The organism is Amycolatopsis sp. NPDC047767, from assembly GCF_040704195.1.
In the GTDB taxonomy this organism is placed as follows: Bacteria; Actinomycetota; Actinomycetes; order Mycobacteriales; family Pseudonocardiaceae; genus Amycolatopsis.
On sequence record NZ_JBEYSJ010000004.1, the window covers coordinates 57672 to 114768 of the forward strand.

The following is a 57097-nucleotide window of genomic DNA, read 5'->3' on the forward strand; positions in this document are numbered from 1 at the left end:
GCGACCTCGTAGGAGCTGACGGCGTTGCGGCCCATCTTCGGGATCGCGGTCAGCGTGATCGCTTCGGGATCGACGTCCACGAGGAACAGCGACATGCCGTCGTGGGCCGCTCGACCTCCTCGAGCGGCGTGGTGCGCGCGATGAGCACCATCTTCTGCGACTGGCCGGCCTTGGTGATCCAGACCTTGCGGCCGTTGATCACGTAGTCCGCGTCGGCACCGCCGTCGCGGCGGGCGAAGGTGCGGATGCGCGTGGTGTCGGTGCCGGCGTCGGGCTCGGTGACACCGAAGCAGACGTGCAGCGAGCCGTCGGCGGCGCGGGGGAGGATCTCCTCACGCAGCGCGGGGCTGCCGTGTTTCACGATGGTGTTGAGGCCGAAGATCGTGAGGTGCATGGTGCTGCACCCGTTCATCCCGGCGCCGGACGCGGCGACTTCTTCCAGCAGCAGCGCGGCTTCGAAGATCCCGAGCCCGCCGCCGCCGTACTGCTCGGGGATCGCGATGCCGAGCCAGCCGGCGTCGGCGAACGCGGTGTAGAAGTCCCACGGGAACTCACCCTCGGCGTCGCAGCGGGCCCAGTACTCGTCGGGGAACTTCGCCGCCAGCTCGCGGGCGCCGCGGCGCAGTGCTTCCTGGTCTTCGGTCAACCCGAAGTCCACGTGCTCCACCTCCGTGTGTCGTCAGGACGGGAGCGCCGACTCCAAGGCCCGGATGACCTGGGTGACGTGCCGGCGCGTCGCCTGTTCCGCTGCCGCCGTGTCGCCGGAGCGCAGCGCGTCCAGGATCTCCCCGTGCTCGTCGAGGCTCGCCTCGGGGCGGCCGGGGACGGTGATCGTCACGTTCTGGCCCAGCTGCAGCTGCGCGCCGAGCAGATCGGCGATGGCCAGCAGGCGGCGGTTGGCCGAGCCCTGCCAGATCAGGGCGTGGAACTCCCGGTCGAGCTCGGCGTAGCGTGGCACGTCGCCGGCGGCCAAGGCGGCGTGCTGGCCCTCGACGAGCTCGGCCAGCCGGGCGAGCAGCTCGGCCGGCTGCGTGCGGGCGATGTCGCGCGCGGCGAGCGTGTCGACGGCGGAGCGCAGCTCGTAGATGTCGCGCATGTCGGCCACGGTCAGCTCGGCCACGAAGTACCCCGAATGCTGCCGCGCCACGAGGAATCCCTCGCGTTCGAGGATGGCCAGCGCGGCCTTGACCGGCGTCGGCGAGATGCCGAGGCGCTCGGTCAGCGGCCGTACGGTCACCCGCTCGCCGGGCAGCAGCTGCCGGTCCAGCACAGCCTCGCGGATCGCCCGGTACGCGGTGCGGACCAGGCTGGCCGGTTCGGGGGGCTGGTCAGTCACCGGGTCGCGGCTCCTCGTTCGTGGCTGTGTCCGTTGCGGCTGCCGTGGTCGCGGGTGGGTGCATCGGGACGAGCTCGTGCCGTTGCCACGCGACCAGCTGGTCAGAATAGTGCGCCGAACCGGGCGAGCCGGACGCTCCGCCGGGAATCACCCAGCCGGCGGCGCCGAGCTCGGCCAGATCGAGTACCTGCCGGTACACCGACAGGTTGGTGATGTCGAACCGCCCGCCCGGGGCCCAGCCGTAGGCGCCGTTCTGGATCGTCTCGTTGTCCCCGCCGATGCCGACGGCGGGCGGGTCGAACTCCGCGCCGACCACGGGGTGCAGCGGGTGCCTCGCCGCCGTGCGGTGGACCTCGCCCCACGGCCGCGGGCCCGTCTCCGCCACGCGGCGCCAGGCCGCGGCGAGCGCGTCGGCGAGCAGGTCGTCGCCGAGCCGCTCGGCGGGCCAGGTGCCCTCGCGCGGCCAGGTCAGGCTCGCGAACCAACGGCGCAGCACCACGGGCATGCCCGGCAGCCCGCACTTCATCAGCCACGCCCGCGTGTCCGCGCCGAGCTCAGCGTCCAGCACGCGCGCGGCGACCTCGCGGCGGAAGCACGCGTGCACGAGCCCGGTGGTCTCGCCGGGGCCGAGGTCCCCGCGGCCGGCCACGAGCACGGCGCGGGCCCGCTCTGCGTCGCCGGTGAACGGTCCGCGTCCGTCGAGCAGCTCCGCCCAGCGCCGGGCCGCGACCGACGTCGTGTCGCCCTGCCACACGCGCATGTCCTCGGCCGTCGCGGGGCCGGCCGCGGCGGCCAGCTCGTGGATGCGCTCGGCGCGGTAGGAGTCGTTGACCGCGTGGGAGATGACCGGGCGCGTGGCGGCGGTGACCGTGTTGTTCGACGTGACGATGAGGTCTTCCGGCGGGTCCTCCGTCCGCGGCATCTCGCCGAACGGCACGCGGCCGCGCCAGCGGTGGGTGGTCTCCCAGCCGGGGACCGGCAGTTGCGTGGCGGCGTGGTTGTCGCGCGCCGGGAGCTGTCCGCGCAGCAGGTAACCGATGTGTCCGTCGCCATCGGCGGCCAGGAGGTTGTTGACCGGGTCGACCCAGCCGTCCTGCGCGTCGAGCAGCGTGTGCACGTCGGGGGCGAGGAGCATCCGGCGCAGCACGCCGAACTGCTCGCACGCGCCGTCGGTGGCCGTCCAGCGCAGTGACAGGGCCGCCCCGCTCGCGGGGTCGCCGTGCACCACGGGACCGTTCGGGGTCAGCCAGCAGCGTTCGACGCGGTCCTCGCCGTCGCGCACGTGGATGACCTCGTCGCGCACCGACGCTTCCGCCCAGCCGTCGGCCGTGCGCACCTGCTCGCCGCGGAAGTGCTCGACGTAGAGGTCCTGCGCGTCGGCTGCGGCGTTGGTGATGGCCCAGCCGACGCGGCCGTTGTGGCCGAAGTGCGGAAAGCCCGGCAGGCCAGGGAACGTCGCGCCGGACACGGTGAACTCCGGGCAGCGCACGTGGGCCTGCCAGTAGGTGTTCGGCACGTCCAGCGCGCGGTGGGAGTCGTTGACCAGCAACGGTTTCCCGCTGGCGGTGCGGCTCGGTCCGAGCACCCACGCGTTGGACCCGCCCTCGGACTCGCTCAGGAACCCGAGGTGCTCGGCCGCCGCCTCGACGTCGGCGCGGGCCTGCTCGAACAGGTTCGCGCGGGCGTCGCCGACCCGGCCCAGCGGCGGCACCGTCACGCGCATGCCCGGCAGCGGCCGTGGATCCAGCTTCGCGGCCGCCTCGGCGCCGGCCGTCGCACGCAGCACCGCGCGGGCGATCTTGTACTGCCACACGCCCATCAGCACGTGGCGGATCTTGAACATCAGCAGCGAATCCCTCGGTGTCCACGGTTCCCAGCCGATGCCGCCGCGGTCGTGCTCGACGCCGGTGCCGCGCTCGGCGACGTGGGCGTTGACGCCCGCCGCGTAGTGCTCGAACGTCGCGAGCGTGGCGGGATCCATGGCGGCCAGGTCGCGGTCGGCGGCGTCGGCGAGGCGCAGCCGGCGGGCGAGCCGGTCGGCGGCCACGGCCGGCTCGCCCACGACCTCGGCCCACCGCCCGGCCGCGCGGCGGCGGTCGTACTCCAGCTGCCACAGCCGGTCCTCGGCGGCGGCGCGGCCGAGCTCGAACCACGCCTGATCCTCGGTTTCCGCCACCACCGAAGGGATTCCGTACGCGTCGCGAGTGATCATGCGACCCCGACCCGCGCGGTCTCGGCGTAGTGGCACGCCGCGGCGCGCGAGTCCGCGAGCGGCCGCAGCGCGGGATCCTCGGTGCGGCAGCGGTCCGTCGCCAGCGGGCACCGCGGGGCGAACGAGCACCCGTCCGATCGCGACAGTGCGCTCGTGGCCTCGCCGAGCTGCTCCACCGGCTCCTGCCGGTCGTGGTCACGCACCCGCGGCCGGGGCGCGGCGGCGAGCAGCAGCTGCGTGTACGGGTGGCGCGGGTCGGCGAACAGCTCCTCGGTCTCGCCCTCCTCCACGATCCGCCCGAGGTACATCACGGCCACGCGGTGAGCCAGGTGGCGCACCAGCGCGAGGTCGTGGCTGATGAACAGGTACGTGATCCCGCGCTCGTCCTGCAGGCGCCGCAACAGGTTCACCACCTGCGCCTGCACCGAGACGTCCAACGCGGACACCGGCTCGTCGCACACGAGGAACTCCGGGTCGAGCGCGATGGCCCGCGCGATCGCCACGCGCTGGCGCTGCCCGCCCGAGAGCTCGTGGGGGTAGCGCTGCGCGAGCTCCGGCGCGAGCGTGACGGCTTCGAGCAGCTCCCGCACGCGTGCGTCGAGATCGCCGCGGAAGTGGTGCACGCGCAGGGGTTCCGCGACGATCTGCCCGACGGTCATACGGCCGTTGAGCGAGTCGTAGGGGTCCTGGAACACCGGCTGCATCGTGCGCCGCAGCTCGCGCAGCTGCTTCTTGCCGATCGAGTGCACGGCCTGCCCGGCGACCTCCACGCTGCCCTCGTCCGGGCGCTCCAGCGCGAGCAGCAGCCGCCCGGTGGTCGACTTCCCGCAGCCGGACTCGCCGACGAGCGCGAGCGTGGTGCCCTGCTCGACGCGCAGGCTCACGCCGTCGACGGCGGCCATCGTGCCGCCGCGCACGGCGAAGCGCTTGACCAGTCCTTCCGCGACCACGAGATCCGTCATCACGCCACCTCCTGGGATTCGCAGGACACCGGGTGCCAGCACGCGACGCCGTCGACGAGCGCCGGGGCCGTGGCACAGGTGTCGTCGGCGTGGTCGCAGCGCGGGCGGAACGGGCAGCCTTCGAGCACCGCGCCGACGGCGGGGACCTGCCCGGGGATGGTGGGCAGTTCCCCGGCCGCCGGGCGGTCGGGATCGGGCACCGAGCGCAGCAGCGCCGCGGTGTAGGGGTGGCGCGGGGCTTCGAGGACTTCGCGCACGGTGCCGGTCTCCACGACCTTCCCCGCGTACATCACCGCGACGCGGTCGGCGATCTCCGCGACCACACCCATGTCGTGCGTGATGAACAGCAGCGCGGTGTCCCGCGTGCGTTCCCGCAGCAGCGCGAGGACCTGGGCCTGCACGGTCACGTCGAGCGCCGTCGTGGGCTCGTCCGCGATGAGCAGCTCGGGGCTGCCGGCCAGCGCGATCGAGATCATCACGCGCTGGCGCATGCCGCCGGACAGCTCGTGCGGCATCTGCCGCGCCCGCGCCGCGGCGTCGGTGATGCCGACCGACTCCATCAGCTCCACGGCGTGGCGCAGCCGCGCCGAGCGCCGCATCGGCGTGTGGATGGCCAGCACCTCGGCGATCTGCGTGCCGATGCGGGTCGTGGGGTTCAGCGAACTCATCGGGTCCTGGAAGATCATCGCCGCGCGGGTGCCGCGCAGGCGCCGCAGCTCGCGTTCGCCGCGGCCGATGAGCTCCGTGCCGCCGAGTGTCGCCGACCCCGTCACCTGCGCGGCGGCCGGTTCGAGGCCGAGCAGCGACAGCGCCGTGAGGCTCTTGCCGCAGCCGGATTCCCCGACCACGGCGAGGGTTTCGCCGCGGCCGACAGTGAGGTCGACCCCGCGCACGGCTTCACGGCCCGCGCCGAACGACACTTTCAGGTCCTGTACTTCCAGCAGCTCAGTCATGACCGGGCCTGCCCAACTCTCCGAGGGGGACTTCGTATCCGGTGCCGTGCTCGCGGTGGTGCGCGGCGAGCTCACCGGTGGTGGGGGTGGCCAGCCCGGCGTCGGCAACGACGGGGGCGAGCAGTGCTTCCAGCGCGGCCACGCGGGCGGGCCGGCCCGACAGCCATGGGTGGACGGTGATCATGCACAGCGACCCGAGCTTCTTCGCCGCCGCGATCTCCGCGGCCCAGCCGGCCAGCACTTCGGGCGTGGTCGCGGGTGGCCGCGGATCCCCGCCGACGTAGCGGTAGTAGGGCGCGTCGTCGGTGGCCCAGTCGACGGGGACCTCCACGAGGTCGTCGACGAGGTACGGACGGTCGTCGCCCATCAGCGAACTGTCGTACGTCAGGCCGAGCTCGTGCAGGACCGGGAACACGTCGGTGGTCATGTCCCAGCTGGGGGAGCGGTAGCCGACCGGCCGTTCGCCGGTGATCGCCGTGAGCGTGTCCGCGGCGCGGGTCAGCGTGCGGCGCAGCTCGTCGCGCGTCAGGCCGGTCGGTGCCTCGTGGCACCAGCCGTGCAGGGCCAGCTCGTGGCCGCGGGCGTGGACCTCGGCCACCTGCTCCGGGTAGCGGTCGGCGATCCAGCCGGGCACGAAGACCGTCGCCCGCAGGTGCAGGTTGTCCATCATGGACAGCAGGTTGCGGATCCCGCGCCGCGGCCCGTAGCGCCGCTGCTCCAGCTCACCGACGGAGGCGGGCGGGTTTTCGCGGGTGCGCCACAGGTGGGGCGATTCGCCGTCGAAGTCGAGCGTGAAGCACACGGCCGCGCGGGCGCCACCGGGCCAGGGGTAGGTCACGACGCACCTCCGGACGGGGTGAAGTCGCCGGCGGTGCGGCCGCCGTCGACGTCGAGGGTGGTGCCGGTGACGAACGACGCGGCGCTGGAGCACAGCCAGAGGATCGCCGACGGCGCGTCGGCGGGCCCGGACGTGCGCCCGAGCGGGATCGCCCGGCGCATCTTGGCGACGTGCTCGTCGGGCAGCTCGCTGACCTCGCTTCCGGGCGCGAACCCGGGGCCCACACTGTTGACGCGGATCCCGGCCTCACCCGTTTCGAGGGCGAGCGACCGGGTGAGCATCTCCAGCGCCGCCTTGCTCGCGGAGTAGACGCCGCCGGTGCGGGTCGGGCGTTTCGCCGCGCCGGACGACAGGTTGACGATGCAGCCCTGCGTGCCGGTGGCGGCCATCGTCGCGATCACGTGCCGCGCGAGCTGGTAGGGCGCGAGGACGTTGACGGCGAAGATCGTCTCCACGGTCTCACGCTCGGTGGTGGCGACCGGCGTGCGCGGGTAGATGCCGGCGTTGTTGACGAGGATGTCGGCCGTCGGCCAGCGGTCGTCGATCGCCGCGATCAGTTCTTCCACGCCGGCGCCGGTGGTCAGGTCGGCCACCGCCGCGTGGGCGCCCAGTCGCTTCGCCAGCTCCCGCACCGGCTCGGGCCGGTTGTCGGACAACACCAACTCGGCGCCCTCGGCGTGGAAGGCCTCGGCCGTCCACGTGCCGATCAACCCGGCCGCGCCCGTGATGACCACGCGCTTGCCGGTGAACTCGCCTCGGTAGTCGGGGATCATGCGGTCTGCCTCGCCATCCGTCGAAGGAGCCGCGGGCGCGGCAGCTCGGCGCGTTTCGCCGGGTCCAGCCGGTCGCGGGCCGCATCACCCAGCAGGTTCACGGCCAGCACGAGCAGGAACAACGCGATGCCCGGGAAGGTCGCCAGCCACCACGCCGAAGCGATGTACTGCTGGCCGTCGGACAGGATCGAGCCCCACGACGCGGTGGGCGGCTGCACGCCGAGACCCAGGAACGACAGCGAGGCCTCGTAGATCACCATCAGGCCCAGCTCCAGCGTGGCGACCACAATGGACACCGGCAGCACCTCGGGCAGCACGTGCCGCAGCACGATCCACCACGCGGGCGCGCCCGTCGCCGTGGCCGCGCGGACGAACCCGCGGGCGCGCGCCTGCAGCGTCGCGGAATGGGCGACGCGGGCGTAGCGCGGCCAGCGCACGAGCGCCAGGCACACCACCACGTTGAGCAGGCTCGGCCCGAGCACCGCGACCACGAGGATCGCCAGCAGGAAGAACGGCACCGAGAGCACGATGTCGACCACCCGCATGATCACCGCGCCGAGCCAGCCGCCGCGCCAGCCCGCGAGCACGCCGAGCGCGACGCCGACCACCCCGCCGGCCACGACGGCACCGATTGCGACGAGCAGCGAGACCTGGGTGCCGTAGATGACGCGGGATGCCACGTCGCGCCCGAGCGCGTCGGTGCCGAGCCAGTGGTGCGCGCCCGGGGGCAGCAGCCGCTGCGCGAGCGTGACCTTGTCCGGGTCGAACGGGGCCAGCAGCGGCGCGAACACCGCGGCCAGCACGTAGATCGCGAGTACGACCAGGGGAATGACGATCGCCCGCCGCTTCACGCCGCACCTCCTCGGGCACCGGTGGCGACGCGCCGGTCGATCACGCCGTAGAGCAGGTCGGTGAGCAGGTTGATCACGATGTAGACCGCCGAGGCGAACAGCACGATCGCCTGCACCACCGGGAAGTCGCGCGCCGACACCGACTGGATCGTCAGCTGGCCGATGCCCGGCCACGCGAAGATCACCTCGGTCACCACCGCGCCGCCGAGCAGGTTGGCCAGCTCCAGCGCCGCGACGGTGAGCACCGGGATCGCGCTGTTGCGCGCGAGGTGGCGCAGCACGAGCCGCGTGGTGCTCGAGCCCTTGGCCCGCGCGGTGCGCACGTAGTCCTGTGACAGCTGTTCCAGCACCGCGCCGCGCGTCACGCGGGCGATCGCCGCGGCGGACAGCGAGGCGAGCGTGACAGCGGGCAGCAGCAACGAAAGCGGCCCGTCGTACCCGGTGGACGGCAGCCAGCGCAGCGCCACCGAGAACACGAGCACGAGCAGCAGCCCGGTCCAGAACGCGGGCATCGCCTGTCCGACGAGCACGATCGGCATGAGCACGCGTTCCTGCCAGCGGCCGCGCTTGAGCGCCGTGATCACCCCGATGACCACCCCGAACACCACCGACAGGATCAGCGCGGCCACCGCGAGGTTCGCCGTGTAGGGCAGCCGCTCGGCGATCAGCGCCGTCGCCGGCCGGTTCTGCACGTAGGAGTACCCGAGGTCGCCGCGCACGGCGTTGCCGAGGAACGAAACGTACTGGTGCCACAGGGAATCGCTCAGGCCGAGCTGCTCGCGCACCCGCTCGATGTCGGCCGCCGTGGCGCCCTCGGGCACGAGCAGCCGCGCCGGGTCGCCGGAGAGGCGCAGCGCGAAGAACACGATGGTGGTCACACCGAACAGCGCGAGCACGGCCTGGCCCAGCCGGCCCGCGACGTACCGCGGGGTCGCCGGCAGGCTCCTCGTCCGCCTCCGGCGGGCCGGCACTGCGATCGCCGTCATGTCAGCTCACCTTCATCTGGTCGAGGAACAGGCTTTCCGACGCGTCGGGTGTCCACTGCAGACGCGAGTTCGCGCCGTACACCGCGTATGCCTGGAAGAGACCGATGCCCGGCAGGTCGCGGTTGAGCAGCTCGAACGCCTGCGAGTACAGCTCCGTCCTCCGCGCGGGGTCGATCGTTTCGCGCGCCTGCTCCACGATCTTGTCGAAGGCGGGGTTGCTGTAGGAGCTCCAGATCTCGCCGGTGTGGAACAGCGGGTAGATCACGCCGTCGGAGTCGAGGCACGAGCACGACCACTTGCCGAAGCGGATCGAGCCCCACTCGTGCGACGGGTCCTGCACCTTCTTCAGGTACGTCGCCTGGTCGCTGTTCTGGATCTCCACCTGGAGCCCGACGGCGGCGAGGTCACCCTGGATCGCCTGCACCACCTGCGGGTCGAACGACGGCGAGGTCGCCATCACCAGCTTCGCGCCGACCGCGTGCGCTTCCTGCAGCAGGCGTTTGGCGTCCTCGGGATCGTGGTGATTGTCCGGCAACGACTTGTCGTAGCCGAACGCGAGCGGCGTGGCCATGGAGTTGATCGGCTTGGCGTACCCGCGCTGGAGGTTCTTGATCAGCGCGTCGTAGTCGATCGCCTCGGCGATGGCCTTGCGCACGCGGGGATCGTTGGTGGCACCGCCCTTGATCGTGTTGTAGGCGAGGTAGGCGACGCGCTCGGTGGGTGTGGACAGGATCGCCAGCGTCGGGTCGCGGCGGATCTGGTCGGCGGCGTCCGGCGTGAGCGTGGTCGCGAGGTCGACCTTGCGCGACTGCAGGTCGGCCACGCGGCTGGCCACGTTCGGCACCGCGCGGAACACGGCCGTGCGGATCTGCGTGGGCGGGCCCCACCACTTCGGGTTGGCCGTGAGCACGACCTCTGACCCGGCCGTCGCCGACTGCAGCACGAACGGGCCGGACCCGATCGGCTTCACGGCGAACTGCTTGTCCCCGACGCGCTGCACGTAGGACTTCGGCACCACCGAGAGCGTGGTCAGGTAGCTCAGCAGCGTGGGGGAGGGGACCGACGTGTGCACCACGAGGTCGCCGCCGTCGGCCGTGGCCTTGTCGATCACGGAGAAGTTCGCGTACTGCTGGCTGCCGAACTTCTTGTCGAGGATCCGGCTGATGGAGTACGCCGCGTCTTCGGCGGTGAGCGGGCTGCCGTCGCTGAAGGTCACGCCGGGGCGCATGGTGAAGCGCCAGGTGAGCGGATCGGTCTGCCGCCACTTCGTGGCGAGCCACGGCACGACCGCGTTCGTCTTCGGGTTCCGGCGCAGCAGCTGGTCGAAGATGTTGCGGTACACCGAGTACGTGTCGGTGTCGTACTGCTTGCCGGGGTCCAGTGTGGACGGGTAGTTGGCAGTGTCGATCGTGATCGTGCCGGGGCCACGGCCCGCGCTCGCCGGCTGAATGCCGCACGAGGCGGCACCCAGGGCGAGGGCGGTGGCCAGGAGGAGCGCCGCACGGAAACGTCGTCGGTTCATGGGCTCGGTCCTGTCAGATCGGCTGCTGAGGTGGGGACATCAGATCAGATCCAATCGAGGCGGCAAAGGCCTGCGCGCAGGGTTAACGCGCGCGCAACATGCCTCCCCGGGCGGGGATCGCGTCGGTCTTCGCCAGCAGCGGCGCGTCGACCTCCACGGTCTCGGGGTACTTGATTCCGGCGCCGGTGTTGAGGACCACGACCTCGTCGTCCTCGCTGACCCAGCCGGATTCGCGCAGCTGGTCCAGTGCCGCGAAGCAGGCCGCGCCCTCGGGGCAGATGAACGCGCCCTCCAGCGTGGCCAGCCGTCGTTGGGCGGCCAGCAGCTCGTCGTCGGTCACCGCGATCGCGGTGCCCTCGGTGGCCCGGACGGCGTCCAGCACGAGGAAGTCGCCCAGCGCCTTGGGCACGGTGATGCCGAAGGCGACGGTGCGTGCGTCGGGGAACAGGGTGCTTTCCGCGGCGCCGGACTTGAAGGCCTCGACGATCGGCGCGCAGCCAGTGGCCTGCACGGCGACGAGCCGGGGCAGGTCGCCGGAGATCCAGCCCAGCTCCCGCATCTCCAGCAGGGCCTTGTAGATGCCGATGATGCCGACGCCGCCACCGGTCGGGTAGAGGATCACGTCGGGCACGCGCCACCCGAGCTGCTCGACGATCTCGTAGCCCATCGTCTTCTTGCCCTCGAGCCGGTAGGGCTCCTTGAGGGTGGACACGTCCTGGTAGCCCTGGCGTTCGGCCACGGCGGCGCCGACGAGCTTGCCCGCGTCGCCGATCAGTCCGTCCACCCGGTACAGCTCGGCGCCGGCGGCGAGGCACTCCTTCATGGTGATCGCGGGGGCGTCGTCGGGCATCGCGATGAGGCTGTCCATTCCGGCGCGGGCGGCGTAGAGCGCCCAGGCCGCACCGGCGTTGCCGTTGGTCGGCATCGCGACGCCGCGAACGCCGAGCTCGGCCGCGCGCGAAACGCCCACGGCGGCACCGCGGGCCTTGAACGACCCGGTGGGCACCAGGCCCTCGTCCTTCATGAGCAGCTTGGGCACGCCGGACTGCTTGCCCTGGTTCGGCAGCGGCAGCAGGGGAGTCAGGCCTTCGCCGAGGCTCACGATGTTGTCGCGCGAACGCACCGGCAGCACCTCGTGGTAGCGCCAGAGACTGGGTTCCCGGGCCGCGATGTCCTCGCGGGTGACCGTTTCCCGCACCCGCTCCAGGTCGTAGCGCGCGAGCAGCGGCGCGCCCGCGGCCGACGTGCCGGCCACCTGGTCCGCCTCGTACCGGTCTCCGGTCCGGGAACACTCCAGGTGACTGAGGAACGAGAACGTCATGCCGCCTCCATGCGTCGGGTCGGAATCCCCGAGAGTTTGGATCCAAAACGGCGGTTCGTCAACCGGGACCACTCTTCGGTATCGGTTCCGAAGCTCTGCCGGCCCTGCTCGGCCGCGCACCGGTGATCAAGGAAAGCGCTTCGCCGGAATGCGCGACGGCGGGCTCGCCCATCGTGACCGGCAACGCGCGGAATGGCGGCCGAGGTTCTGTCAATGGCGGGTAGCCGGAACGTTGACCTCACGGCTGACCTGCATCGATCGGTGTTGATCTGTGCGGACAATCACTCGGAAGTGACTTTCCCGTGTCCGATTCGTAATGTCGGGGCGGCTTTGCGTGCGCCGTATCCCCCGAATTCGCGGCGCGCGTTCCCCGAGCGAAGAAAATGGTGCACCAGGATGTCCGGAAGACATCGCTCCCGGTCGCTGTCGTGGCGGCCGCCAGTCGGGGCCGGCGTGCTCGCCGCCCTCGGACTGGTCGCCCTCGTGTGGCTGACGGGCACTACCCCGGGCGGTGGGCAGGTCTCGGCCGCCGACCGCCTCGCCCTCAGCGCTCCGCAGTCGAGCGCTTCGCTGTCCGGCGTCCCCGTGCCGGACAGCACGACGCCGAGCCGCCCGACGCCGAGCAGCGCGACCCAGACGACCCCCAGCACGTCCGTACCCGGCACGTCGGCCGCGTCCCCGAAGCCGACGACGAAGCAGCCGGTCGCCAAGACCAAGCCGAAACCCCCGCCCGCGGCAACGAAGACCCTGTCCGCTGGTAAGGCGTGTTCGTCCACTTTGGCCGGTGCGCAGCCCGGCGCGGCCCAGGTGGGCAACCACATCCTGACCAAGTTCAAGGTGAGCTCCGTCGGCGGCCGCGCCGGCCGAGGGGGCGCGAGTGACCACCCCACGGGTCTCGCGCTCGACTTCATGGTCGACACCGCAACCGGCAACGCGCTCGCCGCGTACGTGCTGGCCCACCAGGGCGAGTTCGGCGTGACGTACGTGATCTGGCGCCAGCGCATCAACATGGGCAGCGGCTGGGAGCCGATGGAGGACCGCGGCAGCCCCACCGCGAACCACTTCGACCACGTGCACGTGTCGTTCAAGGCCGGCGCGAAGGTGTCCGTCACCTGCTGAGCGGGTGACGGACACCGGACGGGCCCCGGCTACGGGGTCGGCTTGCCCTGTTTCTCGATCTGCTGCTGGATCGACGGCCAGAACTGGTACATCTGCGTCGGGTACGGCAGGTTCGGGAAGTACTTCTGGTACAGCTTGAGGAACGTGCCGTCGTTCGCGAGAGCGGTGAGCTCCGTGTTGTAGGCGTCGAGGAACTTCGTCAGCTTCTTGCCGACCGCCTCGGCGCCCGGCTGGTCCTGCGGTGAGGTCAGCGCGACCTTGAGCTTGCCCGGGTGCTCGGTGAAGATCTGCCCGACGTGCGTCGAGCCGAGCACCATCGCGTCGAGGTTGCCCGCGAGCAGCTGGTTCACGCCCGCGCCGTCGGTGGCCTCGGACACCAGCTGCGACGTGGTCATCTTCTTCTTGGCGAAGTCCTCCTGCGTGCTGTTCGCGCCGGCGCCCACGCGCTTGCCGGCGAGGTCCGGGATGGACTTCGCGGTCGAGCTCGCCGGCACCACGACCACGTTCTGGCCCCAGAAGATCGGCTTCGTGAACGCCACGCTCTTCTTGCGTTCGTCGCTCGCGACCAGCCCCACCGACATCAGGTCGTACTGACCGCTGGTGAGACCGGGGAGTCCGGCTTGGACGGTGGTCGTCTTGTAGACGATCTTGAGGTGCATCCGGTCCGCGATGAGGTTGTTCAGGTCGACGAGCAAGCCGACCGGTTTGCCGCTGGCGTCGGGGGAGACGAACGGGTAGTCGCCCGCCGTGACCGCCGCCGTGATGGTGCCGGGCTGCGCGAGACCGAAGTCGTCGCCGGCCGCGGAGTCGCCTCCGCCGCACGCGGTGACCGAGGCGGCGGTGAGTGCGGCGAGGCCGAGCGCACCGAGCGCGCGCCGCAGGGGAAGTCGGTTCATGGGTCTCCTTCGCCAGACCAGGAGGGGAGGGGAGGGGAGAGCGGGGACAGCGGGGAGCGCTGACGATGGAGCGGAACTATAGGCTATAGAACTTCAGAACGTCAACGACGTGTAGTGCCGGCTTCACCACGGCGTCTTCGGGAAGATCAGTGCAGGTCGGAGGCGGTTCCGACGGCGGCGATGCGCTCGGCGAGCGCCGAGATCACGAGCCGGTAGGCGTCGCCGGTGAGGTGCAGACCGTCCTCGTGCACCGGCTCTCCGGCGGCGACGAGCGGCGCCACCGCGGCGTCGGTGTCCACCGAGTTCGCGGCCGAGACGACCTCGCGCAGCACTTCGCGGTACGTGTCGAGCACGGCGTTCGTGCGTCCGCGCCTGCCGACGCCGTCGATCTCCTCGATCGAGGGCGGCAGGAACCCGATGAGCGTGGCCGGGGCGAAGGCATCGGCGATCGCCCGCAGGTTCTCGGTGTACGCGTGGAGCTCCACCAGCCGGTCGGGTGCGCAGTCGTTGGCGCCGAAGGACAACACCACCACGTCCGGCTCGGTCTTGGCGATCGTGGCCGCGCGGCGCGCGCCGTCGTCGCTCTTCCAGCCGCCCGCGGCGCAGTTGAAGACGACCACGTCGCCGGCCTCGGCTTCGAGCTGGTCGATGCGGGGCTTGGTGAACCGGCCCAGCATGCTGTCGCCGAACAGGACGATCTTCTTCACTCGTCGCCGCCTTTCCACGGTTGACAATCTGGTACTTGTCGCTTAGAAAATACCAACACTCGGAGGCGAGCCGGAAGAGGTGAAGCGGTGGCGCGTGACTGGACCCGCGCCGAAGTGGAGCAGCAGCTCCACGGCCGCAGCAACTGGGGCCGCTGGGGTGCCGACGACCAGGTCGGCGCCGTCAACCTGATCACCGCCGCCAAGCGGGCCGAAGCCGCACAGCTGGTGCGCTCGGGCCGCTCGGTGTCGCTGAGCCGGCCGTTCCCGACCCGGCCGAACGCGGACAACCCGCGTCCGGCTTCGCACTACACGACCAAAACGCCCCGCGGCACAGGCGGGATCTCCGGTGACTACTACGGCATCGAGTACCACGGCGTCGCCTCCACCCACGTCGACGCGCTGTGCCACGTCTGGGACGAGCGCGGCCTGTGGCAGGGCCGCGACCCCGACGTGGAACTCACCTCGCGAGGCAGTCGCTGGGGTTCGGTGGACCACTGGCGCGAAGGCATCGTCACGCGCGGGGTCCTGCTCGACGTGCCGGCCTTCCGCGGCGAGCCGTACGTGACGCTCAACCGGCCGGTGCACGGAGCCGAGCTCGAAGCGATCGCCCAGGCGCACGGCGTCACCGTCGGCCCCGGCGACGCCGTGGTCGTCCACTGTGGACGCGACGCGTGGGACCGCGAGAACCCGCCGTGGGGCACCGAGGCGAGCCGGCCGGGCCTGCACGCCTCCTGCCTGAAGTTCCTGCGCGACCACGACTGCGCCGCGCTCGCGTGGGACATGCTCGACCGCGCCCCGAACGACGGCGGAGTGCCGTGGACCGTGCACGGCGCGATCTTCGCCTACGGGCTGGCCGTGGTGGACAACTGCGCACTCGAACCGCTGGCTGCCGCGTGTGCCGAGGAAGGTCGTCACGAGTTCCTCTTCGTGGTGGCGCCGCTCGTGGTCGAGGGCGGGACGGGTTCGCCGGCCAACCCGCTGGCGCTGCTGTGAGCGCGCTCAGGCCTCCAGCGCGGCGATCGCCCGGCGGCCGAGGCTGCCGAGCACGTGCTTCTTCATGGTCCGCTCGGCCGTGCGGGCGTCCCCCGCGATCACGGCCTGGGCGATCTCGACGTGCTCGCGCCGCACGCGTTCCTGGTCGGCCGGGGAGTCCGGTTTGGACTGCAGGCCGATCAGCCGGTAGCGGTCGGCCTTGTCCCAGAGTCCTTCGAGCAGCGTCATCAGCAACGGGTTGTGCGAGGCCGTGTAGATGCTGCGGTGGAACGCGCGGTGCACGAGCAGCGAATCGAAGCCGGTGGACGTGCTCAGCGGCTCGAGGTCCTTGAGCGCGGACTCGATCGCGGTGATGTCGGCGTCGGTCCGGCGCGCGGCGGCGAGCTTGGTGGCCAGCGGGTCGAGGCGTTCGCGGACCTCGAAGAGGCTGCGGGCCTCCTCGGCGTTGAGCCGGCTCACCCGGGCGTCGCGGTGCGCGTCGATCGTCACGAGCCCCTCGGCGTCGAGCCGCCGCAGCGCCTCGCGCAGGGGAGTGGTGCTCACGCCGAGTTCCGCCGCGAGCTGCTCCTGGGAGATGGACTGGCCCTGGATCAGCTCGCCGGCCAGGATGCGCCGGCGCAGCTCCTCGTAGACGTACGCGTTCTTCGTGAGGGCTGGGCGGGGGTGGGTCATCGGCCTGGCATCTCTCTCCGCGGGCAAAGGGGGACCGCAAGGATATCGGTCTCCCTCCCGCTCGGTGGGCAGGCTGTGGCCTGCGGCCTGCATCCTGTCGGGCCGGACGAGGCGACCTCGTGGGTCCGCCCGGCCGGAGTTGTCGCATCACACAGGGTCCAGAAGCCCTTCGTCGAGTTTATAGCCTATATCGTTTTCGTCCGTAGCACACCGCTCGTGCCCGTCCCCTGAACACCGAGGAGTCCCCACCGGCCATGACCACCACCACCGAGCCCGACTCGCAGGGAGCCCACTTCGTCGGCGCGACCCCGTTTTTCGCCTCCGGCCACGACCAGCGCCTGTCCTACGGGCTGTTCGTGCCGACCGACCACACACCCGAGGCCGCCCCGTTGCCGCTGGTCGTGGTGCAGCACGGCACCGGCCGCTCGGCCGAGCGCTACCGCGACCAGTGGGCGGACTTCGCGACCCGCCACCGGTGCGTGATCCTCGCGCCCCTGTTCCCGGCCGGCATCGGCAAGCGGCGCGAGCTGCACAGCTTCAAGTTCCTGGAGTACGACGGGATCCGCTTCGACGAGGAGCTGCTGCACATCGTCGAAGAGGTCGGCGAGGAGTTCAACACCGAGACCGAAACCTTCTTCCTGCACGGTTTCTCCGGCGGCGGGCAGTTCGCGCACCGGTTCTTCTACGCCCACCCCGGCCGCCTCGCCGGCATCTCGATCGGCGCGCCGGGCCGCATCACGCAGCTCGACGACTCGCTGCCGTGGTGGCTCGGCACCGGCGGGTTCCGCGAGAAGTTCGGCATCGAGCTCGACCTCGCGGCGCTGCGGCGCGTGCCGGTGCAGATGGTGGTCGGCTCCGCGGACGTGGAGACGTGGGAGATCAACAACGCCGGCGGTCCGAACTGGATGGACGGCGTGGAGAAGACCGGCCGCACGCGCATCGAGCGCATCGAGACGTTGCGCGACAGCTTCGAGCGCAGCGGGCTCTCCGTGCGGTTCGACGTGGTGCCCGGGGTGGCCCACCAGGGCAGCCGGGTGATCCCCGTGGTCCAGGACTTCTTCGCCGGCCTGCTCGCGAACCGTGTGAAGTGAACACTTCAGCCGTTGACTATCTTGTCGAACCTGCTACCGTGAGCGCCACGTCACAGTTATAGTCTATAAGACGACCTGCCGGCCGGTACCGTCGCCGACCCCGCTGAGCCCGGGTCCGCGCGCACTCCCGCGGTCCGCGGCCGAACCGAGGTAAGGACACCTGGTCCCATGGGCGATTTCCTGCATTCCTTCTTCGACATCCACCAGATCCTCGCCGTCCTGCCCTCGCTGCTCGGGGAGGGCCTGCGCAACACGTTGATCATCGCGTCGCTCGCGCTGGTCCTCGGGCTGGTGGTAGGCCTGCTGCTGGCGATGCTGCTCATCTCCACGCGCTGGTGGCTGCGGATGCCGGCCCGCGTCTACGTCGACGTGTTCCGGGGCCTGCCGGCCATCGTCACGGTGAGCCTCATCGGCATCGGGCTGCCGTCGGCGGGTGTGCGCTTGTTCGGCCAGTCGCCGATGGGCTACGCGATCCTCGCCGTGGGCCTGATCAACGCGGCCTACATCGCGGAGATCTTCCGCTCGGGCATCCAGAGCGTGCCGCCCGGCCAGGCGGAGGCGGGCCGCAGCCTCGGGATGAGTCACCTGAGCACGCAGCTGCTCGTCGTGGTGCCCCAGGGCATCCGCAACGTGCTGCCGGCGCTGGCGAACCAGTTCATCGTGGCGGTGAAGGAGAGTTCGCTGGTGTACCTGCTCGGCCTGGCCGTCGGTGAGCGCGAGCTGTACTTCATCGCGCAGCAGGCACAGTCCATTTCGTACAACTCGTCGTCGTTCGTGGCCGCGGGCCTGGTCTACATCGTGTTCACGGTGCCGCTGACGCACCTGGTGAACTGGTTCGACAAGCGGTTGCGGGAAGGCCGCCGCCCGGCGAGCGGCGGGAGCGGCCCGGCCGCGACGCCGCAGCCGCTGATCCCCGTCGGGGCCACCGGATTCGAAGCGGGAGCGTGAAGATGAACCAGGTCACGACGTCTCCCGAGGCCGCGGACGAGGCGAAGGCCGAGGTCCCCGCCATCGAGCTGGTCGACATCTGCAAGTCCTTCGGTGCCGTCGAGGTGCTCAAGGGCGTGTCGGCAACGGTCGCGCGCGGCGAGACCGTGTGCCTCATCGGCGCCTCGGGCTCGGGCAAATCGACCCTGCTGCGGTGCGTGAACCTCCTGTCCCCGCCGACGTCGGGCACGATCCGGCTGCACGGGCAGACGATCACCGACCCGAAGGTGGACCTCAACGCCGTGCGCTCGCGCACCGGCATGGTGTTCCAGCACTTCAACCTGTTCCAGCACAAGAGCGCGGTGGACAACATCGCGCTCGCGCTGCGGCGCGTACGCAAGATGTCGCGCGAAGAAGCGCGGGAACGCGCGTTGCAGCAGCTGGACAAGGTCGGCTTGCGGGCGCTGGCGTCGGCGCGGCCCTCGCACCTGTCGGGCGGGCAGCAGCAGCGCGTGGCGATCGCGCGTTCGCTCGCGATGGAGCCCGACATCATGCTGTTCGACGAGGCGACCTCGGCGCTCGACCCCGAGCTGGTGAAGGGCGTGCTCGACGTGATGCGCGACCTCGCGACGGCGTCCGGGATGACGATGATGGTGGTGACGCACGAGATGAACTTCGCCCGCGAGGTCGCCGACCGCGTGCTGTTCGTGGACAGCGGCGTGATCGCCGAGGAGGGCCCGGCCCGGCAGCTGCTGACCGACCCGCGCACGCCGCGGCTGAAGTCGTTCCTTTCGCAAGTTTTGTGATTCGGTAAGAGTTTCCGCACGAGAACGGTGAGCATGAGCAACGCCTTCGAGGACCCGGCGCCGACGTTCGACCCGGGCCCGGTCCACACCCTGCTGCAGACCATGGCCGAGCGCGGGATGCGCGTGCACTCCCTGCTCGTGCACCGCCACGGGCGGACGGTGCTGGACCTGTGGCAGTGGCCGCACGAACCCGGCCTGCGGCACAAGGTGCACTCGGCCACGAAGAGCTTCACGTCCGCGGCTGTCGGGTTCGCCGAGGCCGAGGGCCTGCTCTCCCTCGACGATCCGGTCGTCGGCTTCTTCGCCGACCGGCTGCCCGGCGAGTCGAGCGAGAACCTCGGCCGCATGCGCGTGCGCGACCTGCTGACGATGTGCACGGGCCACGCGCGCGGACTGTCGGGCGCCACCACACGGCTGCGGCGCACGGGCTGGGTCGACGAGTTCCTCGAGGAGCCCGTGGTCGAGCTGCCGGGGCGCAACTTCACCTACAGCAGCACCACGAGCCACGTGCTGTCGGCGATCGTGCAGCAGGTCTCCGGTCAGGCGATCCACGAGTACCTGCGGCCCCGGCTGTTCGACCCGCTCGGGATCACGGACTACACCTGGGAACGCGACCCCGAGGGCGTGTCCAGTGGCGGCAACGGGCTTTCGCTGCGCCCGCGCGACCTGCTGAAGTTCGGCGTGCTGCACCTGCAGGACGGCGTGTGGGAAGGCTCCCGCGTGCTGCCGGCCGGCTGGGTGCAGAAGGCTTCGGCGCTGCACGTGCGCCGCGCGATCAGCGGGGAGTGGAACGGCAAGGAGCTCGTGCCGCCCGCGCCCGACGTCGTCGCCGAGGAGGGGTACGGCTACCAGTTCTGGACCACCGAGGCCGGGATCTACAGCGCTTCCGGCATTTTCGGCCAGGAGTGCATGGTTTTCCCGCACCACGACGGGGTCGTCGTGATCACCGGCGCCATGGGGGACGGCAGCTACCACGACCTGCCGGGGATGTTGCGGTCCGCGTTCACCGCGGCCTTCGAGAGCCCGGCCCGGGAACAGTCCGAAGTGGACGCTCTGGCCGCGTGGGTGGATCGCGTGCGGGAGCCGGAAACCGTCGGTGCCGCGCTGCAGCGGGCCGGGTTCACGGCGACGTACGACTTCGAGCCCAACGAGCAGGGTCTCGTGTCGCTGGCGGTCGAGGTCCGCGACGGGTCGGTGCACGTCGTCGTCGAGGACGAGCTGGGCCGGCACCCGATCGACCACGGCGTGGGCACCTGGACGCGCCAGGACACCGGCGTCAGTGTGTGGCGCCTGCACCACTCCTACCAGGACCCGACCGCCGCCGTCCTCGCCGCCGGGCAGTGGTGGTCGGCCGACGAGCTGCACCTGACGTGGCACTTCCTGGAGTCGCCGTTCGTCGACCGGCTCGACCTGACCTTCGACGGCACCGGGGTCACCGTGGGCCACGCCACGAACGTCAACTCCGGGCCGACGACCCTGCCGCCGGCGCGCGGCGAGCTCCGCAAGTAATCCCCCGGCCCCGGCCGTGGGGTCTGCCGCACCGACGGCGGACCCCACGGCCGGTTTCACTTGGTCAGGCCCGCAACGCGGCGAGCGCCCGCCGCAGCCGTTCCAGGAACTGGCTCACGTGCGTGTCCTCCCACACCAGCGGCGGGCGCACCTTCAGCACGTCACCGCGCGGGCCGGTGGAGCCGGCGAGCACGCCCTGCCCGACCAGCTCCGACACGAGCGCGCGCGTGACTTCGCGGGACGTCGACGCGCCCGAGCCGAGCACGTCGACGCCGGCGAGCAGCCCGGTGCCGCGGACCTCGCCGAGCAGCGGTTCCTCCGCGGCCAGCGCCCGCAGGCCCTCCCGCAGGAACGTGCCCGTCGCGGCGGCGCGGGCGGGCAGGTCGGTGAGGCTGAGGACGTCGAGCACCGCGTGGCCGGCCGCGGCCGCAGCCGGAGTGGCGGCGAAGGTGGAGAAGTACTCGTAGCTGCCCGCGAGCGCGTCGGCGATCTCGCGCCGCGTCACGACGGCGCCGATCGGGTAGCCGGCGCCCATCGGCTTGCCCAGCGTCACGAGGTCGGGGGTCACGCCGGCGAGCAGGAAGCGCCACAGCTGCGGACCGCTGCGGCCGTAGCCCGACTGGACCTCGTCGGCCAGGTACAGCGCGCCCGCCGTGTGCGCGCCCGCGACCAGGCCCGTCACGAACTCGCCCGGCACGTCGAGGATGCCTTCGGACGTGAACTGCGAGTCCGCGAGCACGAGGGCCGGGCGTTCCCCGGCGGCGCGCAGGGTCTCGTCCGCCCGGCGGATCCGTTCGGCCGCAACGGTTTCCGTCAGCTCGTGAGCCGGGCCGTGCGGTGCCTCGAACGTCGCGACGTGCGCCGGCCGGTAGCCCGCGGGCCACTCGTTCGAGCTCAGGTCCGCCATCCACTTCGACGCCCCGTGGTAGGCGTGCTCGGCGATCACGGCCGCGCCCGCGCCGGTGTACTCGGTGGCCAGACGCCAGGCCAGCTCGTTGGCCTCGGTGCCGGACGTGGTGAACAGGACCGTGTCGAGCGGCGCCGGCATCGTCGCGAGAATGCGTTCGGACAGCTCGACGATCCCCGCGTGCAGGTAGCGCGAGTGCGTGTTGAGCTGGGCCAGCTGCCGGCTCACCGCCTGCGTCACGGCGGGGTGCGTGTGGCCGATGACCGCGACGTTGTTGTACGCGTCGAGGTAGCGCGCGCCGTCGCGGGCGTAGAGCCACGGCCCCTCGCCGCGCACGATCTCCAGCGGCCGCCGGTAGAACAGCGGGGCGAGCTTGCCGCCCATGGCCTGCGCGCGCCGCGCCGGGAGGCTGTCCGGCGAGATCGCCGCCGTGAGGTCCCGCGTGCCCGCCAGGCGCGCCAAGCGGTCGGCGAGCTCGCGCACGGACAACGCCGACAGCAGCTCCAGCGCCTGCTCGCTGTTGGTGTCGTACTGCGTGATGTAGCGGTGGTTGTCCGCGTGCGGTCCCCGCCGGGTCGCCGACACCGCCAGCGTCGTGAGCAGGCGCGCGATCACGAGCTCACCCAGCACCGCCACCTCGGCGGGGGACAGCGAGCGGTGGCGCTGGTAGCCACGCAGCACGGCGTCGGTCAGGCGCCACAGGCGGTCCGCGTCGCCGCCGCTGAGGCGCAGCACGGAGGTCAGCGTCACGGCGAGGTCGGCGACGGCGGCCGTGTGGTGCATGTCGCCGAAGTCGATCACGCCGGTCACGCTCGCGCGCGAGGCCAGCACATTGGTGAGGGTCACGTCGGCGTGCTGCACCCCCGCCGGGAGCGTGGCCGTGGCGGCCAGCGCGGGCGCGACGCGTTCGGCGAGCTCGCCCAGCCGCCCGGTCGCGATTCCGGCCGCCGCCAGGACTTCCGGCATCCGCCGGATGTCCCACATCAGTGTCCGGCCGGCCGAAGGGTGGAAGAACCCTTGCAGCGCCACGGAAACGCGCGCGGCGACCGCGCCGACCTGCTCGGCGAGACCGGCGTCGAGCGGTCCGCCTTCGAGCGGTGAACCGGGCAGCAGCGTGATGAGCCGGGCCAGGCATTCGCGTCCGGCGTCGTCCCGCGGGCGCGCGACGGGTTCGCCCGCGGTGGTCGCGACCGTCTCCGGCACCGGCAGCTCCGGGTCGGCCGCGTGCACGTGCTCCAGTGCGCGGGTCTCCATGTCCACGACGTCGGCCTGCTCGGCGGGGTTGGAGATCTTGAGCACGAACCGGCCGTCGACGAGCACGTTGAGGTCGCGTTCGCTGTCGAGCGGCTCGAGCACCGGGTCGGTGAGCGCCCAGTGCTCGCGGAGCACGGCGTGAAGGCCCTCGGGGGAGAACTTCGGTGCCGGCTCGGCGAAGATGCCGGTGGCGGTGGTCATGCGGGGGAGCTTCCTTTCGGCGGAGACCCGCGCTCAGGACGGCGCGGGCGGGTCGTCGGTCAGCGGGTCGGGCGCGAGCACCTCGAGGTCCACGCGCGGGAACAGGTACCGGCCGGGCAGCCCGGCCTCGATCGTGAACGGCCGGTCGTGGCCCGGGTACACCACGTCGGCCCGCGTCCGCACGAGCTCGATCGACGCGGCGGCCGCGTCCTCGCTCGCCGCTGTGGTGGCGCGGCCGGCGCGCAGAGCGCGGGAGGAGGGGACGGCGTCGCCGGTGAGCAGCGCCGTGCCGTCGGCGGTTTCGACGGTGAGGCCGAGCGAACCCGCGGTGTGGCCGGGCAGCCCGGTGATCGTGACGCCGGGTGCTAGTTCGAGCCCGTCAACGCCGTCGTGCAGCGCCAGGCCGGCGAAGATCGCGTCCGTCCACGGGGGAGTGACGGGGTCGCCGGGCGCGAGCGCGCGTTCGGCCGGGTGCAGGAACACCTGGGCGCGGGTGAACAGGTCGGCGTTCTGCACGTGGTCGTAGTGCGCGTGGGAGAGCACCAGCGTCTCGACGTCACGCACGCCGAGGCCGTGGCGCGCCAGCGCCCGGTGCAGCGCGCGGCGGCGGCCCGCGTGGCCGCAGTCGAACAGGATGCGCCGCCGCGGCGTCTGCACGAGGTAGACGCCGCAGAACCCGATGCTGCCCTGGTCGGACGAGAGGCCGTAGCCGAGCAGCAGCGGTTCGACGACGGGCGCGGGATCAGTCAAGCTCACCTCGCAGGATCAGCCGGTGGACGTACGGCAGCACGCCGCCGTTCGCGTAGTAGGCCGCTTCGCGCGGGGTGTCGAGGCGGGCGCGCACGGCGAACTCGAACGCGGGCCGGTCCGCCGGGCGCACGCGCACCGTCAGCGGCCGCGCCGGATCCTCGACGACGCCGGCGATCCCGGCGAGGTCGAACTCCTCCGTGCCGTCGAGCCCGAGCGAGGCCGCGCTGTCGCCGTCGAGGAACTGCAGCGGCAGCACGCCCAGCGCCACGAGGTTGGACCGGTGGATCCGCTCGAACGACTGCGCCAGCACGGCTTTCACCTTGAGCAGCGCGGTCGTCTTCGCCGCCCAGTCGCGCGACGAGCCGGTGCCGTACTCCTGGCCGGCGATCACGATCAACGGCACGCCGGCCGCGGCGTACGACTCCGAAGCCTCGTGGATGGGCACGAGCGCGCCGTCGCGGGTGAAGTCGGGGGTGACGCCGCCGCCCTCCGGCGCGAGCAGGTTGGCCAGCCGCGGGTTGGCGAAACCGCCGCGCACCATCACCTCGAAGTTGCCGCGGCGCGAGGCGTAGGTGTTGAGGTCGGTCTCGCCCAGGGCCGTGAGGTAGCGCCCGGCGCTGCTCGCCGCGGGGATGCGGCCGGCGGGGCTGATGTGGTCGGTCGTCACGGAGTCGCCCAGCAGCAACAGGGTGCGGGCGCCGGTCACGTCCGCCGGCGTGGCGACGGTTTCGCTCACCTCGTCGAGGAACGGCGGGCGGCGCAGGTAGGTCGAGTCCGGCTCCCACGCGAAGTGGTGGCCGTCGGACTCGGGCACGCCGGCCCAGTGCTCGTCGCCGCCGAACACGTCGGTGTAGGCCTCGTGGAACAGCTCGGGCGTGAGGTGCGCCCGCACGACCTCGTCGATCTCGGCGTCGTCCGGCCACAGGTCCGCGAGCAGCACGGGCTCCCCGTCGGCGTCGACCCCCAGCGGCTCGGTCGTCAGGTCGTGCTTGACCGAACCGGCCAGCGCGTAGGCGACGACGAGCGGGGGAGAAGCGAGGTAGTTGAGCGAGACGTCGTTGTTGATGCGCCCGTCGAAGTTCCGGTTGCCCGACAACACGGACGCCACCACGGCGCCGCGCTCGGCCACCGCCTCGGCGGCGCTGGGCAGCAGCGGGCCGGAGTTGCCGATGCACGTCATGCAGCCGTAGCCGACGAGCTGGAACCCCAGCTCGTCGAGCGGCCCGGTCAGCCCCGCGCGCGCCAGGTACTCGGTGACGGTCTTCGACCCCGGCGCGAGACTCGTCTTCACCCACGGCTTGGCGGTCAGGCCGCGCTCGCGGGCGTTGCGCGCGAGCAGACCCGCGGCGACCATCACGTGCGGGTTGGACGTATTGGTGCACGACGTGATCGCCGCGATGGCGACAGCACCATCGGGGATCTGGGCGCTCGGTTGCTCGGCCCGGCGCGAAGCGCGCACGCGGTCGATGGCGGCCGTGGCGTTGGCCGGCACGGCGGCGAGCGGCACGCGGTCCTGGGGCCGGCGCGGCCCGGCGAGGGAAGCCGTCACACCTGAGAGGTCGATCCGCAGGCGCTCGTCGTAACGCAGGTCCGCCGAAGGATCGTGCCAGAGGCCCTGTTCCTTCGCGTACGTCTCCACCGCGGCGACGTGGCCGGGCGTGCGGCCGGTGAGGCGCAGGTAGCCGATTGTGGCGTCGTCGATGGGGAACATCGCGGCGGTGGCGCCGAACTCGGGGCACATGTTGGAGATCGTCGCGCGGTGCGCGAGCGGGATGCGTGCCACGGCGTCGCCGGTGAACTCCACGAACTTCCCGACCACGCCGTGCGCGCGCAGGGTTTCGACGACCGTGAGCACGAGGTCCGTCGCCGTCACGCCGGGGCCGAGCTCGCCCGTCAGCTCCACACCGACCACCGGCGGCACGAGCATGCTCAGCGGCTGGCCCAGCAGCGCCACCTCCGCCTCGACGCCGCCGACGCCCCACGCCAGCACGCCCAGCGCGTTGACCATCGTCGTGTGCGAGTCCGTGCCCGCGCAGGTGTCGGGGAACGCCCAGCCGTCGCGGCGTTCCACCACGCTGGCGAGGTACTCGAGGTTGATCTGGTGCATGATCCCCGTGCCGGGCGGCACCACGTGCACGCCGTCGAGCGTCTCGCCCCACTTGAGGAAGCGGTAGCGCTCGGCGTTGCGGCGGTACTCGATCTCGACGTTGCGGCGCAAGGCGTCGGCCCGGCCGGACACCTCCGTGGCCACGGAGTGGTCCACGGTCAGGTGGCTCGGGATGCGCGGGCGCACGCTGCGGGGATCACCCCCGGCCGCGGCGACGGCGTCGCGCAGCGCGGCCAGGTCCGTGAGCACGGGCACGCCGTTGGTGTCGTGGAGGAACACCCGCGACGGCGAGAAGGCGACGACGTCGTGGGCCGCGTCGGAACCGCCGTGCACCAGCGCTGTGATGTGGTCGGCCGTGACGGTGTGGCCGTCTTCGTGCCGCAGCAGGTTCTCCAGCAGGATCTTGTGGCTCAGGGGCAGCCGCTCGGCGCCGGGGACGGCGTCGAGCCGGTGCACCCGGTAGCTCTCGCCGCCGAGGTCGAGGCGGGCAAGGCTGCCGAAGCTGTCGTGCCCCGCGGTGGCGGAAGTGACTGCGGTGTTCGAAGCCGAGGTGTTCGACACTGTACTCAAGGCGCTCCTTCCATACAGCTTATAGGCTATAATAAGCTCGGAAGTGAGACCAGCGGCCCTGGCGCAGCGTCCGGGGCCCATCCGGAGAACCCCCCGAGGAGCCCCGCGTGCCCACCCTCTTCGACCGCATTCTCGACGCGCACCAGGGCATCCGCCCGCAGGTGCCGGTGAGCACGCTCGAACGCAGCCGGCTGCTGTCGGACGAGCTCGGGTGCGACGTGTGGCTCAAGACCGAGCACCTCATGCCCACCGGTTCGTTCAAGGTGCGGGGCTCGGCCAACAAGATCCGCGTGCTCGGCGAGAGCGCGAAGCGGACCGGGGTGATCACCGCGTCGACCGGTAACCACGGCCAGGGCGTGGCCCGCGCCGGCAACCTCGCGGGGGTTGCCGTCACGGTGTACGTGGCTTCCTACACCGCACCGGCCAAGATGGCCGCGATCCGGGCGATGGGGGCCGAGCTCGTGGTGGTCGAGGGCGGCGCGCTCGACGCCGAGCTGGAGGCGCGCCGGCAGTCGGAGCGCCTCGGCAAGCCGTACGTGGCGCCCTACAACGACCTCGACACCGTCGCCGGCCAGGGCACGCTCGGCGTGGAGCTGGCCGAGCAGGTGCCGGACCTCGACGCCGTGTTCATCTGCACCGGGGGCGGCGGGCTGATCGGCGGCGCAGGCACGGCGCTGAAGCGGCTGAGCCCGCGCACGAAGGTCGTCGGCGTGTGGCCGGAAGCTTCCACCTGCATGCTCGACTCGCTGAAGGCCGGCGAGATCATCGAGACGCCGGAGTTCCCCACGCTGTCCGACGGTTCGGCCGGCGCGGTGGAGCCCGGCTCCGTGACTTTCCCGATCTGCCAGGAAGTGATCGACGAGACGGTCATGGTCACCGAGCCGGAGATCGCCCACGCGATGCGGAAGATCGCCGACGGCGAGCGCTGGATCATCGAAGGTGCCGCGGGTGTCGCTGTCGCGGGCCTGATCCGCACGGCCGAGCAGTACCGGGGCCAGAAGGTCGCGGTCGTCCTCTGTGGACGGAACGTGGCGCTGGAGACGTTCCTGGGCGCCATGGCTCTCGCACAGGAGTGAGCCGGGCGGGGTGGCGGGCCGGCGGCTCGCCACCCGGGCCCTTCAACCGGGCCGCAGGCGCCCGCTCATGCCCGGACCACCGCGGCGGAGCCGTCGGAACGCGGGTCGCTGCCGGCGGTGAAGGTGCCGTCCGGCGCGACCGAGACGACGTTGGTGTGCCCCAGGAATTCCGTCCGTGGCGGGACTTCCCGCAGCGGGAAGCCGTCGGCGGCGAGGTCCGCCACGGTCCTGGCCGCGAGGTCGGCTTCGTGGTGCACGGTGTCGGAGGCCTGGCCTTCGGCCCGCGCGCCGACGACCCAGCGCGGCGCGCTCACGGCTTCGGTGGGCGAGTCGCCGGCCAGCAGCCGCAGCAGCACCTGCGCGTGGATCTGCGGCTGGCCGTGCCCGCCCATCGTCGAGTTCACCCAGCGGACGCGGCCGTCCTCGCCGGTGACGAGCACGGGCATCAGCGTGTGCTTGGGTCGCTTGCCCGGCGCGATCACGTTGGGGGAGCGGGGATCGAGCGAGAAGCTGGTGCCCCGGTTCTGCAGGATGATGCCGGTCTCCGGTTCCAGCACGCCGGCGCCGAAGCTGTCGAACACGCTCTGGATGATCGACACGGCGTAGCCCGCGGAATCGGCCGCCGCCACGCCCACGGTGTCGCCGCGCGGGATCGAGGGAGCCGCGACCACGTCGGCGGCGCGCGGGTCCCGCAGCCCCGCGATCAGCTCGGTGAACCCGTCGTTCGCTACGTCCGTGGCGGCGAAGGCCGGGTCGGCCAGCAGGGTGTCGCGTACGCGGGTGCCGTCGTGGAACAGGCGGCCCAGTACAGCGGCCGGCGCCGTCCACGGCGTGGCGGCGAAGCCCAGCTCGGTGAGGGCCCGCACAGTCCGCAAGAGCGCGAAGCCCTGCGTGTTGGGCGGGCTGGTATGCACGCGGAACCCGCCCAGCGGTGCGGAGATCGCGGCCGTGTCCCGGGCCACGTACCCGGCGAGGTCGGCCGTCGTGAGTGGACAGTCGAGCGCCTGCAGGCCACGGGCCAGCGCCGCGCCCACCGCGCCTTCGTAGAGCTCGCCGGGCCCGCCGGCCGCGATCGCGCTCAGCGATTCCGCGAGCCTCGGCTGCACGAGCAGGTCACCTTCGCGAAGCGACGCACCGAACACCGCCCGCGAACCGGCGTCGGTGTCGAGGAGCGCCCGGTCGGTCACCAGCGCGGCGGCGAGCGAGCGCGCCACGGGAACGCCTTCGGCCGCGTACCCGATCGCGGCGTCGAACTGCGCGGCCCAGTCCAGCGCGGCACCGTGGCCGCGCAGCGCCTCCCAGCCGCGTACCGCGCCGGGCACGGTGATGGTGTCGGGCCCGCGTTCCGGCAGCCGCTCGCCGTGGCGGGCGCGCAGTGCGGTGAGGTCGCGGGCGGCCGGCGCCGTGCCGGTGGCGTTCACGCAGGTGATCGAGCCGTCGGGGGTGCGCACGAGCGCCACGAGATCACCGCCGAGTGCGGTGTTGTGCGGGTAGACGACGGTGAGCGCCGTGGCGGCCGCGAGGGCCGCGTCGATCGCGTTGCCGCCCGCGCGGAACGCCTGTTCCCCGGCGCGGGTGGCGAGGGCGTGCGGCGAGGCGATGGCGCCGGTGGTCGGGGACAAGGCAGCTCCTTCTTCGCGGCGAGCGGGCGTGCGCGGCGAGGCCCGGGGCAGTCCCGGCCGGGCGGGGTAAGCTGCGGTCACTGTAGCAGTGACGACAGAAACGGCACTAGCTGAATTGGATACTTCAGAACCGCGCACCCTCGCCAGCCGGGTCAACCACGAGTGGACCCGGCTGAGCAAGACCGAACGCGTCGTCGCGCGGTACCTCGTCGCGTCGCCGCCGCAGCGGATCATGCTGGCCACCGCCGGCGACATCGGCCGCACCACGGGCACGAGCGACGCCACGGTGGTCCGCACCGCGCGCCGGCTCGGGTACGCCGGGCTCCCGGACCTCAAAGCCGCGCTGGGCGAGAACTTCGGCCCGGCCACGCCACCGCAGATCAGCGAACGCCTCCAGCTGGCCCGTACCGCGCGTGACTTCTCGGCCACCGCAGACCGGGTCCTGGCCGACGCGCACGAGCGGATCACCGAGCTCGGCCGCAAGACCGACCCGGCCGCGCTGGCGAAGGCGCTGCAGCTGATCGCGCCCGCGGCCACGGTCTTCTGCTACGGCTGGGGCGTCAACGAGCTGAGCGCCCGCTACCTCGCCCTGAAGCTGAACCGCATCGGCAAGTTCGCGGTCTGCTCCGGTGCCACCGGCTTCACCCTCGCCGACGACCTGCTCAGCCTGTCGGCCCGCCACGCCGTGGTGATCTTCGCGCCCGGCCGCGCGTTGCCCGAGCTCGACACGCTCGTCGCCCACGCGCGGGCCGCCGGGGCCGGAACGATCCTCGTGACCGAGAACCTCGGCGAGGAGCTCACCGGCGCCGTCGACGTCGTCCTGCGCGACGAGGCGTCCGCGGGCGGCCTCACCGCCGAACCGCTGGGCGGGATGCTGCTGGCCGACATGCTCGTGCTCGCCACGATGGCCGTCGGGCGCGACCCCGCCGTCGACACCTACGAGCTGCTCACCCGCCTGCGCCGCGAGCTCGCCCCGGAAGCCTGACCCGTCCCCTCGAAGGAGAACCATGCCCCTGATCGCCGACGCCATCCTCGACCAGGCAAGGGAAACGGTCGCGCGGAACCTCCCAGCGACCCCGCTGCTGCCGTTCCCCGCCGCGGGCCTCGACGTGCCCGTGTTCCTCAAGTACGAGGGCGCGCAGCCCACCGGCTCGTTCAAGGTCCGCGGCGGCGTCACCGCCCTCACCGCGTACGCCGCCGGCGGCACGCCGGTCGTCACGGCCTCGGCGGGCAACCACGCGCTCGGCATTGCGCACGCGTCGCGACTGCTCGGCGCGAAGTCCACAGTGGTCGTTCCCGAAGCCGGCTCCCCGGCGAAGATCTCGGCCCTGCGCACCTACCCGGTGGATCTCGTGCTCGCGCCGGGCGGCTACGACGGCGCGGAGGCGAAGGCGCTGGAGCTCGCGGCCGGCGGGATGAAGTTCGTGTCCGCCTACAACGACCCGTACGTGATCGCAGGCCAGAGCACGCTCGTCGGTGAGGTCGCCGACAGCTTCGGCGAGGACTTCACGATCGTGGTGCCCACGGGCTCGGGCGGGTTGCTGGCCGGCACGGCGCTCGGCGCCCGCCGCGCCAAAGCGGACGTGCGCGTGGTCGGCGTCGAGTCCGCCGCCTGCCACGCGGTGTCCGCGGCGGTCGCGGCGGGACACCTCGTGACGGTGCCGGTGGGGGAGACGATCGCGGACGGGCTGGTCGGCAACCTCGAGCCGGGCACCATCACGCCCGACATCGTGCGCGAGGCCGGTGTCGAGCTGGTCGACGTCGACGAGCCCGCGATCCGCCGGTCGGTCCGCGAGTTCGCGCTCACGGCGGGGCTGGTCGCGGAGGGTTCGTCGGCCGCCGCGCTGGCCGCGTTGCGCGCGGGCCTGGTGCCGCTCGACCGGCCGGTCGTGCTCGTCGTATCGGGGCGCAACATCGCGGCCGAGCTGCTCGCGACGATCCTCACGGAGGGCTGAGCCGGGAGTTCCGACTTTCGTGGGTGTGCCGGGTTTGTCCCGGGCCGCCACACTGTGCGTTGCGGGACGGTCACCGTCGGTCCGTCCCCCGATGCACCCGTGAGGAGCCCCGATGAAGGTCAGGTCGTCGTGGAAGGCCGCACTGGCGGCGGTCGGCGTGCTGGTGGCGGGCCTGGCGAGCGGCGCCCCCGGCGCCACGGCCGCCGCGCCCGGGTCCGGTGCGCCGGTGTTCTGGCGGGTGCCGGCGAACGCGGACCAGGCGGCGGGGCTCGCGGGGGCCGGGTTCGACGTCGCCGAATCCGACCGCGAAGCCGCGTACGTCGTGGGTGACCAGGCCGTGGCGCGGCAGCTGCGGACGCTGGGGTACCGGCCGTCGTACTTCGACTCCGTCTACAAGGACGTGCCCGCCGCGTCAGCCCGGGCCGCGGCCGACACCTTCTACGGCGGCTACCGCACCGTCGCCGCGCAGGAAGCGCACCTGGCCCAGGTCGCCTCCGCGCACCCGGACCTCGCGACCGTGTACACGCTCGGTCCGTCGTGGAAGAAGACCAAGGGCCAGGGCGGACACGACCTGAAAGCCATCTGCCTCAGCAAGAAGCAGGCCGGCGACTGCACGCTGTCCACGACGTCGGCCAAGCCGAAGTTCGTGCTGATGGCCCAGATCCACGCGCGCGAGATCTCGACCGGCGAGCTCGCGTGGCGCTGGATCGACTACCTCGCCGACGGGTACGCGAGCGACGCGACCGCGAAGTCCATTCTGGACACCACCGAGGTGTGGGTGATCCCGATCGCCAACCCGGACGGCGTCGACATCGTGGCCTCGGGCGGCAACTCGCCCAAGCTGCAGCGCAAGAACGCCGACAACACCCGCGGCGGCTGCTCCGGCACCAACGTCGGCATCGACGTGAACCGCAACTCCACGTTCCACTGGGGCGGGGACTCGAACTCGCCGTGCGCCGAGACCTACCAGGGCGCAAGCGCCGGTTCGGAGCCGGAGACGCAGGCGCTGGAGAAGTTCTTCCGCGCGATCTACCCCGTGCAGCGCGGCACCGGAACCAACGACCCGGCGCCCACGACCGCCCGCGGCACGATGATCACGCTGCACAGCTACGGCAACGACATCGTGATCCCGTGGGGCTTCACGCAGGCGAACTCGCCCAACGACGCGCAGTACCGCAAGCTCGGTGCGAAGTTCACCGCCTCCAACGGCTACCTCGTGGGCACCAACCGCGAGACCGTCGGCTACGACACGAGCGGCACCACCGACGACTTCACCTACGGCGCCCTCGGCGTCGCGAGCTTCACCTTCGAGGTCGGTGCCTCGAGTGGCACGTGCGGCGGGTTCCTGCCGAAGTACTCCTGTGTGGACAGCACGTTCTGGCCGAAGAACAAGGGCGCGTTCATCACCGCCGCGCAGGCGGCCGCCGCGCCGTACCGGCAGTGAAGACCGGCGGCCAAATTCGTACACTTCTGTCGTAACTCGGCACGAAGACGGTCCTGAATGGGGAACTTCCGGACGCTGAACGCGTACCGTGTGGTCGGCGTCACCCGGCGTAGCTCCTGACACGACAGAGGCTAACTGTTTACGGTTGGGTCAGACACCGGCAGTCGCCCGACGCCGGGAGGACCTGATCGGGGAAGATCCATGGCCGAGCCGACCGTCTTCGTGCACGGGTTCCTCGACGACCACCGGGTCTGGGACGGTCTCGTCGCGGCGCTGCCGGCCGGCGGTGAGTACGTCGCCGCGGACCTCGCCGGCTGCGGTGACCGTGCGACGGAGGCCGGGCCCTTCACCTACGACCGGTTCGCCGCCGACCTGCTGTCCACTGTGGACTCGATCGGCGGCCCGTTCCTGCTGGTGGGCCACAGCATGGGCTCGGCCGTGGCCGAGCTGGTCGCAGCCGCGCGACCGGAGCTGACCAGCGGGCTGGTGCTCGTGAACCCGGTGCCGCTGGCCGGCACGCACCTGCCCGACGAGGCCATCGAGCCGTTCCGCTCGCTCGGCGAGGCCGGAGCCGAAGCGCAGCGCGCGGCGCGGGCGAACCTGTCGCCGAGCCTGAGCGCCGAGACCTCCGAACGCATCGGCGCGGCCGGGCTGCGCGTGCGTCCCGAGGTCGTGCGCGCGTTCGCCTCCTGCTGGAACAACGGCGCCCCCGAAGGGCACGCACCGAGCGGCTACCCGGGTCCGGTGCTCATCGTGCGCGGCCGGGACGACCCGTTCGTCACGGCCGACCTCGTGGCCGGCGCCGTCGCGCCGCGCTTCGCCGCGCCCGTCACGGAGGTCGTCGCCGGTGCGGGCCACTGGACCCACGCCGAGGCGCCCGCCCGGCTCGCCGAGCTGATCGCCCGGTTCACCGGCGGGCAGGCGCGCGGCTGGGCCGCCGGGTTCTCGCGCAAGAGCGCCGCCGCGTTCGGCGAGACGTTCGCCGAGGACGTGGTCCTCGAAGCCGCCGTGTTGCGCGAACCGGTCGAAGGCCGGGAGAACGTGCAGCGCGTGATGGCCGCCGCCAGCGCGATCTACGAGTCGCTGAAGTTCACGCACCAGACCGAGTCCGGCGAGCGCACGTACCTCGAGTGGGAGGCCGTGGCGTTCGGCGGCACGACGCTGCTCGGCGTCACCGTGCTCACCCGGGACGCGGCCGGCCGGATCGTGCGGGCGGCCATCCACCACCGCCCGCTCGGCGGCGCGCTCGAGTTCTCCGCGGAGCTGGGCCGGCGTCTGCCCGACCTCGCGGCCACCCACTTCCACCAGGAGGCCTGACATGACCACGCGAAACGACGTCGAGTTCGCCGGCGAGGACGGCGTGACCCTGCGCGGCTGGTTGTTCGTGCCGGACCAGCCGGGCCCGCGGCCCGCCATCACCATGGCCCACGGCTACGCCGGCGTGAAAGAACACGGTCTCGAACCCTTCGCCGAGGCGTTCGCCGACGCCGGTTTCGTGGTGCTGGTGCACGACCACCGCACGTTCGGCGCCAGCGACGGCACGCCGCGCCAGGACGTGGACCCGTGGCGCCAGATCGCCGACTGGCGCCGCGCGATCACCTTCCTCGAGGCCCGGCCCGAGGTCGACGCGGAGCGGATCGGCCTGTGGGGCACCAGCTACGCGGGCGGCCACGCGATCGTGCTGGGCGCCACCGACCGGCGGCTCAAGGCCGTGGTCGCGCAGGTGCCGACGATCAGCGGCGTCGAGCAGGGCCTGCGCCGCGTGCCGCCGGACGCGGTCGCGGCGCTGGAGCACGCGTTCGCCGAGGACGACCGCGCGGTGGGGCGGGGTGAACCTCCGCGCAGCCAGACGATCGTGAGCGCGGACCCGGCCGTGCCCGCCTCCTACCGCGCGCCGGACGCGGTCGGGTTCTACCTGCAGGACATCCCCGAGGGCATCTGGGAGAACCAGGTCACCGTGCGCTCCACGCGTGCCGCGCGGATGTACGAGCCGGGCTCGTGGATCAGCCGGGTGTCGCCGACGCCGCTGCTGCTGGTCGTGGCCCTGAACGACACGGTCACCGTGACCGACCTGGCGCTCGCCGCCTACGAACGCGCTCTGCAGCCGAAGCGGCTCGAACTGATCCCGGGCGGGCACTTCGACCCGTACGTCGCCGAGTTCGCCCGTTCCAGCGCCGCAGCCCGGTCCTGGTTCGAGCAGCACCTGTCCTGAGGAGCCCGCCGTGCCCCAGCTTTCCCTGAGCCGAGACAGTTCCGAGCACGTCGCCGTGCTCACGCTCCACAACCCGCCGCAGAACCGCATCGGCGTCCCGATGACGACGGAGCTGCTGGCCGCGGTCGACGAGATCACCGCCCGCGGCGCCCGCGCCGTCGTGCTGCACGCCGAAGGCCCCGACTTCAGCTACGGCGGCGACATCGTGCCGTGGGAAGGGCAGGACGTCCGCGAACTGCGGGCGTCGTTCGAGCTCTTCCTGCGCGCGTTCAACGCGGTCGAGCAGCTGCCGGTGCCCGTGATCGCCGCGGTGCACGGGTTGTGCTTCGGCGGTGGCTTCGAGCTGGCACTGCGGGCCGACGTGCTCTTCGCCGGCGAGTCGGCGCGGTTCGGCCACCCCGAGCAGACGCTGGGGATCGTGACGCTGCTCGGCGGGATCCACCGCGTCGCCGCGCGGGCCGGGCGGGCCCGGGCGATGGAGTGGGCGCTCACCTCCGAGCCGGTGCCGGCCGCCGAGATGGCTCAGCCGGGGTGGTCAACCGGGTGGTCCCGGACGAGCAGGTGTTCGCCGAGGCACTGGCGTTCGCGCGCCGCGTGGCGCAGGGCCCGACCCGGGCGCACGCCGTGCACAAGGCGCTGCTGCGCACGTGGGAGACCGGTGGCACGGCGGCGCGGACCAGGTGCTGTTCGACCTGTCGATGCCGCTGTTCGAGACCGAAGACGCCCGCCGCGGCCTGGCGTCGGCGATCACCGCGTACCAGGCGGGCCGGCCGCGGCCGGTGCTGACGTTCGACGGGCGCTGAGTCGTTCCCGAGCTGCCTGTTCCCGAGCTGCCTGTTCCCGAGCTGTCTTTTCATGAGCCGCCGACGCAGCCGAAAGCGGTCCGCCTGCGTCGGACCGGGTGGACTACCCTTTCCGTCTTGCGTGCTGGCCACAGGCGGTATAGTCGATCCGACAGAGTTGACGACGTGATGACTCTGCCGGGAGGAGTGCGAGATGAACTGGCCGGCGACCGATCGCTACGAGCTCGAGGTGAGCCCGGGCGGGCTGGGTTTCGTGCACGACCTGCTCAACACCCTCTCGGCCGGCAAGCCCCGGGAGAAGGACCTGCTCGCCGAGCTCGGCGACGCGCAGAAGTGGCTCGACGACGCGCTCGAGCGGTGGGCCGAGGCCACCGAACGCCCGGCCGAACGCGTCGAGCTGGCCGGCGACGACGTCGAGCGCCTGCGCGACCTGCGCGACGAGCTGCGCGACTTCACCGACCACGACGCCGAAGCCGGCACGGCCCTGCTGCACAGCGCGCCCGTGGTCCTGCAGCCCGGCGCCGACGGCTGGATCCGGCCCGAACCGCGTGGCACCGGCTGGCGGCGCGTGGCGTCGATCGTGCTCATCGAGGTGCTGGAGGCCCAGCGCGCCGACCGCTGGCGGCGTCTGAAGACCTGCCGCAACAAGCGTTGCGCGGTCGCTTTCTACGACCGCTCCCGCAACAACAGCGGCGTGTGGCACAACGTGCAGGTGTGCGGCAACGCGGTCAACCTGCGCGCCTACCGCGCCCGCCGGCGCACCCAGCAGAGCTCCTGACCCGGGTTCCCGGACCGGCGGCCCGGGGACCCGGCCGCGGTCAGTACGCCATCTCGTGGATGTCGGTGATCCGGTCGGCGGCGTTCACGGCGGCGTCGGCGAACAGCCCGCTGCCGCCGTAGTGGCTCAGCACGCTCTGCAGCTCGATCCCGGTCGAGCACTCGGTCGGCGGGCAGGTCTCGAACGGGAACCCGGCGGGGTCGACGGACTCGATCGTCGCGTTCGGGGCCAGCGGCAGCCGGTGCAGCCCCGGCACGTCGACCAGGTGCGGGCCCGCGCCGCCGTTCGGGGCGAGCGTGACCAGGTAGAACTCCGCCATCCCGGTCGCGCGGTCGAAGCGGGTGAAGCGCACTTCGAGGCTCTTGCCCGGAAACTTCAGCCCGGCGGCGGCCGCCGCCACCGGCTGCTGGGACTGGCCCGGCTGCTGCGCGGAAGACGACGGGGCCGCCGGCGCCCGCGTCGCGGTCGGGGCCACGGAGGTGGACAACGGCACCGACGGCACCGACGGTGCGGCGGGCCCGCCCGAGCACGCGGTGGCGAGCACCGCCGCCGAGACGGAAGCGGCGGCGAGAGCGCCTCTGAACACGGTTGTCCGCGCCATGTGATCATTCCCCCAGGATTCGCGAAAAGCTTGCTGTCACGGGGAAAGACGGCCGTGCGTCCCCGGCGTTGCGGCTGTGATCAACCCGTGACGCACGGGTGCCCTCGCGGTGGCCGGCTGTCCGGTCTGTCCGGTGTGGACTGCGCCGGTCGGACGAACCCGGCCACGGTTTCGACAGGCGTCGAGGAGTGTTCAGGTCGAGTTCGCCCCGAAACTGTTCCGCGACCGTAGGTTTCGCCCGTCCCACGTGCTCTCTCGCGCGTGCCGGCCGTTACCGGAGGTTCTCACCCATGTCCGATCTTTCCCGAAGAGGTTTCCTCGGCGCAGCCGCGGCGGTCACCGGTGCCGCGGTCGTCGGCGGCGGGCCGGCCGCCACCGAAGCCGCGGCGTCGCCCCGGCCGGCCGTGCCGGCGAAGCGGCACGGCGACCTGCGGGACATCAAGCACGTGGTGATCCTGATGCAGGAGAACCGCAGCTTCGACCACTACTTCGGCTCGCTCAAGGGCGTCCGCGGCTTCGGCGACCGCTCGGCGATCACGCTGCCCGGCGGCAACTCGGTGTTCCAGCAGCCCACGACGGCGCCCACCGCTCCGGGCACGACCACCCAGTACCCGTGGAAGCTGTCCGACGCCAAGGTGTCGCAGTACCCGGCCAACCACCAGCCGCCCACCTCCGAGGTCGGCGCGCAGGGCTACGGCGGCACCTCGCACAGCTGGGACGACCAGCACGGCGCCTGGTACGGCGGCCTCATGAACGGCTGGTACTACGCCAAGGGCGGCCCGACCACGCTCGGCTACCTCGACCGCTCGGACATCCCGTTCCACTACGCGCTGGCCGACACCTACACCGTCGGCGACGCCTACCACTGCTCCGTGCTCAGCGCGACCGGCCCGAACCGCACCTACCTGTGGAGCGGCTCGATCAACGCCGACAAGTTGCACGGCGACTACGTGGCCTTCAACGGCGGCGACGAGCTCGGCAAGCACCTGCTGTGGGAGACCTACGCCGAGTCGCTGCAGAAGGCCGGCCACTCGTGGAAGGTCTACCAGGGCTCCGACAACTATGGTGACAACGGTGTCGAGTACTTCGACACCTTCGCCAAGCTCGACCCGTCGCAGGGCGGCACCGCCGCGCCCGGCAACGTGTTCTACGACAACGGCGTGGCGATCGTCCCCGAGCCGCACACCGGCCTGAGCGCCAACGCCGACAACCTCACCGACGCGCTGCGCGCCGACGTGGTGGCGGGCAAGCTCGCGAAGGTCTCGTGGATGGTCACGAACCAAGCCTTCTCCGAGCACCCGGACGGTTCGCCGAACGACGGCGCCTACTACGTCAACAACGTTCTCGAGGCCCTCAACGCCGACCCCGAGGTCTTCAACTCGACACTCGTGATCATCGACTACGACGAGAACGACGGCCAGTTCGACCACGTGCCGCCGCCCGTGCCCGCGCCCGGCACCGACGACGAGTTCTACCTCGAGGCCTCCGGCGCGCTCGCCAGTGCCGGCCTCACCCAGCCGATGCCCGTGGGTCTCGGGTTCCGCGTGCCGCTGCTGCTGATCTCGCCGTGGACGCGCGGTGGCTGGGTGACCTCGGAGGTCTCCGACCACACGTCGGTGATCCAGTTCCTGGAGAAGTGGACCGAGGCGCTCGGCAAGACCGCGCACTGCCCGAACATCAGCGCGTGGCGCCGCAGCGTGTGCGGTGACCTGACGGGCGCGTTCGACTTCCACTCGCCGGTGTACGGCCTGCCGCGGCTGCCGAAGACCACCGTGATCGGCGACCCGGTGGGTGGTTCGTACCAGCCGCCGGTGACCACGAACAAGATGCCGAAGCAGGAGCCGGGCACCAAGAAGGCCCGTGCGCTGCCGTACCAGCCGAACGCGAACCTCGACGGGTTCACCACCTCGCTCGGCTCGACGCAGGCGAAGCTGTCGTTCAGCAACAACGGCAAGCACGTGCGCAAGGCCAGCCACTTCGCCGTGTACGACAACACCCAGGCGACCCCGTCGCTCAAGGACTACCCGGCGAAGTTCCCGGGCCAGTACACGGTGGCGCCGTCGAGCACGGTCTGGGACAAGACCACGCCGGGTTCGGTGCCGCTGGCCGGCAACCGCTACGACCTCACCGTGGTGGGCCCGAACCGCTTCCTGCGCCAGTTCACCGGTGACCTCGACGCCGCCGGCCTCACCGCGAAGGTCACCGCCGCCTACTTCGACGGCATCCTCGGCTTCGGCTCGCGGCCGCGGCTGCTGCTGGAGCTGGAAAACGACGGCTCGCGGCCGGTCACCTTCACCGTGAAGCACAACCAGTACTCCGACGACCGTCCGAAGACCTATCGCGTGCCCGCGCACGGCCGCGCGCTGCACTCGATCGACCCGTGCGGTTCGGACCACGGCTGGTACGACGTGACCGTGACCCTGGACGGCGACAAGTCCTGGGCGCGCCGCTACGCCGGCCACCTCGAGGACGGTTCGGACAGCATCACCGGCTGACGCCGGAACGTGGCAAGGGCGCGGGTGCGCGAGGGAAGGCTCGCGCACCCGCGCCCACACCAGGTCATCGCCCGGGCCCGGCGTGGCGCACCCGCCGCGGCGGCGGTGTGCCCGTTTCTCGCGGTTGAGTGCCCGATGGGCCCGTGCGTTTCGCGGCCGGGTGTCACGCGGCCGTCCTGGCCGGTCTCAGCCGGTCCGGGCTCGGCTCAGCTGGTGATCTCGATGTCGGGCAGCTCGTCGAGCTTGCCCTTCGGCAGCTCCTCGACGGCGGCGAACACCTTCTTCTGGTGCTCCTTGATGCGCTCGTCGAGCAGGCGGCTCAGCTCGAAGGCGAGCCGGCCGGTCTGGCGGACGGTGAGGTCGTCGACGAGCGGGTGGATCGCCGAGGTGATCACGATGCCCTCGGGGCTCCCGTCGGCCGCCTGCGAGACCCCGATCGAGTAGACCTCGCGCGGGTTGGCCTCGCCGAGCACCAGGTGCTTGCGGATCTTGCGCAGCAGCCCGTGCCACTCGAGCACCTCGCCCTGCACACCGGTGGCCTTGAGGTCGTCCTCGGTCAGGCCCATGCCGCGCTCGCCGGGGCGGAAGCAGCGCGCGTACGAGTTCAAGGCCGAGACCCACAGCGATTCGATCAGCACGGGGTCGCGTTGCGCCTCGCCACGTTCGAGCTCGACGACCAGGCGCTCGCAACAGCGCAGCGTGAACTGCAGGTCGTCGAAGATCGCCGCGAGGTCGGCCAGCGCGAGCGCCAGCGGAGTCCTGAGCTGGCGCGCGTTCTTGACCGGTGCCGTGGGTTGGGACATCCCGGGACGCTCCTGTCCTGCCGGTGCGAGTGTTGCCGCCATCACACCGCACCTCGGCCGGCTTGCGTGTCTCAATGTGCGACAGCGTTGTTGGCCCCGCCTCCGGCAGGGCGTGCGAGATCGCCTTTGAGTCGGTGTTTCGTCGGGCCGGTCGGATCAGCCTGGCGGCCGATCGGACCGCCCCGACGAAACACCGACGCGATCTCGCTGGTGGGTTGCGTCGATCATTCGGGTACAGAGTTAGTTGTGTGGCATTGATCGCGTGGAGGTGGCGAAGTTCCCGGCAAAGTAGTTCTGTGTGAGAACGAACTGTCGGAGAAGGGGGCCGCTGTGGCGATGCTGGTGGAGCGGCCGCGGCCGCGCGTGGTGCGTGAGCACCGGTTCGCCGGGTGGTTCGCGGTGGGCGCGGTGTGCTTCGGCGCGTTCATGGGCCAGCTGGACGCCAGCATCGTCACGCTCACGTTCCCGGCGCTGCAGCGCGAGTTCGGCGAGCCGCTCGCAGCGGTGCAGTGGGTGTCGCTGGCCTACCTGCTCACGCTGGTGGGGCTGCTCGCCGCGGTCGGCCGCCTCGCGGACGCCTACGGCCGCAAGCTGACCTACGGCTACGGCTTCGGCGTCTTCACCGCGGCGTCGATCGCGTGCGGGCTGGCGCCGACGCTGACGTGGCTCGTCGTGTTCCGCGTGGTGCAGGCGCTCGGCGCGGCGATGCTGCAGGCCAACAGCGTCGCGCTGGTGGTGGGCAGCGTGCGCCGCGAGAAGATGCGCGCGGCGCTCGGGGTGCAGGCCGCCGCGCAGGCGCTCGGTCTCGCGCTCGGGCCCGCGGTCGGCGGGCTGCTCGTGGACACCGTGGGCTGGCGGTGGGTGTTCCTGGTCAACGCGCCGGTCGGCCTCGTCGGCCTGGTCGGCGGGCGGTACCTGCTGCCGCGCACCCGCGAGCGCACGCCGCTGGGCCGCTTCGACGGCGCGGGCGTGGCGCTGCTGGCCACGGCGTCGACCGCGCTGCTGCTGGCGATCTCGGGCCTGTCCGGGCTGGCGCTGCCCGGCTGGACCGTGCCGGCGCTGTTCGTGGTGGCGGTGGTGGCGGCCGGCGCGTTCGTGCTGCGCGAGAACTCGGCGGCGAGCCCGATCCTGCGCCTCGCGGTGCTGCGGCCGCCGGTCGTGTCGTTCGGGCTGGTGGGCGCGCTGTGCGGCTACCTCGTACTGTTCGGGCCGCTGGCGCTGTTGCCGCAGGTCCTGGGCGCGCACGGCGCGACCGGCGTGGTGCTCACGAGCCTGCCCGCCGGCTTCGCGGTCGCCGCCGTGGCCGCCGATCGCGTGCTGCCCGCGGCGCTCGGCTCCCGCGTCCGCATCGGCGCCGGGGCGGCATTGGCGGCGGTCGGCTGCGCGGTGCTGGCCGGGGTGTCCGGTCCGTGGGAAACAGGCGTGTCGCTGTTCGCGGTGGGGCTCGGTCTGGGAGTGTTCATCCCGGCGAACAACTCGGCCGTCATGGGCGCCATCCCCACGCGGATGTCGGCCACCGGAGGAGGTCTGGTGAACATGGCCCGCGGACTCGGCACGGCGCTGGGCGTGGCACTGGTGACGTTGTGCCTGCACGCCGGGGGAACCGGCGGCCGGCCGCTCGCGCTCGCCGCCCTGGCCGTGGCGGCGGTGCTGGCCGCCGGCACGGGTCTCGCCGCCGGCTCCCGACCCTGTACCGCATGACGCCCGAACCGAACCTCGCCGACGTCGTCGCCCGCCTCCGGCGCGCCATGCGCCGCGCCGCGCGCACGGCCGACCCGGACAACACGCTGTCGGTCGCGCAGCTCGAACTGCTCTCGTGCCTGGCCGAGAACCCCGGCGCGCGCCCGAGCCGCGTCGCCCAGCTGCTGAAGCTGGCGCCGAACTCCGTCACGACCATGGTCACCGGCCTGCGGGCGCGTGACCTCGTCACGCGCACCAGCGGCAGCGACGACCGGCGGACGGTCGAACTCGAACTGACCGAGAGCGGGCAGGCGGCCGTGGACCGCTACAAGCACCACAACGCCGAGATCCTCGCCGCCGCGATCGACCGGCTGCACCCGGCGTGGCGGCACCTGATCGCGTCGGCCATTCCGGCGCTGGCCGAGCTCGTGGGCGCCATCGACCAGCTCGCCGAGACCGGCCCGCCGCACCCCGAACGTCCATAACGGACGGTCAGGCGCGGGCGATCGCCAGCGGTACCAACAGTTCTTCGTCGGTCACCGAGCCGTGCTGGCCCGTCATGCGGCTCAGCCGCGGTTCGGCCGCAGTGCGGACGACGGCCGTCCTCCCGCGGGCCGCGACGACGACGTCGCCGATGCGGGGGAGCACGGCGTCGGCGACGCGCGGGCCGAACCAGCCGGCCGCGACGGCGTCTTCGCGGCCGAGTACCCAGGCCTTCTCGCCGAGGGTTTCGCGCCACGCGGCGCGCACGTCGGGTGCCGCGCCCTCGACCGTGTAGACGTGGCGCGCGCGGGCTTCGCCGCCGACGGTGCGGACACCGGCCTGCAACACGGGTTCGGCGTCGTAGTCGACGCGCTCGCCGACGGTGACCATGCCGTGGTCGGCCGTCACGATCAGTGCCGAGCCGCTGGGCAGGCTGCCGGCGATCGTCTCGGCGAGGCGGTCGACGTAGGACAGCTGGTAGAGCCACGGCGTGCTGCCGGGGCCGTGCACGTGGCCGAGCAGGTCGAGGTCGGCGTGGTAGGCGTAGCAGAGACTCCGCGGCCGTTCCAGCGCGTCGGCGACGGCCGCCGTGAGATCGCCGAGCGCGTGCACGCCCTGGAACTCCCCGCCCCGCAACGCGGCTCGCGTGAGTCCGCTGTCGCGCTGGTCGCGCGGCCCGACCACGCGCACGGCGACGCCCGCCGCCGCCGCGCGTTCGAACGCGGTCGGGCGCGGCTGAAGCTCCTCCGGCACGACCCGCTCGCGCAGGTCGATCGGCTTGCCGCCGGTGTGGCGGCGCCAGCCGAGGACGTTGAGCACGTCCCGTCCGGCCTCGAAGGCATAGCCGACCACGCCGTGCTCGCCCGGCGTCAGGCCGGTGCCGAGCGACGCCACGCTGGTCGCGGTCGTGCTGGGGAAGCCGGCCGTCAGCGGGCGTGCCGACAGCCGCGCCAGAAAAGGCGCGGCGTCGGCGTGCGCCTGGAGTGAGGTCCAGCCGAGGCCGTCGACGAGCAGCACGCACACGCGGTCGGCGGCGGGCAGGTCGAGCGCGTTCCGTTCGCAGGCGACGCCGAGCCCGGCGAGCGCCGAGGGGACGACGTCGGCGAGGGTGCCCGCCGCGTACCGCTGCGCGAGATCTTCCATGGGCCTCACCCTAAGGCGACGGGGCCGGCGTAAGGATTCGGAAACGGGGGTCACGCGGTTTCGTGGCGTACAAAGGGACCAGAGGTGATGCCGGTGTCCGTCGTGCGACGTGAGCGCGGTCGTCGCTGGGCGGTGGTCGCCGTCGTGGCGGTCGCGCTGGTGGCGCTGCCGTCGCTCGTCGCCGCGCTGCGGCCCGCCGGGCCGGCCACCGGCGCCGGGCACCTGCGTGACCTCGTGCTGGGTTCGGCCGGAAAGCCGTACCAGGGCCTCGCACAGAGCCGGGGCTCGCTGGCGATCCCCGAGCTGCCGGACCTCGCCGACGTGTCGGCCCTGTTCTCCACCACCACGACCACGCGCGCCTGGTACGCCGCGCCCGACCGCTACCGCGTGGCGGTGCTGACCACGACGGGGGAGCACGACGTCTACCACCTGCCCGAAGGCGAATACACCTGGGACTACGGGGCGAACATGCTGACGAAGCTGACGGGCGACCCGGCTGTGCGGCTGCCGCGCGCGGGTGACCTGCTGCCCCCCGAGCTGGCGCGGTGGGCACTGCGGTCCGCGCCCATGGACCCGGTGAGCGCGCTGCCGCCGCGCAACGTCGCGGGTGTGCCGGCCGCCGGCTTCCGCCTGGTGCCCGCCGACCCGCAGACGACGATCGGCGGCGTCGACGTGTGGGCCGATCCGGGGACCGGGCTGCCGCTGCGCGTCGAGGTGACCGCGCGGGGCCAGCAGGCGCCGATGCTCACCGCGGAGTTCGAGGACGTCGAGCAGACCGCCCCCGTCGTCACCACGCCGGTGCCCGCGCCGGGCAGTGGCTTCACGGCCACCAATGCGCCGGACCTGTCGAACGCGCTGGGCGCGCTGGGCCGCGTCCGGCTGCCGCCGACGCTCGGCGGCCGGCCGGTGCGCGCCGCGAACTTCGGCGGCGTGCAGGGCGCCGCGCTCTACGGTTCGGGCCTCGCGACGTTCGCCGTGGTCGCCGTGCCGCGCGCGGTCGCCGACGGCGCGGCGGACGCCGCCGCCAAGGCGGGCGGAACCGCCATCACGCTGCCGCAGGGCTCGGCCGTGCAGCTCGCGGTCACGCCGTTGTCGCTCGCGATCGTGCGCCCGCCGAGCTCGCGGCGCGGATACCTGCTCGCCGGTCTGGTCACCCCGTCGGTGCTGGCCGCGGCCGCGGCCGACCTGGCCACGCTGCGCCGGAGCGGCCGATGATCGTCACGCGCGGGCTGACCAAGCGGTACGGCCGGACCGTGGCCGTCGACGCCGTCGACCTGGAGGTCCGCGAAGGCGACCGCTACGGCTTCCTCGGCCCGAACGGGTCCGGCAAGACCACGCTCGTGCGGATGCTGCTCGGGCTCGTCTACGCCACGAGCGGCGAGATCGAGGTGCTGGGGCAGCCGGTGCCGAAACGGCTCGCCGACGTGCTGCCCGACGTCGGCGCGCTCGTCGAGGGCCCCGCCGCCTACCCGCACCTTTCGGGCCGGCGCAACCTGGCGCTGCTCGACGCCGCCGGCCGACACCGCGGCCGGCGCACCCGCCGGCGGCGCATCGAGGAGGCGTTGGAACGCGTGGGTCTCGCCGGCGTCGACCGGCGGCCGGTCAAGGCGTACTCGCTGGGCATGCGCCAGCGCCTCGGGCTGGCCGGCGCCCTGCTCGACGGCCCGCGGCTGCTGGTGCTCGACGAGCCCACCAACGGTCTCGACCCCCAGGGCATCAAGGAGATCCGGGAGCTGCTGCTGGAGCTCAACCGCAATGGCACCACGGTTTTCCTGTCCAGCCACCTGCTCACCGAGATCGAGCAGCTGTGCACCCGCGTCGGCATCGTCGACCACGGCCGCCTGGTGCTCGACGGCGAGGTCGCCGCTCTGCGCGGCGCCACCGGGCGCGTCCTGCTCCGTACGCCCGACCCCGCCGCGGCCGCCGCCGTGCTCGACGGACACCTCGAACACCGCGACGGCGAACACCTCGTCGTCCGCTACGCCGACGCCGCGGAGCTCAACACCCGTCTCGTGAGCGCGGGCGTCCGGGTGAGCGACCTGCGGGAGGAGCACCGCACCTTGGAACAGGTCGTCCTCGACGTGACGAGCCACGGCTCGGACCGCTTCGGAGGCACGCGGTGATCGGAGTCGAACTGCGCAAGCTCGCGTTGCGCCCGCGCGTGTGGGTGAGCGTGCTGCTGTTGTGCCTGCTGCCGGCGATCGTGGCGGTGTTCCTGGCGACCGCGGACTTCGCGCCGCCGCCGGGGCAGGGCGGGGCGTTCCTGTCGGCGGTGGTGAGCGACGGGTCGCTGTACCCGGCGGCCGCGCTCGCGCTGGTGCTGCCACTGTTCCTGCCGATCGCGGTGGCGGTCGTGGCCGGGGACTCGGTGGCGGGGGAGGCCTCGGGCGGCACGCTGCGGTACCTGCTGGCGCGCCCGGCCGGGCGGACGCGGCTGCTGACGGCCAAGCTCGTGGCGCTCGCGGTGTACGTGACGGCGGCGATCGCGATCGTGGTCCTCACGTCGCTGGTGATCGGGATCCTGTTGTTCGGCACGGGCGGCGAGGTCGGGGCGGGCGGCCAGGCGGCCCAGGTCGTGACGTTGTCGGGCACGTCGCTGAGCTCGTCGTCGCTCGCGTTGCGGTTGCTGGGGGCCGTGGCCTACATCGTGTTGTCTATGCTCGGGTTCGCGGCGATCACGATGTTCCTGTCGACGCTGGCGGACTCCGCGCTCGGGGCCGCGCTCGGCGGGCTGGCCGTGCTCATCACGAGCTCGGTCCTGGAGACGCTCGACGCGGCCGCGCCGGTGAAGCCGTACCTGCCCACGCACTACTGGCTGTCGTGGCTCGACTTCTTCCGCGATCCCGTGCTGTGGCACAACATCGACCGCGGGCTGCTGCTGCAGGCCGGCTACATCGTGGTGTTCTTCGGCGCCGCGTGGGCGAACTTCGCGACCAAGGACGTCACGAGCTGAGCGCCGCGCACGAGGCCGGCACCGACAACGGCGCCGTGCCGATCGCGTTCAGCACGAGACCGGTCACGGCCGGGTCCGTCGGCAGGTCGCCGTGCGCGGCGGTGTCGGCGGGGCACACCTGCTGCAGTGCCACGTTCACCGCGCCGTCGAGCCGCGCCGACTCCGGCGGCGTCACGGTCCGGTCGAGCCGCGTCCACACCGAAAGCCACGGCAGGCCCGGCGGGATCGGCGGCAGCTGCCGCAGCAGGGCGCTGCCGGGCGTGAGCTGGCGGCAGGCCGTGGGACACGCACTCGGCGCGAGCACGCCGCCGGCGGTGGCGAGCGTGGTGCCGTGCATCGGCGCGCCGAGCGTGATCACGCGGCGCGCCTGGTGCTCGCCGCCTTCGCGCGCGACCCACAGCCGCGCGACGACCCCGCCCGCCGAGTAGCCGACCACGTCCACCGACGGGGCTCCGCCGGCGTACGCGCGTTCGACGGCCTGCGTCAGCACGTCCACCTGCTGCAGGAGATCGCCGGTGCCGTCGCCGGCGAGGGTGAGCACCTCGGTGTCCCGGCCGGTGGCCTGGTGGATGCGGCCGGCCAGCTGTTCGAGCGAGTCCCGGCCCCCGCCGTAGCCGGGCACCAGCAGCACCGGCCCGGGCGTGTCCTGCGCGGGGCTCCCGGCACGAGGTACGCCGGAGCCGCCGCCGACGGACACCGCCGTGACCACGCCGGCGGCCACCACGAAGAGCGCCACGGCAGCGACGAGCAGCCGACGCCGCGGGCTCAGCGCTCGCACACCCGGCCACCTCATGGCTCCATGATGATCCCGGGCGTGCGGGACCTCCGTGAGCTGAGCGTTCCGAGCGCTCAGCGTTTCAACCACTCAGCGTTTCACCCACTCAGTGGTCGGGCGTGACGATGCCGTACTCGTGGATCTTGCGGTAGATCGTCGCGCGCGAGATGCCGAGCAGCTGCGCCGCGCGCGGTTTGTTGCCGTGGGCCTCCTCGAGGCTGCGCACGATCGCGTCGCGCTCGATCGACTCGAGCCCCTTCAGCGGCCGTTTCGCGATGGCCTGGTACTCGGCCGGCAGGTCGCTCGGCTGGATCGCCCCGAGCCGCCGGTGCTGCGCGACCTTCTTGAGCACCTGGTAGAGCTGCGCGGTGTTGTCCGGCCAGTCGGCGCGCATCAGCAGGTGCAGCGCCGTCGGCGAGCACGAGAGCCGGCTGCCGCGCGAGAGCTTCGCGAGGAAGAACGGCACGAGCTCGGTCAGGTCGTCGATGTGGCGGCGCAGCGGCGGCACGGTCACCGTCCGCGGGAAGAACGCCAGCGACTCGGCCAGGTCCGGCGTCGTTTCGGCCTCCGGGGCCAGCGTGACCGCGAGCCACGGCGCATTGGCGCCGTACGCGGTACGCACTTCTTCGAGCACCCCGGAGAACGCCTTCAGCTGCTCGCCGCGCAGCGACTCCAGGTGCTGCACCACGAGCGTGTCGACCGGATCGTCGATCAGGTCGCGCCGGAGGTCGCAGAGCCAGTCGTCCTCCGCCGCCTCGCGCGCGTCGAGCGTGTGCAGCCGGCCGGTCGGGTTGCGCCGCTGGTGCACGCCCTTGGCGAGGCTCAGCTTCCCGGTGCCCGGCTCGCCCGCGAGCACGAGCCACTCGCCGCGGCTGTAGCCGGCGTCGACGTCGTGCGTGCAGCGCAGCCACGACGGCGCCGAACCGACCAGGCCCGGCAGGAACATCGGCAGCATCGGCACGGGCACGCCGCTCGACTCGGCCTCCGAGACGATCAGCTTCACCGAGAGCACGCCGCCCACGACGTCGTCCTCGTGCTGGCCCGGCACGCGGCGGCAGTGCATCTTGACCTTGCCCCCGCCCGAGAGCGTCACGGTCGCGGTGTTGCGCCGGTACTCCGACAGCGCCTGCGCCGCGTGCCCGAGCAGGATCGACTGGTCGGCGGAGTTGAGCAGCTGGCGCGCGCTGTCGTTCATCATCACGATGTCGTCGTTGAACGCCATCACGATGCCGGTCGTGCGGCGGCACGCCTGCAGGTAGGACTGGAAGAGGATCAGCTCGCGCAGGTTGCTGTGCGTCAGCAGCGCTTGCTGGATCTGCTCGGCCGTGCTGCGCGCGAGCGCGATCAGCAGCCCGCCCGCGTCCTTGCGCCAGCACGTCAGGTCGACGGCGCCGATCATCTTCCCGGAGATCGGGTGGTGGATGGGAACGCCCGCGCACGCGAGGTTCTCCAGGTGCTCGGCGTAGTGCTCGTGGCCGAACACGTGCGTCGGCTGGTCGTCCTCCAGCGCGGTGCCGATGCCGTTGGTGCCCACGAACTTCTCGCCGTAGCTGAAGCCGGGGACCAGTTCCACCCGTTCGAGGTGGCGGTGCAGATCGGTGTCGCCGGTGCGCTGGCTCAGCACCGTGCCGGTCGGGTCGGCGAGGATCATGCTGATCGGCTGCCCGTCCAGCTGGTCGCCGAGGCGTTGCATGACGAGTTTCGCGCTGTGAATCAAGGGAGTGTCGAGGTTGACCTCGCCGAGGTAGGGCAGGTCGATGCGATCGGCGGGCACGCGGAAGTGCCGCGACCGCCACCACGAGGCGAGGATCGCCTCGCGGACTTGGTCCGGCTCAATGGTTTCCGATGTCAGAAAGCGAATCCGGGTCCTCGCCAGACCGTCCTCGTCGGGCAGGATCGCGGCCGGGTTCGGTGCGACCTGGCGGGCGGGTGGACTCTTCACCACGGCTCGACCTCCTGTCGCTGCCCACGTCGTTGTGTCGCAGTACCGGGTCGTGCCCAGCTTAGGACACGTGTCCAGCGCGGGTCTCACCTTGAGACGCGATCCTCGCGCGCGCGGGGTTCTCATGGGGGAGTCCGGACCAGCGCGCAGGAGGACCCGAATGGATGAACAAACCGAGGAGACGTACAACCCCTGGACGGTTGTCGACCTGGTGTTCCGCCACCTCGTGGACATCGGGCTGCACCCGACGCTCGGCTCCGGCGGCCCGCCCGGCGAGCCGGCCGCGGAACTGCTGCGTGCGCTCGGGATCACCCCTACGGCGGAAGGAGACGTACGCATCCAGCACGAGAAGGAGTCGCAGCTGGCCCAGCTGCGGGCCGCGATGATGGAGGACGGCTGAAAAAATCTCCGCGGCTTGTCTCGTATTGAGACTCGCGGTTCCGCGGGCCGCCCCCTTAATCGTGTTCGCAGGACTTGACGCCCCGGTCCGCACCGGGTGAACCGGGTACCGAGGTACGGGCAGGGCGAGCCAGCAGCCGTCGTGGCGCGACGGGTAAGGAGAGACCATGAGCCGCCAGAGCGTGGCGAAAGCCCACCAGAAGATCCAGGAGCTGTCGTGGGAACCGGTGTACCACCAGCCGGTGTCGCACTACGGAACCGATTACACGTTCCACAAGGCCAAGAAGAAGGACCCGCTCAAGCAGGTGCTCCGTTCCTACTTCCCGATGCAAGAGGAAAAGGATCACCGCGTTTACGGGGCCGAGGACGGCGCCATCCGAGGCAACATGTTCCGGCAGGTCCAGGAACGGTGGCTGGAGTGGCAGAAGCTGTTCCTGTCCATCATCCCGTTGCCGGAGATCTCCGCGGCGCGGGCCATGCCACTGCTGTTCCGCACGGTGCCGAACCCGGAACTGCACAACGGCCAGGCGATCCAGATGATCGACGAGGTACGCCACTCGACGATCCAGCAGAACCTGAAGCGCCTGTACATGAACAACTACATCGACCCGGCGGGTTTCAACTCGAGCCTGCGCAACTTCCAGAACGACTACTGCGGCACGATCGGCCGGCAGTTCGCCGAGGGCTTCATCACCGGTGACGCCATCACCGCGGCGAGCATCTACCTCACGATCGTGGCCGAGACGGCGTTCACGAACACGCTGTTCGTCGCCATGCCCGCCGAGGCCGCGGCCAATGGCGACTACCTGCTGCCGACGGTGTTCCACTCGGTGCAGTCCGACGAGTCGCGCCACATCAGCAACGGTTACGCCACGCTGTTGATGGCACTTTCCGACGAAAGCAACCACCAGTTGCTCGAACGCGACCTGCGTTACGCGTGGTGGAACAACCACCGGGTGGTCGACGCGGCCATCGGCACCTTCATCGAGTACGGCACGAAGGACCGCCGCAAGGACCGGGAAAGCTACGCGGAGATGTGGCGCCGGTGGATCTACGACGACTACTACCGCAGCTATCTCGTCCCGCTCGAGAAGTACGGTCTGGTCATTCCGCACGACTTGATCGAAGAAGCGTGGAAGCAGATCTGGGACAAGGGCTACGTGCACGAAGTCGCGCAGTTCTTCGCCACCGGGTGGCTCGCCAACTACTGGCGCATCGACCCGATGACGGACGAGGACTTCGAGTGGTTCGAGTACAAGTACCCGGGCTGGTACGACAAGTACGGCAAGTGGTGGGAGAACTACAGCCGCCTGTCCGTGCCGAACGGGCACAACCCGATCGCGCTGGAAGACGTCGACTACGTCTACCCGCACCGGTGCTGGACCTGCATGGTCCCGTGCCTCGTGCGTGAGGACATGGTCATGGCGGAGGTCGACGGGCAGTGGCGGACGTACTGCCACGAAGCCTGCCGGTGGACCGACGTCGAGGCGTTCCGGCCCACGTACCAGGGCCGCGAGACCCCGAACATGGGCCAGCTCATCGGTTCCCGCGAGTGGGAGACGCTCTACCACGGCTGGAACTGGGCCGATGTGGTGTCCGACATGGGCTACGTCCGCGACGACGGCAAGACCCTGGTCGCCCAGCCGCACCTCGACCTGGACCCGAAGAAGATGTGGACGCTGGACCACCTGCGCCGGTGCCCGCCGCTGCAGAGCCCGAACGTGCTGCTCAACGAGATGAACGCCGAGCAGCGGGCCGCGTTCCAGGACGACTACAACCGCCAGGGTCCGGCAGGACGGCCCGCAAGGGCAGCGTCCTGATCGGACGGACAACCGGTCTCCGCCGGCGATCGGGTGCCGCTCTCGCGGTGGCACCCGATCGCCGACGGTGGCGACCCGGGATGTGTGCGAACTCCGGCGTTCAGGCAGGGAAGCGATGGGAAACAAGCACCACGTCCGCTTCGAACCGGTCGGCATCGAGATCGAGGTCGACGAGGACCACAACATCCTGCGAGCGGCTGCCGAGCAGGGCGTCATGCTCATGCACGGGTGCAAGGAGGGGCAGTGCGCCTCCTGTAAGTCGTTCATCCTCGACGGCGACGACGTCGACCACGACCGGTACTCCACGTTCGCGTTGCCCGACTTCGAAAAGGAGGAGGGCTTCACGCTGCTGTGCCGGGCGCACGCGTACGAGGACCTGACGATCGAACTGCTCAACTACGACGAGGAGATGATCCACTCCGGACTGCCGATCCAGGAGGCGGTCGCGGAGGTGGTTTCCCTCGAGGAGGTCACGCACGACCTGCGTCGGCTCGTGGTCCGGCTCATCGACGCCGAGTCGTTCAAGTTCTTCCCCGGCCAGTACGTCGACTTCGTGGTCCCAGGACACGAGGCCACCCGGTCGTTCTCGATGGCGAACACCCCCGGCCGGGACTCCGGCCTGCTGGAGTTCGTGATCAGGATCTACCCGGACGGGTTGTTCTCGCACTTCCTGGACACCGCGGTGTCGGTCGGGGACCGGCTCGACGTGTCGGGCCCGTTCGGGGTCTTCACCCTGCGGGACGCGCCCGAGCGGGATCTGGTGTTCCTCGGTGGCGGCGCCGGCATGGCGCCCATCCTCTCGCTGCTGCGGTCCATGGCCGAGCGCGGCATCGAGCGGAAGGCGACCTACTACTACGGCGCCCGTCGCAAGAGGGACCTGTGTTTCGAGAGCGAGCTGACGGCTCTCGAGGACAAGATCCCGGGTTTCCGGTTCGTGCCTGCGCTGTCCGAACCCGAGCCGGGTGAGGACTGGGACGGCGAGACCGGCCTGATCACCGACGTGGTGCGGCGGCTCGAGACCGACCTGGGCCGCACCGACGTCTACGTGTGCGGGCCGCCGCCCATGGTGGAGGCGGCCCTGGAACTGCTGCCGGCGCTCGGCGTGCCGGAGAAGCGGATCTTCTACGACAAGTTCACCACGACCGGCGATGCGGACGAGACGTGAGTCCGGCTGGGAAACCGACGCAACGACGAGGCCAGTGCCCGACGCGAAGGAATGAAACCCATGACAACGACGGCTGAACGCAGCGTTCCCAAGCCCGTCTTCACCGATGCCGAGGCGGGCGCCAAGGAGTTCCCGGACTCCGAGGCGAGGCGATTCAACTACTACACCCCGAAAAAGCGCAAGCAGAGCCACTACGAGGACGTCACCGTCGAGGTGCAGCCCGACCCGCGGCACTACTTGAGCCAGGGCTGGCTGTACGGCTTCGCCGATGGCAAGGGCGGTTACCCGCTCGAGTGGACCGCGCTCAAGGCCTGGGGTTCCGACCGGCCCGTGCCCGTGCGCAGCCCCGGCTCCGGCGGCCAGGGCTACCCGTGGCCGGCGCACGGCTGGCACGAGTTCCGCGACCCCAACGAGGAGTGGGAGCTCACGCTCTACCGCTACAACGCCAACGTGGTGCGCCAGCTCAACCAGAACATCGACGCAGCGCGGCAGTCGAAGGCGTTCGAGCAGTGGAACCCCAACTGGGTCAGCTTCGTGTCACAGCACATCGGCGCGTGGATGCACGTGGACCACGGCCTCGGGCTCTACCTGTTCGCCAACGCCAACCGGCGCGCTCCCACCAACATGCACAACAACGCGATCTCCGTGAACAGCATGCACCGCATCCGCGCGGCGCAGGACCTCGCGCTGTACAACCTCACTCTGTCCGAGGAGATCGAGGGCTTCGACGGCACCGCGCACCTCGCGACGTGGAACGAGGACCCCGCGTGGCAGGGTGTGCGGGACACCGCCGAGGCGCTCACGGAGATCTGGGACTGGTGTGAGGCGATCTTCGCCGCGAACATCGTGTTCGAGCCCCTCGTGGGAGAGCTGTTCCGCAGCCGGCTCGTGCAGCAGGCGGCGCCGGCCAACGGCGACTTCGTGACCCCGACGCTGATCGGCGCGGAGGAGTTCGACTTCTCCGAGCGCGACCTGCGCTACACGAAGGCGATGTTCGAGCTGCTGGTCAACGACAGCGAGTTCGCCGACCACAACCGCGCGCTGATCGACAAGTGGCTCTCGGCGTGGGTGCCCAAGTGCCTTTCGGCCGCACGCACGATGCAGCCGCTGTGGTCGCAGCCCGACGCCAAGCCCATGCGGTTCGAAGACAGCCTCGACCGCGCCAAGAGCCGCTTCGGCGGCATCCTGTCCGACCTGGGTCTGCAGGCACCGAAGGAGCTGAGCCAGTGACTGTCTTCAAAACCGCGGAAAGCCCGTTCAAGTCCGACAACACCGCGTCGAACATGTGCGGCTTCACCCTGATGAACAACCAGGTCGGCGCCATCATCGCCGAGGTCGTGGGCAAGCTCGACAACGTCACCGTGACGCCCCTGCCCTCGATGATCCGCGTGGACGCCGTGGGCCGCATGGACCTCGTCTTCGCCGACGTGGACGAGGCCGCGGGCGAGGAGGAGGGCTGGTTCGACTCCGCGGAGTTCGAGGAGAGCATGTCCACCCACTACGGGCGCATGGTCCACCTCGACGACCGCACCATCATGTTCGCCAACCCCGAGGACGCGGCCGAATACCTCGACTTCGACCTCGTGGCGCGCAAGTAGCCGAGATCGGAGAAGCACAACTCGGCAGAAGCACTCGATTCAGTCCGGGAGGAGCACCGTGTACGAAAAGGACGGCGAAAAGTACTTCGTGGTCGACGGGCACACCCACTTCTGGGATGCCAGTCCCGCCAACTGGGTTCCGGGTCAGGAGGAGTACGCCAAGGGCTGGATCGAGTGCTTCCACGCGTACCAGAGCCTCGGCCCGAAAGAGACCCACTGGCCGATCGAGAAGTTCCAGAAGTACGACGAAGAAACGATGATGTACGACCTGTTCGACGCCGGCCACGTCGACGTCGCCATCTTCCAGCCCACGAGCCTGCGGCAGTGGTACCGCGAAGGGTTCAACACCACTGAGGCCAACGGGGCGCTGGCGGAGAAGTACCCGGGCCGGTTCGTGGTCAACACGAACTGGGACCCCCGGGACGGCGACCCGGGTCTGAAAGGCCTGGAAGAGCGCGTGAAGCGCTGGGGCTGCAAGGGTGCGAAGCTCTACACCGCCGAGTGGTACGGCGACTCGCGCGGCTGGAGCCTGCGGGACCCGGAGGCCTCGCGCTACCTGGAGAAGTGCCAGGAGCTCGGCGTGAAGAACATCCACGTCCACAAGGGACCGACGATCTGGCCCCTGGACAAGGACGCGTTCGACGTGAAGGACGTGGACTACGCCGCCACGAACTTCCCGGAGCTCAACTTCATCGTCGAGCACGTGGGGCTGCCGCGGATCGAGGACTTCTGCTTCATGGCCACGCAGGAGCCCAACGTCTATGCCGGCCTGTCGGTGGTCATCGGCGGGCTCATGCACGCGCGGCCGCGGTTCTTCGCGAAGGTGATGGGAGAGCTGCTGTTCTGGGTCGGTGAGGACAAGATGCTCTTCGGCGCCGACTACGCCATCTGGGAGCCGAAGTGGCAGGTGGAGGGCTTCGTCGACTGGCAGATGCCCGACGGTGAGGAGTTCTCCGACTACGGGAAGCTCACGGTCGAGACCAAGAAGAAGATCCTCGGTCTCAACGCGGCCCGCCTGTACGGGCTCGACGTGCCCGAAGGTCTCGGGCTCAAGGATCCCGAGACCGTCGAGGCGGTCGGGGTTCCGTCGCCGTGACGGCAGCCGGAACCGCCGGCGCGCGCACCGACCAGACCGCCGCGATCACCGCGGCGGTCTGGTCGGCGCTGGGGACCGTGCGCGATCCCGAGCTGGACCGGCCGTTGACCGACCTGGGTTTCGTGGCGAGCTCCACGGTGGACCCGGGTGGGGAGGCGGTCGTCGAGCTGTGCCTGCCGACGTATTTCTGCGCGCCGAACTTCGCGTTCCTGATGGTGGCCGACTCCTACGACGCCGTGTCGGCGGTGCCGGGCGTCAGCCGGGCCGTGGTGCGCCTGAAGGACCACTTCGCCGCCGACGTGATCAACAAGGGGGTGGCGGCGCGGGCCGGTTTCGTCGGCTCCTTCGGCGACGAGGCGGCCGACGAGCTCGACGGCCTGCGCGCCGACTTCCTGCGCAAGGCCGTGCTCGCCGGCACCGACCGCGTGTGCCGGTCGATGGTGTCCGGCGGCGTGGCCCGCGAACGCCTGGCCGACCTGACGCTCGCCGACGCGCCGCCGACGCCGGACCGCGAGCGGCTGCGGGAGCGCCGCCGTGAGCTGGGTCTGCCCGGCGGCGACGCCGACCCGCTGGTGCTCGACCCGGGCACCGGGCGGGCGGTGACGGCCGACGAGCTGAACCGGCACCTCGGCGTCGCGCGGCTCACGCGCGTGAGCCAGGACGCCAACTCGGGGGTGTGCCGCGGGATGCTGCGCGCCCGTTACCCGGAGGCCACCGACAACCCCGATACGGAGGAGACGCCATGAAGGCGGTCCGGTTGCACGCGTACCACCAGCAGCCCGTGATCGAAGACGTGCCGGAGCCGAAGGTCTCCGGTCCGCTCGACGTGGTGGTGAAGATCGGCGGGGCCGGCGTGTGCCGCACGGACCTGCACATCATCGAGGAGCAGTGGGCCGCGAAATCGGGCGTCGCGCTGCCTTACACGATCGGGCACGAGAACGCGGGCTGGGTGCACGAGATCGGCTCCGCGGTCACCAACGTGGCCGTCGGCGACACCGTGATCCTGCACCCGACGCCGACCTGCGGGCTGTGCCACGCCTGCCGCGCCGGCAACGACATGCACTGCGAGAACAACGCCTTCCCCGGCATCGACACCGACGGCGGGATGGCCGAGTACCTGCTCACCTCCGCCCGCGCGTGCATCAAGCTCGACGCGGACACCCGGCCCGAGGACGTCGCGGCGCTGGCCGACGCCGGCATCACCGCCTACCACGCCGTGCGCAAGGCGGTGCCGCTGCTGCCCCCGGGCACGGTGTGCGTCGTCAACGGCGCCGGCGGGCTCGGGCACATCGGCATCCAGTCGCTGCGGGCGCTGACCGCGACGACCGTGGTGGTCGTGGACCGCAACGTCGACGCCCTGAAGCTGGCCGCCGACCTCGGGGCCGACCACACCGTGGTCGCCGACGGCAGCCACGTCGACGCGGTCCTGGACCTCACCGGCGGCCACGGCGCCGAGGTGGTGCTCGACTTCGTCGCCGAGCAGGGCGCGCAGCAGGACGCGTTCGCCATGACGCGCCGGGCCGGCTCGCACTTCGTGATCGGCTACGGCGGCAACATCGACATCCCGACCATCGACATCATCTCCACGGAACGCAACATCGTGGGCAACCTGGTGGGCACCTACAACGACCTCGTGGAGCTGATGGTGCTCGCGCAGGCGGGCAAGGTCACCTTGCACACCAGGCAGTACCCGCTCGACGCGGCACTCGACGCGCTGGCCGATCTCGACGCCGGCCGCGTGCGGGGCCGCGCCATTCTCGTCCCCTAGCCGATCCAGCCCCATCACACAGGAGGAGCAGCATGGCCAAGGAACTTCGCTTCGGCTCGGAAGCCCGCGACCTGCTGGTGGCGGGTGTGGACAAACTCGCGGAGGCCGTGAAGTCGACGCTGGGCCCCAAGGGGCGCAACGTGATCATCGAGAAGATCACCGGTTCGCCCGTGGTCACCAACGACGGCGTGACGATCGCGCGTGAAGTCCACCTGCGCAACCA

At 71.5% G+C, this 57097-nt stretch carries 53 protein-coding genes and 1 pseudogene (2 of these 54 only partly in view); 30 read left to right on the forward strand and 24 right to left on the reverse strand.

Going from position 1 to position 57097, the window contains the following annotated elements; all coding sequences use genetic code 11:
* From AB0878_RS09020 to AB0878_RS09075, 12 genes are all read right to left on the reverse strand, one after another.
* Positions 1-80, reverse strand: partial view of an acyl-CoA dehydrogenase gene (locus tag AB0878_RS09020; protein ID WP_366578015.1) — the 5' portion only. The gene continues 517 nt to the left of window position 1, outside the view; only the first 80 of its 597 coding nucleotides appear in the window; it begins with the start codon at positions 78-80; its stop codon lies beyond the left edge, outside the window.
* Positions 50-658: an acyl-CoA dehydrogenase family protein gene (locus tag AB0878_RS09025; protein WP_366578016.1), complete on the reverse strand. Its 609-nt coding sequence runs from the start codon at positions 656-658 to the stop codon at positions 50-52. The genes AB0878_RS09020 and AB0878_RS09025 overlap by 31 nt, the downstream gene beginning before the upstream one ends.
* Positions 659-679: 21 nt before the next feature.
* Positions 680-1336, reverse strand: coding sequence for a GntR family transcriptional regulator (locus tag AB0878_RS09030; protein WP_366578017.1), 657 nt, complete (start codon positions 1334-1336; stop codon positions 680-682).
* Positions 1329-3548, reverse strand: coding sequence for a penicillin acylase family protein (locus AB0878_RS09035; protein WP_366578018.1), 2220 nt, complete (start codon positions 3546-3548; stop codon positions 1329-1331). The genes AB0878_RS09030 and AB0878_RS09035 overlap by 8 nt, the downstream gene beginning before the upstream one ends.
* On the reverse strand, positions 3545-4510 hold the full coding sequence (locus tag AB0878_RS09040) for an oligopeptide/dipeptide ABC transporter ATP-binding protein (RefSeq protein ID WP_366578020.1): 966 nt from the start codon (positions 4508-4510) through the stop codon (positions 3545-3547). Before AB0878_RS09040 ends, AB0878_RS09035 begins: the two co-directional genes overlap by 4 nt.
* A complete protein-coding gene (locus tag AB0878_RS09045; protein WP_366578022.1) occupies positions 4510-5463 on the reverse strand; it encodes an ABC transporter ATP-binding protein in 954 nt (317 codons plus the stop codon). Before AB0878_RS09045 ends, AB0878_RS09040 begins: the two co-directional genes overlap by 1 nt.
* On the reverse strand, positions 5456-6301 hold the full coding sequence (locus AB0878_RS09050; RefSeq protein ID WP_366578024.1) for a polysaccharide deacetylase family protein: 846 nt from the start codon (positions 6299-6301) through the stop codon (positions 5456-5458). Before AB0878_RS09050 ends, AB0878_RS09045 begins: the two co-directional genes overlap by 8 nt.
* Positions 6298-7074: an SDR family oxidoreductase gene (locus AB0878_RS09055; RefSeq protein WP_366578026.1), complete on the reverse strand. Its 777-nt coding sequence runs from the start codon at positions 7072-7074 to the stop codon at positions 6298-6300. Before AB0878_RS09055 ends, AB0878_RS09050 begins: the two co-directional genes overlap by 4 nt.
* Complete coding sequence (locus AB0878_RS09060) at positions 7071-7925, reverse strand: ABC transporter permease (protein ID WP_366578028.1); 855 nt, start codon at positions 7923-7925, stop codon at positions 7071-7073. Before AB0878_RS09060 ends, AB0878_RS09055 begins: the two co-directional genes overlap by 4 nt.
* Positions 7922-8911 (reverse strand): ABC transporter permease, encoded by a 990-nt coding sequence (locus AB0878_RS09065; RefSeq protein WP_366578030.1) that lies wholly within the window; start codon positions 8909-8911, stop codon positions 7922-7924. Before AB0878_RS09065 ends, AB0878_RS09060 begins: the two co-directional genes overlap by 4 nt.
* Before the next feature lies 1 nt (position 8912).
* Positions 8913-10433 (reverse strand): ABC transporter substrate-binding protein, encoded by a 1521-nt coding sequence (locus tag AB0878_RS09070; protein ID WP_366578032.1) that lies wholly within the window; start codon positions 10431-10433, stop codon positions 8913-8915.
* A gap of 82 nt (positions 10434-10515) precedes the next feature.
* Positions 10516-11754, reverse strand: coding sequence for a threonine synthase (locus AB0878_RS09075; RefSeq protein WP_366578033.1), 1239 nt, complete (start codon positions 11752-11754; stop codon positions 10516-10518).
* Positions 11755-12150: 396 nt separating this feature from the next.
* On the opposite strand from AB0878_RS09075, the gene AB0878_RS09080 reads away from it, so the two are divergent.
* On the forward strand, positions 12151-12873 hold the full coding sequence (locus tag AB0878_RS09080; protein WP_366578035.1) for a hypothetical protein: 723 nt from the start codon (positions 12151-12153) through the stop codon (positions 12871-12873).
* A gap of 29 nt (positions 12874-12902) precedes the next feature.
* Here the strand turns inward: AB0878_RS09080 and AB0878_RS09085 are convergent, their stop codons facing one another.
* Together AB0878_RS09085 and AB0878_RS09090 are read right to left on the reverse strand one after the other, a co-directional pair.
* Positions 12903-13769 (reverse strand): ABC transporter substrate-binding protein, encoded by an 867-nt coding sequence (locus tag AB0878_RS09085; protein ID WP_366578036.1) that lies wholly within the window; start codon positions 13767-13769, stop codon positions 12903-12905.
* Between the two features lie 146 nt (positions 13770-13915).
* On the reverse strand, positions 13916-14476 hold the full coding sequence (locus AB0878_RS09090; RefSeq protein ID WP_366578038.1) for a GDSL-type esterase/lipase family protein: 561 nt from the start codon (positions 14474-14476) through the stop codon (positions 13916-13918).
* 87 nt (positions 14477-14563) lie between these two features.
* Here AB0878_RS09090 and AB0878_RS09095 point away from each other — a divergent pair, with 87 nt between their 5' ends.
* Positions 14564-15469, forward strand: coding sequence for a cyclase family protein (locus AB0878_RS09095; RefSeq protein WP_366578040.1), 906 nt, complete (start codon positions 14564-14566; stop codon positions 15467-15469).
* A 6-nt stretch (positions 15470-15475) separates the two neighbouring features.
* Here the strand turns inward: AB0878_RS09095 and AB0878_RS09100 are convergent, their stop codons facing one another.
* On the reverse strand, positions 15476-16141 hold the full coding sequence (locus AB0878_RS09100) for a GntR family transcriptional regulator (protein ID WP_366578042.1): 666 nt from the start codon (positions 16139-16141) through the stop codon (positions 15476-15478).
* A 254-nt stretch (positions 16142-16395) separates the two neighbouring features.
* On the opposite strand from AB0878_RS09100, the gene AB0878_RS09105 reads away from it, so the two are divergent.
* From AB0878_RS09105 to AB0878_RS09120, 4 genes are all read left to right on the forward strand, one after another.
* Positions 16396-17232 (forward strand): alpha/beta hydrolase, encoded by an 837-nt coding sequence (locus AB0878_RS09105; RefSeq protein ID WP_366578044.1) that lies wholly within the window; start codon positions 16396-16398, stop codon positions 17230-17232.
* Between the two features lie 168 nt (positions 17233-17400).
* The gene (locus AB0878_RS09110) at positions 17401-18180 is read left to right on the forward strand and encodes an amino acid ABC transporter permease (protein ID WP_366578046.1); all 780 of its coding nucleotides are present in this window, start codon (positions 17401-17403) and stop codon (positions 18178-18180) included.
* A 2-nt stretch (positions 18181-18182) separates the two neighbouring features.
* Positions 18183-18965 carry an amino acid ABC transporter ATP-binding protein gene (locus AB0878_RS09115; protein ID WP_366578048.1) on the forward strand — a complete coding sequence of 261 codons (783 nt, stop codon included), beginning with the start codon at positions 18183-18185 and terminating at the stop codon, positions 18963-18965.
* Positions 18966-18998: 33 nt separating this feature from the next.
* Entirely contained in the window at positions 18999-20474 is a 1476-nt protein-coding gene (locus AB0878_RS09120; RefSeq protein WP_366578050.1) for a serine hydrolase, read from the forward strand.
* A gap of 64 nt (positions 20475-20538) precedes the next feature.
* On the opposite strand, the gene AB0878_RS09125 is transcribed toward AB0878_RS09120, so the two are convergent.
* The 3 genes from AB0878_RS09125 to acnA are packed head-to-tail and all read right to left on the reverse strand — an operon-like array spanning position 20539 to position 26254.
* A complete protein-coding gene (locus AB0878_RS09125; RefSeq protein WP_366578051.1) occupies positions 20539-22836 on the reverse strand; it encodes an aminotransferase class III-fold pyridoxal phosphate-dependent enzyme in 2298 nt (765 codons plus the stop codon).
* A 33-nt stretch (positions 22837-22869) separates the two neighbouring features.
* Positions 22870-23586 (reverse strand): MBL fold metallo-hydrolase, encoded by a 717-nt coding sequence (locus AB0878_RS09130; protein ID WP_366578053.1) that lies wholly within the window; start codon positions 23584-23586, stop codon positions 22870-22872.
* Positions 23579-26254, reverse strand: a complete 2676-nt coding sequence (acnA, locus tag AB0878_RS09135; protein WP_366578706.1) for an aconitate hydratase AcnA — start codon at positions 26252-26254, stop codon at positions 23579-23581. The genes AB0878_RS09130 and acnA overlap by 8 nt, the downstream gene beginning before the upstream one ends.
* Before the next feature lie 116 nt (positions 26255-26370).
* On the opposite strand from acnA, the gene AB0878_RS09140 reads away from it, so the two are divergent.
* Positions 26371-27339: a threonine/serine dehydratase gene (locus AB0878_RS09140; protein WP_366578055.1), complete on the forward strand. Its 969-nt coding sequence runs from the start codon at positions 26371-26373 to the stop codon at positions 27337-27339.
* Positions 27340-27404: 65 nt separating this feature from the next.
* Here AB0878_RS09140 and AB0878_RS09145 read toward each other — a convergent pair whose 3' ends face one another.
* Positions 27405-28961, reverse strand: coding sequence for a gamma-glutamyltransferase (locus AB0878_RS09145; protein WP_366578056.1), 1557 nt, complete (start codon positions 28959-28961; stop codon positions 27405-27407).
* Positions 28962-29076: 115 nt separating this feature from the next.
* Between AB0878_RS09145 and AB0878_RS09150 the strand changes: the two genes are divergently transcribed.
* The 8 genes and pseudogenes from AB0878_RS09150 to AB0878_RS09185 all read left to right on the forward strand — a co-directional run bounded on the left by AB0878_RS09150 (position 29077) and on the right by AB0878_RS09185 (position 36153).
* A complete protein-coding gene (locus AB0878_RS09150) occupies positions 29077-29946 on the forward strand; it encodes a MurR/RpiR family transcriptional regulator (RefSeq protein ID WP_366578058.1) in 870 nt (289 codons plus the stop codon).
* A gap of 22 nt (positions 29947-29968) precedes the next feature.
* The gene (locus AB0878_RS09155) at positions 29969-30916 is read left to right on the forward strand and encodes a pyridoxal-phosphate dependent enzyme (RefSeq protein ID WP_366578060.1); all 948 of its coding nucleotides are present in this window, start codon (positions 29969-29971) and stop codon (positions 30914-30916) included.
* A gap of 112 nt (positions 30917-31028) precedes the next feature.
* Complete coding sequence (locus AB0878_RS09160) at positions 31029-32360, forward strand: M14 family zinc carboxypeptidase (RefSeq protein ID WP_366578061.1); 1332 nt, start codon at positions 31029-31031, stop codon at positions 32358-32360.
* A gap of 201 nt (positions 32361-32561) precedes the next feature.
* On the forward strand, positions 32562-33677 hold the full coding sequence (locus AB0878_RS09165) for an alpha/beta fold hydrolase (RefSeq protein WP_366578062.1): 1116 nt from the start codon (positions 32562-32564) through the stop codon (positions 33675-33677).
* 1 nt (position 33678) lies between these two features.
* On the forward strand, positions 33679-34572 hold the full coding sequence (locus AB0878_RS09170) for an alpha/beta hydrolase (protein WP_366578064.1): 894 nt from the start codon (positions 33679-33681) through the stop codon (positions 34570-34572).
* 100 nt (positions 34573-34672) lie between these two features.
* Positions 34673-35068 (forward strand): annotated as a pseudogene (locus tag AB0878_RS09175) (enoyl-CoA hydratase/isomerase family protein); the annotation flags it as partial.
* A gap of 151 nt (positions 35069-35219) precedes the next feature.
* Positions 35220-35375: a hypothetical protein gene (locus AB0878_RS09180; RefSeq protein ID WP_366578727.1), complete on the forward strand. Its 156-nt coding sequence runs from the start codon at positions 35220-35222 to the stop codon at positions 35373-35375.
* Positions 35376-35568: 193 nt separating this feature from the next.
* Positions 35569-36153, forward strand: a complete 585-nt coding sequence (locus AB0878_RS09185) for a CGNR zinc finger domain-containing protein (protein WP_366578066.1) — start codon at positions 35569-35571, stop codon at positions 36151-36153.
* Between the two features lie 40 nt (positions 36154-36193).
* On the opposite strand, the gene AB0878_RS09190 is transcribed toward AB0878_RS09185, so the two are convergent.
* Positions 36194-36754 (reverse strand): hypothetical protein, encoded by a 561-nt coding sequence (locus AB0878_RS09190; protein WP_366578068.1) that lies wholly within the window; start codon positions 36752-36754, stop codon positions 36194-36196.
* 290 nt (positions 36755-37044) lie between these two features.
* On the opposite strand from AB0878_RS09190, the gene AB0878_RS09195 reads away from it, so the two are divergent.
* Positions 37045-39249: a phosphocholine-specific phospholipase C gene (locus AB0878_RS09195; RefSeq protein WP_366578069.1), complete on the forward strand. Its 2205-nt coding sequence runs from the start codon at positions 37045-37047 to the stop codon at positions 39247-39249.
* 206 nt (positions 39250-39455) lie between these two features.
* Here the strand turns inward: AB0878_RS09195 and AB0878_RS09200 are convergent, their stop codons facing one another.
* The gene (locus AB0878_RS09200; protein WP_220239294.1) at positions 39456-40052 is read right to left on the reverse strand and encodes a hypothetical protein; all 597 of its coding nucleotides are present in this window, start codon (positions 40050-40052) and stop codon (positions 39456-39458) included.
* 336 nt (positions 40053-40388) lie between these two features.
* On the opposite strand from AB0878_RS09200, the gene AB0878_RS09205 reads away from it, so the two are divergent.
* The gene (locus tag AB0878_RS09205; RefSeq protein WP_366578708.1) at positions 40389-41753 is read left to right on the forward strand and encodes an MFS transporter; all 1365 of its coding nucleotides are present in this window, start codon (positions 40389-40391) and stop codon (positions 41751-41753) included.
* Positions 41750-42217: a MarR family transcriptional regulator gene (locus tag AB0878_RS09210; RefSeq protein ID WP_366578071.1), complete on the forward strand. Its 468-nt coding sequence runs from the start codon at positions 41750-41752 to the stop codon at positions 42215-42217. Before AB0878_RS09205 ends, AB0878_RS09210 begins: the two co-directional genes overlap by 4 nt.
* Positions 42218-42224: 7 nt before the next feature.
* Here AB0878_RS09210 and AB0878_RS09215 read toward each other — a convergent pair whose 3' ends face one another.
* A complete protein-coding gene (locus AB0878_RS09215; RefSeq protein ID WP_366578072.1) occupies positions 42225-43358 on the reverse strand; it encodes a nucleotide pyrophosphatase/phosphodiesterase family protein in 1134 nt (377 codons plus the stop codon).
* 87 nt (positions 43359-43445) lie between these two features.
* Here AB0878_RS09215 and AB0878_RS09220 point away from each other — a divergent pair, with 87 nt between their 5' ends.
* From AB0878_RS09220 to AB0878_RS09230, 3 genes are read left to right on the forward strand one after another with little or no spacing between them, the layout of a single operon-like run.
* Complete coding sequence (locus tag AB0878_RS09220) at positions 43446-44573, forward strand: hypothetical protein (protein WP_366578074.1); 1128 nt, start codon at positions 43446-43448, stop codon at positions 44571-44573.
* Entirely contained in the window at positions 44570-45481 is a 912-nt protein-coding gene (locus tag AB0878_RS09225; protein WP_366578076.1) for an ABC transporter ATP-binding protein, read from the forward strand. Before AB0878_RS09220 ends, AB0878_RS09225 begins: the two co-directional genes overlap by 4 nt.
* Positions 45478-46311: an ABC transporter permease gene (locus AB0878_RS09230; RefSeq protein WP_366578078.1), complete on the forward strand. Its 834-nt coding sequence runs from the start codon at positions 45478-45480 to the stop codon at positions 46309-46311. Before AB0878_RS09225 ends, AB0878_RS09230 begins: the two co-directional genes overlap by 4 nt.
* Here AB0878_RS09230 and AB0878_RS09235 read toward each other — a convergent pair.
* Together AB0878_RS09235 and AB0878_RS09240 are read right to left on the reverse strand one after the other, a co-directional pair.
* Positions 46301-47104 carry a lipase gene (locus tag AB0878_RS09235; protein WP_366578080.1) on the reverse strand — a complete coding sequence of 268 codons (804 nt, stop codon included), beginning with the start codon at positions 47102-47104 and terminating at the stop codon, positions 46301-46303. The two genes, AB0878_RS09230 and AB0878_RS09235, sit on opposite strands and share 11 nt — an antisense overlap.
* Before the next feature lie 88 nt (positions 47105-47192).
* Positions 47193-49028, reverse strand: coding sequence for a helix-turn-helix domain-containing protein (locus tag AB0878_RS09240; protein ID WP_366578082.1), 1836 nt, complete (start codon positions 49026-49028; stop codon positions 47193-47195).
* A gap of 160 nt (positions 49029-49188) precedes the next feature.
* Here AB0878_RS09240 and AB0878_RS09245 point away from each other — a divergent pair, with 160 nt between their 5' ends.
* From AB0878_RS09245 to groL, 9 genes are all read left to right on the forward strand, one after another.
* Positions 49189-49428 carry a hypothetical protein gene (locus AB0878_RS09245; RefSeq protein ID WP_366578084.1) on the forward strand — a complete coding sequence of 80 codons (240 nt, stop codon included), beginning with the start codon at positions 49189-49191 and terminating at the stop codon, positions 49426-49428.
* Positions 49429-49594: 166 nt separating this feature from the next.
* On the forward strand, positions 49595-51247 hold the full coding sequence (locus tag AB0878_RS09250; protein WP_366578086.1) for a methane monooxygenase: 1653 nt from the start codon (positions 49595-49597) through the stop codon (positions 51245-51247).
* Positions 51248-51362: 115 nt separating this feature from the next.
* A complete protein-coding gene (locus AB0878_RS09255) occupies positions 51363-52412 on the forward strand; it encodes a 2Fe-2S iron-sulfur cluster binding domain-containing protein (protein ID WP_366578088.1) in 1050 nt (349 codons plus the stop codon).
* Between the two features lie 60 nt (positions 52413-52472).
* Positions 52473-53642 (forward strand): toluene hydroxylase, encoded by a 1170-nt coding sequence (locus tag AB0878_RS09260; protein ID WP_366578089.1) that lies wholly within the window; start codon positions 52473-52475, stop codon positions 53640-53642.
* Positions 53639-54010 carry a propane 2-monooxygenase effector subunit MimD gene (mimD, locus tag AB0878_RS09265; protein WP_366578090.1) on the forward strand — a complete coding sequence of 124 codons (372 nt, stop codon included), beginning with the start codon at positions 53639-53641 and terminating at the stop codon, positions 54008-54010. The genes AB0878_RS09260 and mimD overlap by 4 nt, the downstream gene beginning before the upstream one ends.
* A gap of 58 nt (positions 54011-54068) precedes the next feature.
* Entirely contained in the window at positions 54069-55106 is a 1038-nt protein-coding gene (locus tag AB0878_RS09270; protein ID WP_366578091.1) for an amidohydrolase family protein, read from the forward strand.
* Positions 55103-55852 carry an iron-sulfur cluster assembly protein gene (locus tag AB0878_RS09275; protein ID WP_366578093.1) on the forward strand — a complete coding sequence of 250 codons (750 nt, stop codon included), beginning with the start codon at positions 55103-55105 and terminating at the stop codon, positions 55850-55852. The genes AB0878_RS09270 and AB0878_RS09275 overlap by 4 nt, the downstream gene beginning before the upstream one ends.
* Positions 55849-56874 (forward strand): NAD(P)-dependent alcohol dehydrogenase, encoded by a 1026-nt coding sequence (locus AB0878_RS09280; RefSeq protein ID WP_366578095.1) that lies wholly within the window; start codon positions 55849-55851, stop codon positions 56872-56874. Before AB0878_RS09275 ends, AB0878_RS09280 begins: the two co-directional genes overlap by 4 nt.
* 32 nt (positions 56875-56906) lie before the next feature.
* Positions 56907-57097, forward strand: partial view of a chaperonin GroEL gene (gene groL, locus AB0878_RS09285; RefSeq protein WP_366578097.1) — the 5' portion only. It continues 1501 nt past the right edge of the window; the window shows 191 of its 1692 coding nt (coding positions 1-191); the start codon lies at positions 56907-56909; its stop codon lies off the right edge, out of view.

Coding starts and splice junctions, on each gene's coding strand:
- AB0878_RS09035 (WP_366578018.1), bottom strand. CDS start 3,548: ATGATCACTCGCGACGCGTACGGAATCCCTTCGGTGGTGGCGGAAACC.
- AB0878_RS09040 (WP_366578020.1), bottom strand. CDS start 4,510: ATGACGGATCTCGTGGTCGCGGAAGGACTGGTCAAGCGCTTCGCCGTG.
- AB0878_RS09045 (WP_366578022.1), bottom strand. CDS start 5,463: ATGACTGAGCTGCTGGAAGTACAGGACCTGAAAGTGTCGTTCGGCGCG.
- AB0878_RS09055 (WP_366578026.1), bottom strand. CDS start 7,074: ATGATCCCCGACTACCGAGGCGAGTTCACCGGCAAGCGCGTGGTCATC.
- AB0878_RS09065 (WP_366578030.1), bottom strand. CDS start 8,911: ATGACGGCGATCGCAGTGCCGGCCCGCCGGAGGCGGACGAGGAGCCTG.
- AB0878_RS09070 (WP_366578032.1), bottom strand. CDS start 10,433: ATGAACCGACGACGTTTCCGTGCGGCGCTCCTCCTGGCCACCGCCCTC.
- AB0878_RS09075 (WP_366578033.1), bottom strand. CDS start 11,754: ATGACGTTCTCGTTCCTCAGTCACCTGGAGTGTTCCCGGACCGGAGAC.
- AB0878_RS09080 (WP_366578035.1), top strand. CDS start 12,151: ATGTCCGGAAGACATCGCTCCCGGTCGCTGTCGTGGCGGCCGCCAGTC.
- AB0878_RS09085 (WP_366578036.1), bottom strand. CDS start 13,769: ATGAACCGACTTCCCCTGCGGCGCGCGCTCGGTGCGCTCGGCCTCGCC.
- AB0878_RS09100 (WP_366578042.1), bottom strand. CDS start 16,141: ATGACCCACCCCCGCCCAGCCCTCACGAAGAACGCGTACGTCTACGAG.
- AB0878_RS09105 (WP_366578044.1), top strand. CDS start 16,396: ATGACCACCACCACCGAGCCCGACTCGCAGGGAGCCCACTTCGTCGGC.
- AB0878_RS09110 (WP_366578046.1), top strand. CDS start 17,401: ATGGGCGATTTCCTGCATTCCTTCTTCGACATCCACCAGATCCTCGCC.
- AB0878_RS09115 (WP_366578048.1), top strand. CDS start 18,183: ATGAACCAGGTCACGACGTCTCCCGAGGCCGCGGACGAGGCGAAGGCC.
- AB0878_RS09120 (WP_366578050.1), top strand. CDS start 18,999: ATGAGCAACGCCTTCGAGGACCCGGCGCCGACGTTCGACCCGGGCCCG.
- AB0878_RS09125 (WP_366578051.1), bottom strand. CDS start 22,836: ATGACCACCGCCACCGGCATCTTCGCCGAGCCGGCACCGAAGTTCTCC.
- AB0878_RS09155 (WP_366578060.1), top strand. CDS start 29,969: ATGCCCCTGATCGCCGACGCCATCCTCGACCAGGCAAGGGAAACGGTC.
- AB0878_RS09160 (WP_366578061.1), top strand. CDS start 31,029: ATGAAGGTCAGGTCGTCGTGGAAGGCCGCACTGGCGGCGGTCGGCGTG.
- AB0878_RS09165 (WP_366578062.1), top strand. CDS start 32,562: ATGGCCGAGCCGACCGTCTTCGTGCACGGGTTCCTCGACGACCACCGG.
- AB0878_RS09170 (WP_366578064.1), top strand. CDS start 33,679: ATGACCACGCGAAACGACGTCGAGTTCGCCGGCGAGGACGGCGTGACC.
- AB0878_RS09185 (WP_366578066.1), top strand. CDS start 35,569: ATGAACTGGCCGGCGACCGATCGCTACGAGCTCGAGGTGAGCCCGGGC.
- AB0878_RS09190 (WP_366578068.1), bottom strand. CDS start 36,754: ATGGCGCGGACAACCGTGTTCAGAGGCGCTCTCGCCGCCGCTTCCGTC.
- AB0878_RS09195 (WP_366578069.1), top strand. CDS start 37,045: ATGTCCGATCTTTCCCGAAGAGGTTTCCTCGGCGCAGCCGCGGCGGTC.
- AB0878_RS09200 (WP_220239294.1), bottom strand. CDS start 40,052: ATGTCCCAACCCACGGCACCGGTCAAGAACGCGCGCCAGCTCAGGACT.
- AB0878_RS09205 (WP_366578708.1), top strand. CDS start 40,389: ATGCTGGTGGAGCGGCCGCGGCCGCGCGTGGTGCGTGAGCACCGGTTC.
- AB0878_RS09210 (WP_366578071.1), top strand. CDS start 41,750: ATGACGCCCGAACCGAACCTCGCCGACGTCGTCGCCCGCCTCCGGCGC.
- AB0878_RS09215 (WP_366578072.1), bottom strand. CDS start 43,358: ATGGAAGATCTCGCGCAGCGGTACGCGGCGGGCACCCTCGCCGACGTC.
- AB0878_RS09220 (WP_366578074.1), top strand. CDS start 43,446: ATGCCGGTGTCCGTCGTGCGACGTGAGCGCGGTCGTCGCTGGGCGGTG.
- AB0878_RS09225 (WP_366578076.1), top strand. CDS start 44,570: ATGATCGTCACGCGCGGGCTGACCAAGCGGTACGGCCGGACCGTGGCC.
- AB0878_RS09235 (WP_366578080.1), bottom strand. CDS start 47,104: ATGAGGTGGCCGGGTGTGCGAGCGCTGAGCCCGCGGCGTCGGCTGCTC.
- AB0878_RS09245 (WP_366578084.1), top strand. CDS start 49,189: ATGGATGAACAAACCGAGGAGACGTACAACCCCTGGACGGTTGTCGAC.
- AB0878_RS09250 (WP_366578086.1), top strand. CDS start 49,595: ATGAGCCGCCAGAGCGTGGCGAAAGCCCACCAGAAGATCCAGGAGCTG.
- AB0878_RS09255 (WP_366578088.1), top strand. CDS start 51,363: ATGGGAAACAAGCACCACGTCCGCTTCGAACCGGTCGGCATCGAGATC.
- AB0878_RS09260 (WP_366578089.1), top strand. CDS start 52,473: ATGACAACGACGGCTGAACGCAGCGTTCCCAAGCCCGTCTTCACCGAT.
- AB0878_RS09280 (WP_366578095.1), top strand. CDS start 55,849: ATGAAGGCGGTCCGGTTGCACGCGTACCACCAGCAGCCCGTGATCGAA.